At 71.4% G+C, this 53343-nt stretch carries 54 protein-coding genes and 1 pseudogene; 24 read left to right on the forward strand and 31 right to left on the reverse strand.

The window, feature by feature from the left end; all coding sequences use genetic code 11:
• On the reverse strand, window positions 1-815 hold an 815-nt coding region (locus JAN01S_RS07340; RefSeq protein ID WP_068315939.1), incomplete at its 3' end, for a helix-turn-helix transcriptional regulator.
• 38 nt (window positions 816-853) lie between these two features.
• On the opposite strand from JAN01S_RS07340, the gene JAN01S_RS07345 reads away from it, so the two are divergent.
• Complete coding sequence (locus JAN01S_RS07345) at window positions 854-1963, forward strand: DUF3866 family protein (RefSeq protein ID WP_068315942.1); 1110 nt, start codon at window positions 854-856, stop codon at window positions 1961-1963.
• A gap of 136 nt (window positions 1964-2099) precedes the next feature.
• Here the strand turns inward: JAN01S_RS07345 and JAN01S_RS07350 are convergent, their stop codons facing one another.
• The 8 genes from JAN01S_RS07350 to JAN01S_RS07385 form a co-directional block, all read right to left on the reverse strand.
• A complete protein-coding gene (locus tag JAN01S_RS07350; protein WP_068315946.1) occupies window positions 2100-2486 on the reverse strand; it encodes an FKBP-type peptidyl-prolyl cis-trans isomerase in 387 nt (128 codons plus the stop codon).
• Between the two features lie 91 nt (window positions 2487-2577).
• Window positions 2578-3621 carry an FKBP-type peptidyl-prolyl cis-trans isomerase gene (locus JAN01S_RS07355; RefSeq protein ID WP_068315949.1) on the reverse strand — a complete coding sequence of 348 codons (1044 nt, stop codon included), beginning with the start codon at window positions 3619-3621 and terminating at the stop codon, window positions 2578-2580.
• Window positions 3622-3689: 68 nt separating this feature from the next.
• Window positions 3690-5078, reverse strand: coding sequence for a Pup--protein ligase (pafA, locus tag JAN01S_RS07360; protein WP_068315953.1), 1389 nt, complete (start codon window positions 5076-5078; stop codon window positions 3690-3692).
• Window positions 5079-5087: 9 nt separating this feature from the next.
• On the reverse strand, window positions 5088-5783 hold the full coding sequence (gene prcA / locus JAN01S_RS07365) for a proteasome subunit alpha (protein WP_084360089.1): 696 nt from the start codon (window positions 5781-5783) through the stop codon (window positions 5088-5090).
• Entirely contained in the window at window positions 5780-6604 is an 825-nt protein-coding gene (prcB, locus tag JAN01S_RS07370) for a proteasome subunit beta (RefSeq protein ID WP_068315956.1), read from the reverse strand. Before prcB ends, prcA begins: the two co-directional genes overlap by 4 nt.
• The gene (locus JAN01S_RS07375) at window positions 6601-6798 is read right to left on the reverse strand and encodes a ubiquitin-like protein Pup (RefSeq protein ID WP_068315959.1); all 198 of its coding nucleotides are present in this window, start codon (window positions 6796-6798) and stop codon (window positions 6601-6603) included. The genes prcB and JAN01S_RS07375 overlap by 4 nt, the downstream gene beginning before the upstream one ends.
• 32 nt (window positions 6799-6830) lie before the next feature.
• Window positions 6831-8327, reverse strand: coding sequence for a depupylase/deamidase Dop (dop, locus tag JAN01S_RS07380; RefSeq protein ID WP_068315962.1), 1497 nt, complete (start codon window positions 8325-8327; stop codon window positions 6831-6833).
• Window positions 8328-8336: 9 nt separating this feature from the next.
• Window positions 8337-8882, reverse strand: coding sequence for a GNAT family N-acetyltransferase (locus JAN01S_RS07385; RefSeq protein ID WP_068316072.1), 546 nt, complete (start codon window positions 8880-8882; stop codon window positions 8337-8339).
• Between the two features lie 149 nt (window positions 8883-9031).
• Here JAN01S_RS07385 and JAN01S_RS07390 point away from each other — a divergent pair, with 149 nt between their 5' ends.
• The 5 genes from JAN01S_RS07390 to JAN01S_RS07410 are packed head-to-tail and all read left to right on the forward strand — an operon-like array spanning window position 9032 to window position 12335.
• Window positions 9032-10000: an alpha/beta hydrolase gene (locus tag JAN01S_RS07390; protein WP_157075647.1), complete on the forward strand. Its 969-nt coding sequence runs from the start codon at window positions 9032-9034 to the stop codon at window positions 9998-10000.
• Window positions 9997-11001, forward strand: a complete 1005-nt coding sequence (locus JAN01S_RS07395) for an alpha/beta hydrolase (protein WP_068315966.1) — start codon at window positions 9997-9999, stop codon at window positions 10999-11001. The genes JAN01S_RS07390 and JAN01S_RS07395 overlap by 4 nt, the downstream gene beginning before the upstream one ends.
• Before the next feature lie 16 nt (window positions 11002-11017).
• Window positions 11018-11596 carry a DUF3054 domain-containing protein gene (locus tag JAN01S_RS17335; protein WP_084360093.1) on the forward strand — a complete coding sequence of 193 codons (579 nt, stop codon included), beginning with the start codon at window positions 11018-11020 and terminating at the stop codon, window positions 11594-11596.
• A 9-nt stretch (window positions 11597-11605) separates the two neighbouring features.
• Window positions 11606-11959, forward strand: a complete 354-nt coding sequence (locus tag JAN01S_RS07405; RefSeq protein ID WP_068315973.1) for a hypothetical protein — start codon at window positions 11606-11608, stop codon at window positions 11957-11959.
• A gap of 10 nt (window positions 11960-11969) precedes the next feature.
• Window positions 11970-12335, forward strand: coding sequence for a hypothetical protein (locus JAN01S_RS07410; RefSeq protein ID WP_068315976.1), 366 nt, complete (start codon window positions 11970-11972; stop codon window positions 12333-12335).
• A 31-nt stretch (window positions 12336-12366) separates the two neighbouring features.
• Here the strand turns inward: JAN01S_RS07410 and arc are convergent, their stop codons facing one another.
• The 3 genes from arc to JAN01S_RS07425 are packed head-to-tail and all read right to left on the reverse strand — an operon-like array spanning window position 12367 to window position 16212.
• Window positions 12367-14025, reverse strand: a complete 1659-nt coding sequence (gene arc / locus JAN01S_RS07415) for a proteasome ATPase (RefSeq protein WP_068315979.1) — start codon at window positions 14023-14025, stop codon at window positions 12367-12369.
• 55 nt (window positions 14026-14080) lie between these two features.
• Window positions 14081-15097 (reverse strand): tRNA (adenine-N1)-methyltransferase, encoded by a 1017-nt coding sequence (locus JAN01S_RS07420; RefSeq protein ID WP_068315981.1) that lies wholly within the window; start codon window positions 15095-15097, stop codon window positions 14081-14083.
• Window positions 15098-15108: 11 nt separating this feature from the next.
• On the reverse strand, window positions 15109-16212 hold the full coding sequence (locus JAN01S_RS07425) for a site-2 protease family protein (RefSeq protein ID WP_068315984.1): 1104 nt from the start codon (window positions 16210-16212) through the stop codon (window positions 15109-15111).
• A gap of 77 nt (window positions 16213-16289) precedes the next feature.
• Here JAN01S_RS07425 and metH point away from each other — a divergent pair, with 77 nt between their 5' ends.
• Window positions 16290-20009 carry a methionine synthase gene (metH, locus tag JAN01S_RS07430; protein ID WP_218000011.1) on the forward strand — a complete coding sequence of 1240 codons (3720 nt, stop codon included), beginning with the start codon at window positions 16290-16292 and terminating at the stop codon, window positions 20007-20009.
• A complete protein-coding gene (locus JAN01S_RS07435; RefSeq protein WP_068315990.1) occupies window positions 20006-20851 on the forward strand; it encodes a RecB family exonuclease in 846 nt (281 codons plus the stop codon). The genes metH and JAN01S_RS07435 overlap by 4 nt, the downstream gene beginning before the upstream one ends.
• Before the next feature lie 184 nt (window positions 20852-21035).
• Here JAN01S_RS07435 and JAN01S_RS07440 read toward each other — a convergent pair whose 3' ends face one another.
• Window positions 21036-21737 (reverse strand): HAD family hydrolase, encoded by a 702-nt coding sequence (locus tag JAN01S_RS07440; RefSeq protein WP_068315993.1) that lies wholly within the window; start codon window positions 21735-21737, stop codon window positions 21036-21038.
• Window positions 21738-21771: 34 nt separating this feature from the next.
• Here JAN01S_RS07440 and JAN01S_RS07445 point away from each other — a divergent pair, with 34 nt between their 5' ends.
• Window positions 21772-22629, forward strand: coding sequence for a PAC2 family protein (locus JAN01S_RS07445; RefSeq protein ID WP_068315995.1), 858 nt, complete (start codon window positions 21772-21774; stop codon window positions 22627-22629).
• A gap of 87 nt (window positions 22630-22716) precedes the next feature.
• Here the strand turns inward: JAN01S_RS07445 and mshC are convergent, their stop codons facing one another.
• The 5 genes from mshC to JAN01S_RS07470 are packed head-to-tail and all read right to left on the reverse strand — an operon-like array spanning window position 22717 to window position 26760.
• The gene (gene mshC, locus JAN01S_RS07450) at window positions 22717-23958 is read right to left on the reverse strand and encodes a cysteine--1-D-myo-inosityl 2-amino-2-deoxy-alpha-D-glucopyranoside ligase (protein ID WP_068315997.1); all 1242 of its coding nucleotides are present in this window, start codon (window positions 23956-23958) and stop codon (window positions 22717-22719) included.
• Window positions 23959-23982: 24 nt separating this feature from the next.
• Window positions 23983-24771, reverse strand: a complete 789-nt coding sequence (locus tag JAN01S_RS07455) for an SCO1664 family protein (protein WP_068315999.1) — start codon at window positions 24769-24771, stop codon at window positions 23983-23985.
• Between the two features lie 3 nt (window positions 24772-24774).
• Window positions 24775-25302 (reverse strand): DUF3090 domain-containing protein, encoded by a 528-nt coding sequence (locus tag JAN01S_RS07460; protein ID WP_068316001.1) that lies wholly within the window; start codon window positions 25300-25302, stop codon window positions 24775-24777.
• Window positions 25299-26015 carry an MSMEG_4193 family putative phosphomutase gene (locus JAN01S_RS07465; RefSeq protein WP_068316002.1) on the reverse strand — a complete coding sequence of 239 codons (717 nt, stop codon included), beginning with the start codon at window positions 26013-26015 and terminating at the stop codon, window positions 25299-25301. Before JAN01S_RS07465 ends, JAN01S_RS07460 begins: the two co-directional genes overlap by 4 nt.
• A gap of 49 nt (window positions 26016-26064) precedes the next feature.
• Window positions 26065-26760, reverse strand: coding sequence for a hypothetical protein (locus JAN01S_RS07470; RefSeq protein ID WP_157075648.1), 696 nt, complete (start codon window positions 26758-26760; stop codon window positions 26065-26067).
• Window positions 26761-26878: 118 nt separating this feature from the next.
• Between JAN01S_RS07470 and JAN01S_RS07475 the strand changes: the two genes are divergently transcribed.
• Complete coding sequence (locus tag JAN01S_RS07475) at window positions 26879-27880, forward strand: magnesium and cobalt transport protein CorA (protein WP_068316006.1); 1002 nt, start codon at window positions 26879-26881, stop codon at window positions 27878-27880.
• An 18-nt stretch (window positions 27881-27898) separates the two neighbouring features.
• On the opposite strand, the gene JAN01S_RS07480 is transcribed toward JAN01S_RS07475, so the two are convergent.
• Entirely contained in the window at window positions 27899-28216 is a 318-nt protein-coding gene (locus JAN01S_RS07480; RefSeq protein ID WP_068316077.1) for a primosomal protein, read from the reverse strand.
• A gap of 32 nt (window positions 28217-28248) precedes the next feature.
• On the opposite strand from JAN01S_RS07480, the gene JAN01S_RS07485 reads away from it, so the two are divergent.
• Window positions 28249-28452 carry a DUF5703 family protein gene (locus tag JAN01S_RS07485; protein ID WP_068316075.1) on the forward strand — a complete coding sequence of 68 codons (204 nt, stop codon included), beginning with the start codon at window positions 28249-28251 and terminating at the stop codon, window positions 28450-28452.
• Between the two features lie 6 nt (window positions 28453-28458).
• Here JAN01S_RS07485 and JAN01S_RS07490 read toward each other — a convergent pair whose 3' ends face one another.
• From JAN01S_RS07490 to JAN01S_RS07500, 3 genes are read right to left on the reverse strand one after another with little or no spacing between them, the layout of a single operon-like run.
• Window positions 28459-29808: a M20/M25/M40 family metallo-hydrolase gene (locus JAN01S_RS07490; RefSeq protein WP_068316009.1), complete on the reverse strand. Its 1350-nt coding sequence runs from the start codon at window positions 29806-29808 to the stop codon at window positions 28459-28461.
• Between the two features lie 9 nt (window positions 29809-29817).
• The gene (locus JAN01S_RS07495) at window positions 29818-30543 is read right to left on the reverse strand and encodes a DUF3592 domain-containing protein (protein WP_068316012.1); all 726 of its coding nucleotides are present in this window, start codon (window positions 30541-30543) and stop codon (window positions 29818-29820) included.
• 3 nt (window positions 30544-30546) lie between these two features.
• Window positions 30547-31326 carry an alpha/beta hydrolase family protein gene (locus tag JAN01S_RS07500; protein ID WP_068316081.1) on the reverse strand — a complete coding sequence of 260 codons (780 nt, stop codon included), beginning with the start codon at window positions 31324-31326 and terminating at the stop codon, window positions 30547-30549.
• Window positions 31327-31387: 61 nt separating this feature from the next.
• Here JAN01S_RS07500 and JAN01S_RS07505 point away from each other — a divergent pair, with 61 nt between their 5' ends.
• Window positions 31388-32143: an MOSC domain-containing protein gene (locus tag JAN01S_RS07505; protein WP_068316015.1), complete on the forward strand. Its 756-nt coding sequence runs from the start codon at window positions 31388-31390 to the stop codon at window positions 32141-32143.
• On the opposite strand, the gene JAN01S_RS07510 is transcribed toward JAN01S_RS07505, so the two are convergent.
• Entirely contained in the window at window positions 32116-32481 is a 366-nt protein-coding gene (locus JAN01S_RS07510) for a VOC family protein (protein WP_068316083.1), read from the reverse strand. The two genes, JAN01S_RS07505 and JAN01S_RS07510, sit on opposite strands and share 28 nt — an antisense overlap.
• Window positions 32482-32622: 141 nt before the next feature.
• Between JAN01S_RS07510 and JAN01S_RS07515 the strand changes: the two genes are divergently transcribed.
• Both JAN01S_RS07515 and JAN01S_RS07520 read left to right on the forward strand, forming a co-directional pair.
• Window positions 32623-33903, forward strand: coding sequence for an MFS transporter (locus JAN01S_RS07515; RefSeq protein WP_068316020.1), 1281 nt, complete (start codon window positions 32623-32625; stop codon window positions 33901-33903).
• An 8-nt stretch (window positions 33904-33911) separates the two neighbouring features.
• Window positions 33912-35300, forward strand: coding sequence for a GH1 family beta-glucosidase (locus tag JAN01S_RS07520; RefSeq protein WP_068316023.1), 1389 nt, complete (start codon window positions 33912-33914; stop codon window positions 35298-35300).
• A 9-nt stretch (window positions 35301-35309) separates the two neighbouring features.
• Here the strand turns inward: JAN01S_RS07520 and JAN01S_RS07525 are convergent, their stop codons facing one another.
• The 4 genes from JAN01S_RS07525 to JAN01S_RS07540 all read right to left on the reverse strand — a co-directional run bounded on the left by JAN01S_RS07525 (window position 35310) and on the right by JAN01S_RS07540 (window position 39339).
• Window positions 35310-35750 (reverse strand): hypothetical protein, encoded by a 441-nt coding sequence (locus JAN01S_RS07525; protein WP_068316026.1) that lies wholly within the window; start codon window positions 35748-35750, stop codon window positions 35310-35312.
• Window positions 35751-35833: 83 nt separating this feature from the next.
• Window positions 35834-36679, reverse strand: coding sequence for a MaoC/PaaZ C-terminal domain-containing protein (locus JAN01S_RS07530; protein WP_068316029.1), 846 nt, complete (start codon window positions 36677-36679; stop codon window positions 35834-35836).
• The gene (locus JAN01S_RS07535; protein WP_068316032.1) at window positions 36679-38016 is read right to left on the reverse strand and encodes a 3-oxoacyl-ACP reductase; all 1338 of its coding nucleotides are present in this window, start codon (window positions 38014-38016) and stop codon (window positions 36679-36681) included. Before JAN01S_RS07535 ends, JAN01S_RS07530 begins: the two co-directional genes overlap by 1 nt.
• A gap of 33 nt (window positions 38017-38049) precedes the next feature.
• Window positions 38050-39339, reverse strand: a complete 1290-nt coding sequence (locus JAN01S_RS07540; RefSeq protein ID WP_068316035.1) for an acetyl-CoA C-acetyltransferase — start codon at window positions 39337-39339, stop codon at window positions 38050-38052.
• Between the two features lie 125 nt (window positions 39340-39464).
• On the opposite strand from JAN01S_RS07540, the gene JAN01S_RS07545 reads away from it, so the two are divergent.
• The 4 genes from JAN01S_RS07545 to JAN01S_RS07560 all read left to right on the forward strand — a co-directional run bounded on the left by JAN01S_RS07545 (window position 39465) and on the right by JAN01S_RS07560 (window position 44961).
• Window positions 39465-40139 (forward strand): TetR/AcrR family transcriptional regulator, encoded by a 675-nt coding sequence (locus tag JAN01S_RS07545; protein ID WP_068316037.1) that lies wholly within the window; start codon window positions 39465-39467, stop codon window positions 40137-40139.
• 73 nt (window positions 40140-40212) lie between these two features.
• The gene (locus JAN01S_RS07550; protein ID WP_068316040.1) at window positions 40213-41586 is read left to right on the forward strand and encodes a M20/M25/M40 family metallo-hydrolase; all 1374 of its coding nucleotides are present in this window, start codon (window positions 40213-40215) and stop codon (window positions 41584-41586) included.
• A complete protein-coding gene (locus JAN01S_RS07555) occupies window positions 41583-43007 on the forward strand; it encodes an MFS transporter (RefSeq protein WP_068316043.1) in 1425 nt (474 codons plus the stop codon). The genes JAN01S_RS07550 and JAN01S_RS07555 overlap by 4 nt, the downstream gene beginning before the upstream one ends.
• Before the next feature lie 19 nt (window positions 43008-43026).
• Window positions 43027-44961, forward strand: coding sequence for an acyl-CoA dehydrogenase family protein (locus JAN01S_RS07560; protein ID WP_068316086.1), 1935 nt, complete (start codon window positions 43027-43029; stop codon window positions 44959-44961).
• 31 nt (window positions 44962-44992) lie between these two features.
• On the opposite strand, the gene JAN01S_RS07565 is transcribed toward JAN01S_RS07560, so the two are convergent.
• The 3 genes from JAN01S_RS07565 to JAN01S_RS07575 form a co-directional block, all read right to left on the reverse strand.
• On the reverse strand, window positions 44993-46678 hold the full coding sequence (locus tag JAN01S_RS07565) for an ABC-F family ATP-binding cassette domain-containing protein (protein ID WP_068316046.1): 1686 nt from the start codon (window positions 46676-46678) through the stop codon (window positions 44993-44995).
• 127 nt (window positions 46679-46805) lie between these two features.
• On the reverse strand, window positions 46806-47039 hold the full coding sequence (locus JAN01S_RS07570) for a superinfection immunity protein (protein ID WP_068316049.1): 234 nt from the start codon (window positions 47037-47039) through the stop codon (window positions 46806-46808).
• A gap of 16 nt (window positions 47040-47055) precedes the next feature.
• The gene (locus tag JAN01S_RS07575; protein ID WP_068316052.1) at window positions 47056-47898 is read right to left on the reverse strand and encodes a PhzF family phenazine biosynthesis protein; all 843 of its coding nucleotides are present in this window, start codon (window positions 47896-47898) and stop codon (window positions 47056-47058) included.
• 64 nt (window positions 47899-47962) lie between these two features.
• Here JAN01S_RS07575 and JAN01S_RS07580 point away from each other — a divergent pair, with 64 nt between their 5' ends.
• Complete coding sequence (locus tag JAN01S_RS07580) at window positions 47963-49081, forward strand: cysteine desulfurase family protein (RefSeq protein ID WP_068316056.1); 1119 nt, start codon at window positions 47963-47965, stop codon at window positions 49079-49081.
• Window positions 49078-49728: a hypothetical protein gene (locus JAN01S_RS07585; protein ID WP_157075649.1), complete on the forward strand. Its 651-nt coding sequence runs from the start codon at window positions 49078-49080 to the stop codon at window positions 49726-49728. The genes JAN01S_RS07580 and JAN01S_RS07585 overlap by 4 nt, the downstream gene beginning before the upstream one ends.
• On the opposite strand, the gene JAN01S_RS07590 is transcribed toward JAN01S_RS07585, so the two are convergent.
• Window positions 49704-50840: a class I SAM-dependent methyltransferase gene (locus tag JAN01S_RS07590; RefSeq protein WP_068316063.1), complete on the reverse strand. Its 1137-nt coding sequence runs from the start codon at window positions 50838-50840 to the stop codon at window positions 49704-49706. The genes JAN01S_RS07585 and JAN01S_RS07590 overlap by 25 nt on opposite strands.
• A gap of 66 nt (window positions 50841-50906) precedes the next feature.
• Between JAN01S_RS07590 and JAN01S_RS07595 the strand changes: the two genes are divergently transcribed.
• The 4 genes and pseudogenes from JAN01S_RS07595 (at window position 50907) to JAN01S_RS07605 (ending at window position 53089) form a co-directional block, all read left to right on the forward strand.
• Complete coding sequence (locus tag JAN01S_RS07595) at window positions 50907-51401, forward strand: RNA polymerase sigma factor (RefSeq protein ID WP_068316089.1); 495 nt, start codon at window positions 50907-50909, stop codon at window positions 51399-51401.
• Window positions 51398-51985, forward strand: a complete 588-nt coding sequence (locus JAN01S_RS07600) for a methylated-DNA--[protein]-cysteine S-methyltransferase (RefSeq protein ID WP_068316066.1) — start codon at window positions 51398-51400, stop codon at window positions 51983-51985. The genes JAN01S_RS07595 and JAN01S_RS07600 overlap by 4 nt, the downstream gene beginning before the upstream one ends.
• 21 nt (window positions 51986-52006) lie before the next feature.
• Window positions 52007-52189 (forward strand): annotated as a pseudogene (locus JAN01S_RS16605) (integrase core domain-containing protein); the annotation flags it as partial.
• 261 nt (window positions 52190-52450) lie between these two features.
• Window positions 52451-53089, forward strand: coding sequence for an MSMEG_1061 family FMN-dependent PPOX-type flavoprotein (locus JAN01S_RS07605; RefSeq protein ID WP_068316092.1), 639 nt, complete (start codon window positions 52451-52453; stop codon window positions 53087-53089).
• Window positions 53090-53343: the final 254 nt, after the last annotated feature.

The following is a 53343-nucleotide window of genomic DNA, read 5'->3' on the forward strand; positions in this document are numbered from 1 at the left end:
GGCTCGACCCGCTCCGCCCGCCGGCGCAGCCAGTGACCCGACCCGGCTCGCACCCGCAGCACGGCCGGGCTGCGCTCGGGTTCGCGACCGTCGACGGCGGCGATCATCGACACCGGGTCGAGGTCGTCGGGGACCGGCACGCTGATCGGCTCGCGGGTGACGTCGACGTCCGAGGAGATGCGCGAGAGGCGGAAGACCCGCGGCGCCTCGCGGTCCAGGTCGTGGCCGACGAGGTACCAGCGACCGCGCCACGCGGTGAGGTACCAGGGGTCGACCCGGCGGGTGGCGGCACCCGCGGCCCCGGGGCGGGCGTAGTCGAAGCGCACGGAACGTGCGGTCAGCACGGCGTCCTTGAGCGGCTCGAAGGCCGGCTCGGCGCCACCGAGGCGCGGCTCGAGGCCGACGAAGGGGTCCTCCCCCACCTCCTCGCCCGAGGCGACCTTGCGCCATGCCGTCGCGGCACTGCCGGCCATCGTGGCGTGCGCCCAGGCCCGGCTGGCCAGGCCGACCACGGCCCGCTCGTCGGCCGTCAGCTCCACCGCCGGGAGGGCGTAGTCCCGTTGGTCGATGCGGTAGCCCTGCTCGTCCTCGAAGACGCCGATGTCCTCGGTCACCAGGGGGATGCCCATGCGACGCAGGTCCTCCTTGTCCCGCTCGAACATCCGGTCGAAGGCCTCGTCGGTCTCGATGGCCTGGTAGGCCTCGACCATCCGGCGGATCCGCTGCTTGGACAGCGGCATGCGGGACGAGAGCAGGCTCATCGTCAGGTTGAGCAGGCGCTCGGTCTTCGCCGCGGGGGTGTTGGGTGCTGCCACGTCGCTCCCTTCGTCACGCTGAGGCTAACCTGCCCGACATGATCCACTGGCGCATCGGCACGGTCCGCGAGGTGACGAGCTCCCGGGCGGGCGCCGTGCGGCTGCGCGTCGACGTCGACGGCACCGACACGCCGGCCCTCGCCCTGACCGACCTCGTCGGCACGCCACAGGTCGGCGACACGGTCCTGCTCAACGCCTCGGCCCTGCGCCGACGGCTCGGCACGGGCGGGCACGCGCTCGTCGTCGCCGACGCCACCCGACTGCCGGACGACCCGGCCGACGCGCCCGGCCACATCGTCAAGGCGCGCTACACGCCACTGCAGCAGATGGTCCTGGCGCTCGAGGAGCAGGAGTCGCCGCACCACGACGCGATGCGCGAGCACCCCGACATCGCCGCCGGCGACCTGCGCCGCATGCCCGTCGTCGTCGCGGAGCTGCACTCCGCCCTGCCCGCGGTCCTCGCGGGGGTGCGCGCGGTCGCGCCGCAGGCGCGCGTCGGCTACGTCATGACCGACTCGGCGTCCCTCCCCTTCGCCCTCTCCGACAGCGCCGCGCGCCTCGTCGAGGCCGGGTGGCTGGACACGACGATCACGGCCGGGCAGGCCTTCGGCGGCGAGCACGAGGCGATCACGGTGCACTCCGCGCTGCTCGCGGCCCGGCACGTCCTCGGCTGCGACGTGGTGGTCGTCGCGCAGGGGCCGGGCAATGCGGGTTCGTCGACGACGTGGGGCTGGTCCGGGTTGTCGACCGGGGACGTGCTCAACGCCGTGCACGTCCTGCGCGGTCACGGCATCGCGGTGCCGCGCGTCTCCGGAAGCGATCCCCGCCCCCGCCACCGGGGCCTGTCACACCACACGAGCACGGTGCTCTCACGCGCCCTGCTCGGCGAGGCCGACGTCGTCGTGCCCGACAGCCCCCACGAGCCGTGGCCGCTCGTGCGCGAGCAGCTCCTGGCGGCCATCGCCGCGTCCGCCGGTTCCCCGCACCCGGTGACCTGTCCCGTCGACGGCGTGGCCGCGGACCTCGCGGCCTCGCCGGTCCCCCTGTCGAGCATGGGCCGGTCCGCGCAGGAGGACGCGACCCCCTTCGTCACCGCCGCCCTCGCGGGCCGCCACGCGGCGTCCCTCCTGGCCCTCACCCAGGCCTGACAGACGCGCATCTCCCCGGGCAAGTGCAACCTCTCGACGTCAAGGATCTGCATCTCCCCGGGGAAATGCAGACCTGAGCCCGCATCTCCCCGGGGAGATGCGGGCTCAGGTGGGTACCGCTGGGGCGAAGGGGGCGTCAGCCCACCTTGACGAGGTCGACGACGAAGATCAGGGTCTCGCCGCCCTTGATCGCCGCGCCGGCGCCACGGTCGCCGTAGCCCAGGTGCGGCGGGATGGTGATCTTGCGACGGCCACCCTCCTTCATGCCGAGCAGGCCGTCGTCCCAGCCCTTGATGACCTGGCCGATGCCGGCGGTGAAGGCGAGCGGGGCGCCACGGTTCCACGAGGCGTCGAACTCCTCGCCGGTCGAGTGCGCGACACCGACGTAGTGGGCCTGGATCGGCGAGCCGGCGGTCACCTCGGCGCCGTCACCGACGGTGATGTCCTCGACGACGAGCTCGGTGGGGGCGTCGCCCTCGGGGAAGTCGATCTCGGGCTTGGTGGTGGTGGGGTCGAAGGGCATGTGCGTCTCCTGGGGTCAGATGGTCGGGTCGGGCGTCTCGAGGCTCGTCGCTGGCGCTCCTCGCACCTCGACGAACGTACACAGGTGCGGATCAGTAGGCGCCGAGGAGGTCCATGACGAAGACGAGGTCCTCGTTGGGCTTGATGCTCCCGTCCGGGGAGCCCTCCTTGCCGTAGCCCTCCTTGGACGGGACGACGACGAGCAGCCGGTCGCCGACCTTGGCGCCCTCGGCGGCCTTGTGCCAGGCCGGGATGGTGCCGGGCTGGCCGACGACGAAGGGGTAGGGGCCGCCGCCCTCCTTGAAGGAGGTGTCGAAGACCTTGCCGTCCTTGAAGTGCACGCCGGTGTAGGAGGCCATGACCTGGTCGCCCTCCTTGATCGTCTCGCCCTCGCCCTCGATGAGCTTCTGCGTGACGAGCTTCTTCGGCTTGGGCGCGTCCTTGGGGATCGTGATGTCGGCCGGGCCGTCGTCGTGGAACTTCACCTCGGGCAGGCCCTCCTTGGGCTTGACCGTCTTGCCCTCGGCCGTCTCGGGCATGACCGAGCGCACGTCGTAGACAAGGACGAGGTTGTCCTTGCCGTCGATGCCGTACTGCGGGGCACCCTGCTCGCCGAAGAGGTCCTTGGGCGGCATGACGGCCACGCCGTGCGCGCCGACCTTTTGCCCGGAGAGCGCCTTGCTCAGCCCGGGCAGGCCGCCCTCCATCCCGGGCTGCAGGAGGATCGGCTTGGTCGTGTAGGTCTCCGACCCCTCGATCGCCTTGCCGTCCTTGCCGGAGAACATCGCCAGGTCGACCTCGACGTAGGCGTCGGAGGCCAGGGCCTTGCCCGAGCCCTCCTTCTTCACGTCGAGGGTCGTCTCGCCCACGGAGAGCGGGGCGTCCTCGATCTTGATCGACGGGGCCTTCTTGCCCTTGCCGGCCGTCACCTCGATGGCCTCGACCTTCTTGGCGTCCTTGGGGTCGGGCTCGGCCAGGGTCGGCGCCCCCGAGGAGGACGACGCGGAGGACGAGGCGTCGCTCGACGCATCACTCGTGGGGTCCGGGTCGGAGTCACCGCCGCAGGCACTCAGGGCGAGCATGGCTGCGGCCGACGCTGCGACGACGGAGGTCAGGCGGGAGGCCTTGGTGGGCACGATCTACCTCGATGGGTCGGGGACACGACGCGCGTCACCCTAACCACTGAGTCTGGACATCCCCTGACTCAGGGCCCCGTCGGCGTGGGGCGGGAGGCGAGCAGGGCCAACAGACGGTCGACGCGCTCGTCGACGGCCTTGAAGGGGTCCTTGCACAGGACGGTGCGCTGGGCCTCGTCGTTGATCTTCAGGTGCACCCAGTCCACGGTGACGTCCCGCCCGTGCTCGCGGGCGGTGCGGACGAACTCGCCCCGCAGCCGGGCGCGGGTCGTCTGCGGGGGCGTGTCGACGGCGGCGGCGATGTCCTCGTCCGTCACGACCCGCGCTGCCTTGCCGGCCCTCTGGAGCACGTGGTGGACCCCGCGCCGGGGGTTGATGTCGTGGTACGCGAGGTCGAGCTGGGCCAGTCGCGGGTCGGCGATGTCGAGCCCGTGCTTGGCGGCGTAGGAGTCGAGCAGGCGGTACTTGATGATCCAGTCGATCTCGGTGCCGACCTTGCCCAGGTCGTCGGTGGCCACGGCGTCGAGCGTGCGCTCCCACAGGTCGAGCACCCGGGTGCTCACGTCGTCGTCGATGCCCTCGCGCTGCGCGTAGTCCTTGGCCCGCGCGAGGTACTCCCCCTGGATCTCCAGGGCGCTCATCCGCCGACCGTCGGCGAGCTTCACCGGGGTGCGTCCGGTCCGGTCGAGGCTGATGTCGCGGATCGCGCGGATCGGGTTGTCCAGCGACATGTCGGGCAGCGCGACGCCGTCCTCGAGCATCCGCAGCACGAGGTGCGCCGACCCGACCTTGAGCAGGGTCGTCGTCTCGGTCATCGTCGAGTCGCCGACGATGACGTGCATGCGGCGGTAGTGCTCGGCGTCGGCGTGCGGCTCGTCGCGGGTGTTGATGATCGGGCGCGAGCGCGTCGTCGCGGAGGAGACGCCCTCCCAGATGTGGTCGGCCCGCTGGCTGACGGAGAACTGCGCCCCTCGCCCGGTCGACATGAGCTTGCCGGTGCCGGCGATGAGCTGCCGGCTGATGAGGAAGGGCAGCAGCCGGTCGGTCACCTCCGCGAAGTCCGAGGTGCGGGCCACGAGGAAGTTCTCGTGGCACCCGTAGGAGTTGCCGGCGGAGTCGACATTGTTCTTGAAGACGAAGATCTCGCCCGCGACCTCGTCCTCCTCGAGGCGCTGCTGGGCGTCGTCGACGAGGTCCTGGACGATGAGCTCGCCGGCCCGGTCGTGCGCGACGAGCGTCAGCAGGTCGTCGCACTCGGCGGTCGCGTACTCGGGGTGGCTGCCGACGTCGAGGTAGAGCCGGGACCCGTTGGGCAGGAAGACATTGCTCGAGCGGCCCCACGAGACGACCTTGCGGAAGAGGTAGCGCGCCACCTCGTCCGGTGTCAGCCGGCGCTGCCCGTCGGAGACGGCCGTGATGCCGAACTCCGTCTCGATCCCGAAGATGCGTCGTTCCACGACTGCAGGCTATCCGTCGTCGCGAAGGGGGCCGGTGATCCGCCGGAAGCACCGCCGGGTGCGGTGGCGCTCCAGGACGGCCATCTCGAGGGCCCCGTCGGGCAGCAGATCACCGGGCTCGCCCCCTTCGTCGGGAAGGGAGAGGACGTCCACCGCCAGGGCATGGGCGTCCCGCAGGTCCATGCCCGGGCGCCAGCGCTCGGCGAGGATCTCGTTGAGACGGGCACTGTCGCCACCGACGGCGACCCAGCCCTGCTCGTCGGCGACCGACCCGTCGTAGGCCAACCGGTAGATCCGGTCGTCGGCGACGACGTGACCGACCTCGGCGACGACGATCTCGACCTCGTAGGGCTTCTGGTCCTGGGTGAAGACCGTGCCGAGCGTCTGGGCGTAGGCATTGGCCAGCGCACGCGCGGTGACGTCGGAGCGGTCGTAGGAGTAGCCGCGCAGGTCGGCGTAGCGGATGCCGGCGACACGGAGGTTCTCGAACTCGTTGTACTTGCCGACGCCGGCGAAGGCGATGCGGTCGTAGATCTCGCTGATCTTGTTGAGCGAGCGACTGCTCGGGTTGTCGGCGACGAGGAGGATCCCCTCGTCGTAGCCGAGGACGACGACGCTGCGTCCGCGGGCGATGCCGGCCCGGGCGAAGTCGGCCCGGTCGGCCATGACCTGCTCGGGAGAGACGTAGAAGGGGGGTTGCGTCACCGGGCACCTCCCTCACCGCGGCGGTCGGCGAGGATCGCGGCGACCACGGCCTCGCACTCGGACTCGTCGACGAAGGTCACGCCGGCGGCGTCGACGACGCCGACCATCGGCCAGATGCGGCGGTGCACGTCCGGTCCGCCGGTCGCCGAGTCGTCGTCGGCCGCGTCGTAGAGGGCCTCCAGGGCCACGCGCACCGCGGACGCGCGGTCGAGGTCGGGACGCCACAGCTTCTTGAGCGCGCCACGGGCGAAGAGCGAGCCGGAGCCGACGCTGTGGTGCTCCTGCTCCTCGTAGCAGCCACCGGTGACGTCGTAGGAAAAGATCCGTCCGCCGCCGGCGGTGGCGTCGAAGCCACCGAGCACCGGGAGCACGGACAAGCCCTGCATCGCCAGGCCGAGGTTGCCGCGGAGCATGGCCGCGAGCCGGTTGGCCTTGCCCTCGAGGGACATGACGACGCCCTCGACCTTTTCGTAGTGCTCGAGCTCGACCTGGAAGAGGCGCACCATCTCGATCGCCACGCCGGCCGCGCCGGCGATGCCGACGAGCGAGTGCTCGTCGGCGGCGAAGACCTTGCGCATGTCCCGGTTGGCGATGAGGCTGCCGAGGGTCGCGCGCCGGTCCCCCGCCATGACGAGCCCGCCCTCACAGGTCAGGGTGACGATCGTCGTGCCGTGCGGTGCCTCGATGGCCCCGCCCGTCTGGGTCGCGCGTCGCCCGGGCAGCAGGTGCGGGTCGTGCTGGGCGACGAAGTCCGTGAAGGAGGACCCGCCCGCGGCCAGGTAGGCCGCGGGCAGTCGTCCCTGCGCGGGGTCGCGGCTCACTGACCGCCCTTTTGCACGAAGCCCTTGACGAACTCCTCGGCATTGGACTCCAGGACACCGTCGATCTCGTCGAGTACCGAGTCGATGCCCTCGTCACGGGCGGCGTTGGTCGCGCCCACCTGGCCGAAGCCGTCCTCGGGCTGCGCGTCGTCGCCACCGCCACCGGACTGGGGTCGGATCTGCTCCTGGGCCATCGTTGCTCCTTTGCCGTGGGTCTGCTCCGAGCCTATGCCCCGAGCGCCGCCACGAGGTCGTCGACGTCGCCGGCCGCGACGAGGTGCTCGCTCGCCTCGCGCCCGTGGGCGGTCGGGTCGAGCAGCGACACGCGGGCGACCCGCCCGGCCCGCGGCAGGCGCAGCAGCAGCGAGTCCCACGAGGCGGACACGACGTGCTCGCCGAAGGCCTCGAGGACCCGGCCGCGCAGCCAGGCGCGGGTGTCGGCCGGTGGCGTCGCGACGGCGGCACGCACCTCCTCGTGGGTGGTGAGGCGGGTGAGCCGGCCGGCGGCCTCGAGCTTGTGGAAGATCCCCTTGGCGGGGCGCACGTCGGACCACTGGATGTCGATGGCGCGCAGACGGTGGTCGTCCCAGGCAAGCCCGTCGCGGTCCCGGTAGCGCTGCAGCAGAGCGAGCTTCGCGACCCAGTCGATGTCGGCGGCGGCGTCCATCGGGTCGCCCGCGAGCAGTCCGAGGAGCCGCTCCCAGTGGGCGAGGACCTCGTCGGTGGCGGGGTCGCTCCCTTCGCGCTCGACGAAGGCGGTCGCCATCTCGAGGTACTCGGTGAGGATCTGCACCGCCGTGAGCTCGCGGCCGTCGCGCAGCCGTACCGTCGCCCGACAGGTGGGGTCGTGGGAGATCACCCGCAGGGACTCGACGGGGTGCAGGATCGTCAGGTCGCGGTCGATCGCGCCGGCCTCGATGAGGCGCAGGACGAGGGAGGTCGAGCCGACCTTGACGAGGTTGGCCACGTCCGCCTGGTTGGTGTCGCCGATGATCACGTGCAGCCGGCGCCAGACGTCGGGGTCGGCGTGCGGCTCGTCGCGGGTGTTGATGATCGGACGCTTGAAGGTGGTCTCCAGCCCCACCTCGGCCTCGAAGAAGTCACTGCGCGAGGCGATCTGGTACCCGGCGCGCTCGCTCTCCTGCCCGATGCCGACCCGCCCCGCACCGCACATCACCTGGCGCGCGACGAAGAAGGGGGTCAGCTGCGACACGATCCGCTCGAAGGGGGTGGACCGCGCGACGAGGTAGTTCTCGTGGGTGCCGTAGGAGGCACCCTTGCCGTCGGTGTTGTTCTTGTAGAGGTTGATCCCCGGCTCGCGGGCGGCGAGGCGCTCGACGACCTCACGCATGACGAGCTCGCCCGCCCGGTCCCAGACGATCGCGTCCCGCGGGGAGGTGACCTCCGGCGAGGAGTACTCGGGGTGCGCGTGGTCGACGTACAGGCGTGCGCCGTTGGCGAGTACGACATTGGCCAGGGTCGGGTCCTCGACGTCGGTCAGCTGGGAGATGTCGGCCCGTGCCCGCGGCATCTCGAAGCCGCGCGCGTCGACCAGCGGGTGCTCGTCGCTGTAGTCCCAGGCCCCGTGCCCGGCCCGCAGCCCGTGCGCCCGCGCGTAGGCCGTGACGACCTCGCCCGACGCGACCATCGGGTTGGCCCACGGCTGCCCCGGCACGGCGATCCCGTACTCCGTCTCGATGCCCATGACCCGACGCACGCTCATGGGCCCACCCTAGGTGCGGTCCCCCGCGAGCAGCCCGAAGACCCACGAGTCGGAGACAACGCCCTCGACGATGCAGTCCTCCCGCAGCGTGCCTTCGCGGACGAAGCCCAGCTTGTGCAGGACTCGCCCGCAGGCGATGTTGCGCGTGTCCGCCATCGCCTGGACCCGGTTGAGGTCGAGGGTGCCGTAGGCCCAGTCGAGCAGGGACGCGCCGGCCTCGGTCGCGTGGCCGTGCCCCCAGGACGCCTCCCCGAAGCACAGGGTCAGCTCCGCGCTGCGGAAGGTCGGGTCCCAGCTGCTCACCCCGCACCACCCCAGGCGGACACCGTCCGCCACCCTCTCGACCATCACCCGCGCACCGCTCCCCTCGGACGCGGCGCTCCTGGACTCGTCGACGAACCGCTGGGCGCGCGACGGATCTCTCCACGGCGGCTCGTCCCAGTAGCGCAGGACGAAGTGGGAGGACATCAGTTCCCAGAGGAAGCCTGCGTCCTCGTCCTCCACCGGACGCAGCCGCAGCCGCTCGGTCAGCAGGGTCGGGGTGGGCAGCTCCATGACGGACATGCTCGTGCAGCGGCCGGCGGGGCACCAGCGAGTTTCGACGTCGAGGACGGCCACCCTTCGAGACGCTTGCTGCGCAAGCTCCTCAGGGAGCGGGGTGGTTGCCCCCTCAGGGAGCGGTGCGGACGTGTTGGAATGGGGCCGTGACTTCGACGTGGATGCCGTGGCGGACGCGGGTGCTGGGCTGGTTGACCCGCAAGGGGGTCCCGGCCGAGGAGATGACGGCGGCGCAGCTGTCCCGGATGCGCGCCAGCATCCCGATGCGGGCGCCGTACACGTGGTTCTTCGGTCGCCCCGAGCGCGGCGTGACCTCCCAGACCCGGCGGATCCTCGCCCGCGACGGTCACGAGATCAAGATCCGGGTCCACCGCCCCGAGGCCGAGGGGCCGCTGCCCCTGCTCATGCACTTCCACGGCGGCGGCTTCGTCCTCGGTCACATGGGCGTCTACGACCCGCTGTGCACGCAGATCGCCGCGCAGGCGCGGGTCGTCGTGGTCACGGTCGCCTATCGCATGGCCCCCGAGCACCGCGCTCCCCTGGCCGCCCACGACTGCCTCGACGCCACCCGCTGGGCCATCGAGCACGCGGCCGAGATCGGGGCACGCACCGATGCCGTCGGGGTCACCGGCGACTCGGCAGGTGGCAACCTCGCCGCTGTCGTGGCCCAGACCCTGCGCGACGAGGGCTTCGCCGGCCTGCGCCATCAGGCCCTCGTCTACCCCGCGCCGGACCTCTCCGACCGCGAGACCGAGGACCTCCAGCTGCTCACGCAGCGCTACCCCGTCCTCACGCCCGACATGCTGCGCTCCTTCCGCAGCCTCTACCTCGGCGAGGAGGGCGACGACCGCGACCCGATCGTCTCCCCCGCCTTCGGCGACCTCACCGGGCTGCCGCCGGCGCTCGTGCAGACGGCGGAGGTCGACCCCCTTCGTCCTGACGGTGATGCCTACGCCGAGGCGCTGCGGGAGGCCGGGGTCGAGGTCCGCCACACGACCTACCGTGGTGCTCCGCACGGCTACCAGACCTTCCCCGGGTTGGCCCCGGCGGCCGCGCCCGCCCTCGAAGAGCTCATCGGCGAGATCGCCCACCACCTGCACGAGGAGCACCCGTGAAGCGCCCCTACCCCGGCCTGCCGCCGCTCGTCGCGGCCCTGACGACCTTCCTCGACAACATCGGTCGGGTCTCGATCGTCGACGCGACGCTCGAGGACATCCGGGCGGCCCGCGCCAAGGTCTACCCGACGTCCGCCCCCTTCGCCTGGATCACCGGGCGCGTGCCCGCAGACATGACGATCGACGACGGCAGCGCACCGGTGCGCGACGGCGCGAGCATCCCCCTTCGCTGGTACACGCCGGGCGGACGAAGGGAGGACCGCCCCCTCCTCGTCTACCTCCACGGTGGTGGCTGGGTGCAGGGGTCGACCCGGATGTACGACCCGCTGTGCGCCCACCTGGCGGCCGAGCTCGACGCCGTGGTCGTGAGCGTCGACTACCGCATGGCGCCCGAGCACCGGGCCCCGACGGCGACCCACGACGCGATCGACGTCGTCCGGTGGCTGCACGAGCACGCCGACCACGAGGTCGACCGCGACCGCATCGGCCTGTGCGGCGACTCCGCCGGCGGCAACCTGTCGGCGATCGTCGCCCAGCAGCTGCGCGACCTGCGGACGGCGGCCGGTGAGCCGGTCATCCGCCACCAGGCCCTGATCTACCCGGCGACCGACCTGACGATGGCCTCGCCGTCGATCCGGGAGCACTCCGAGGGGGCGATCCTCACGGAGGCGAAGATCATCGCCTTCCGCGCGCACTACATCGGCGAGGCCGACGACGCCGTCGGCTACGCCGACCCGATCGTCTCCCCGCTCTTCGGCGACGTCACCGGGGTCGCGCCGGCGCTGGTGCAGACCGCCGACCTCGACCCAATCCGCGACGACGGGCTGCGCTACGCCGACGCCCTGCGGGCTGCCGGCGTCGAGGTGCGGGTCACCAACTACCTCGGGCTGCCGCACGGCTTCGCGAGCTTCCCCGGGGTGGCCCGCAGCGGCACGCAGGCACGCCACGAGCTCGTCACCGAGATCCGACGCCACCTCGTCGAGGGCGGTCGCGGTGCGTGAGCGCGACGAGGCACTGATGTCCCCGGGGCCCCGGACCGCCCTGGCGGCCGGTCTCGACGTGCTCGTCGTCGCGATCTTCACCCTCGTGGGCCGGCGCACCCACGCCGAGCCGCTCGACCCGGCCGGATGGTGGAGCACCGCTTGGCCATTCCTCGTCGGCCTGGCTCTCGGCTGGGTCGTCGTGGCCCTGTCGAGCCAGACCTGGCCGACCAGCTGGTGGCACGGCCTCACCGTCTGGATCGCCACGGTCTTCGGCGGGATGGCCCTGCGGGACATGGCCGGTCAGGGCACGGCCCTGCCCTTCGTCATCGTGGCCACGACCTTCCTCGGCGTCACGCTCGTCGGGTGGCGGCTGGTGCTGTGGTTCCTGGACCGCCGGCGTCCCGAGCCGACGAGCGACCCGCGCCGGGGACGTGGCCGCCCTCCGGTCGAGCACACCCGCGTGGGTGACCCCCTCGGCCTCGAGGACCTGCACGGTCCGTCCGACCGGACCCGCGGCCGCGGCGTCGTCCCGCCCGGCGACCGGGACCGGGTCGCCGAGGTGCTGGACATCCGCCAGCCGCGCGCGCCCGAGGACCCTCGACCGCAGGACTAACCTGACCCCATGGACACCACCACTCGGGGCTCTCGATGCCTCCGTGCCGCCGGGGCCTCCGCGGCCGTCGTGGCCTGGCTCTTCGTGACTCCCGTCATCCTGCCCGTGGTGGCGGCGCGCCTGCTGCCCTCGGAGATCGGTGGGGCGATCGGCTACCTCTTCCCCTACGTCATGGTCGTGGCCGCTCCCTTCCTCGTGCCCGCGCTCGTCGTCGGGCTCGCGGTCGCGCTGGGCGGGGCGCATGCGCGAGCCCTGCCGGGGCGCAGCGCCTGCGCGCTGGGCAACGTGTCGAGCCTCGTCGGCGTCGCCACGGTGGCCGTGACCGTGACGCTCATGTGGCTCGCCGTAAGTCTGATCGCCTGACGCGGCCGGCTTGACCCCTCCCCCTGCGCCGCACCGCGGTCGCCGCGCGGTCGCGACCCTCGGCGCCTGGCTCCTGGTCGCGATCATCGGCTGGGGCGTCGCCTGGGTCGTCGCACCCGACGCCAACGCCGGCGGTCAGTGCGAGGGGCTCGGCTTCGGGTGCACCCTCACGCCGAAGGACGTGCTGGCCTTCGCCGCCTTCCTCGCGACACCGCTCGCCGTCGGGACGCTCCTGATCGCGCTGTTCCTCGTCGTCGTCGCCGTGCAGCGGTCGTGGCTGCCGCGGCTCGGCGGGATCGCGCTCGGGACTCTCGCGGGCGCCTGCGGGCTCGCGCTCACGCTGGGGATTGCTGCCGGTCTCGTCGTCGTCCTCTGAGCCCGGCGGGCTGCTTCCGGGCAGACCTCGCCTAGAGGTACTGCCCGGTCCGCGTGCCGGTGTCGATCGAGCGGCCGGGCTCCGCGGCGCCGGACTTGCCGCCGATGAGCGTGCGGATGTAGACGATCCGCTCGCCCTTCTTGCCCGAGATGCGCGCCCAGTCGTCGGGGTTCGTCGTGTTGGGCAGGTCCTCATTTTCCTTGAACTCCGCGATGCACGCGTCGAGCAGGTGACCGACCCGCAGGCCCTCGGCGCCGGTCGTGATGAGGTCCTTGATCGCGGCCTTCTTCGCCCGGTCGACGATGTTCTGGATCATCGCGCCGGAGTTGAAGTCCTTGAAGTAGAGGATCTCCTTGTCGCCGCCCTGGTAGGTCACCTCGAGGAACTGGTTGTCGTCGCTCTCGGCGTACATCCGCTCGACGACCGCCTCGATCATCCCCTCGACGGTGGCCTGCCGGTCGCCGTCGTGCTCCTCGAGGTCCTCGGGGTGCAGGGGCAGCTCGGCGGTGAGGTACTTGCTGAAGATGTCGCGGGCACCCTCGGCGTCGGGGCGCTCGATCTTGATCTTCACATCGAGGCGCCCGGGACGCAGGATCGCCGGGTCGATCATGTCCTCGCGGTTGGTCGCGCCGATGACGATGACGTTGTCCAGGCCTTCGACACCGTCGATCTCCGCGAGCAGCTGCGGGACGATCGTCGTCTCGACGTCGGAGGAGACGCCGGAACCGCGGGTGCGGAAGAGGCTGTCCATCTCGTCGAAGAAGACGACGACGGGGGTGCCGTCGCTCGACTTCTCCCGTGCGCGGTGGAAGATCAGCCGGATGTGCCGCTCGGTCTCGCCGACGTACTTGTTGAGCAGCTCCGGGCCCTTGATGTTGAGGAAGTAGGCGGTCGCGCTGTCCTGCCCGGTCCGCTCGGCGACCTTGCGGGCCAGCGAGGCCGCGACCGCCTTGGCGATCATCGTCTTGCCGTTGCCGGGCGGGCCGTAGAGGAGCACGCCCTTGGGCGCCTTGAGCTGGTGGCGCTCGTAGAGCTCGGCGTGCAGGTAGGGCAGCTCGACGGCATCGCGGATCGCCTCGATCTGCGTGCTGAGGCCACCGATGTCGTCGTAGTCGAGGTCGGGCACCTCCTCGAGGACGAGGTCGGCGACCTCGGCCCGCGGGATGCGCTCGACGGCAATGTTGCTGCGCTGGTCGACGAGCACGGCGTCACCGACGCGCACCTGCTTGCCGGTCACCCGGCCGCCGCTGCGCACGACCCGCTCCTCGTCCTGGCGCATCAGCACGAGGAGGCGGTCGTCGTCGAGGACCTCCTTGACGACGACGACCTCGCCGGCGACGTCCTCGGGGTGCACCGACACGATGTTCATCGCCTCGTTGAGCCGCACCTCACGGCCGACCCCGAGCTCACCGGTCTCGACCGCCGGGGAGACGGCGACGTGCATCTTGCGGCCGCCGGAGAGGACATCGGCGGTCCCGTCGTCGTTGACGTCGACGACCACGGCATAGGACGAAGGGGGCTGGGCCAGCCGCTCGATCTCCTCCCGGAGGGTGACGATCTGCTGGCGGGCGTCCTTGAGCGTGCGCACGAGGCGCTCGTTCTGCGAGGCGACGGTCGCCATCTGCGACTTCTGCTGGGTCAGCTTGTCCTGCAGGGCCCGCACGTCCTGGGGCGTGGGCTCGGTCGTCATCGTCGTGCTCCCTTCGGGCCGGGGGTGTCGGCTGCCTCCAGTCTCCCCCTTCGCCCTATCGCGGCGTCGGAGGGACCACGCCTCGGGCGAGCTTGCGCATCTTCTTCTCCGACGCGACCCGCTCCCCGAGGGCCTCGGAGGTCCACTCGGCGTCGTCGGCGCCCGGCGGCACCTCGGCCGGAGCCGTGCTCTCGTCGCCCTCCTGGGCGGCGTAGCCCTTGCCCGGGCGACGCTTGCGCATCGGCGGGGTGATGCCCGGGGCGAGCCGGCGAGTCGTGATGAGGAAGCCGGTGTGCCCGTGCATGCGGTGCTGCGGGCGCACGGCGAGACCCTCGAGGTGCCAGCCGCGCACGAGCGACTCCCAGGCCTCGGGCTCGGTGAAGGTGCCGAAGTCGCGCATCGCCTCGGCGACCTTGCTCAGCTGGGTGGCCGTGGCGACGTAGCAGATGAGCACACCACCGGGCGCGAGCGCCTCGGCGACGACCTCGAGGCACTCCCACGGGGCGAGCATGTCGAGGACGACCCGGTCGACGCTGCCGGGCTCGACCGCGGACGGCAGGGACTCGACGAGGTCACCCACGGTGACGGTCCACGCGGGGTGGTCCTCGCCGAAGAAGGCGCGCGCGTTGGCCTTCGCGATCTCGGCGAAGTCGGCGCGCCGCTCGAAGGAGTGCACCGCGCCGCTCTCCCCCACGGCCCGCAGGAGCGACATCGACAGGGCGCCGGAGCCCACGCCGGCCTCGACGACGACGGCGCCGGGGAAGACATCGGCCATCGTGACGATCTGGCCGGCGTCCTTGGGGTAGACGACGGCGGCACCGCGCGGCATCGACATGACGTAGTCGGACAGCAGCGGTCGCAGCGCGAGGTACTCGGTGCCCGCCGTGTTGGTGATCGTCGACCCGTCGGGCGCACCGATGAGGTCGTCGTGCTTCACGTGTCCCCGATGGGTGTGGAACTGCTTGCCCGGCGTCAGGGTGATCGTGTGCAGCCGCCCCTTGGGGTCGGTCAACTGGACGCGGTCCCCCTCACGGAAGGGGCCGCGGCGGTAGGCGGATCCGGTGGCGCTCATGGTGCGCGAGTCTAGTTGTGCGACAGGGCCGCGTTGACCCGCTCGACCCGCACGATGCCCCGCAGGACTCCCCCTTCGCTCACCGCGACGAGTCGGGACCGCGACTCCTGGAAGGCCGAGACCAGCTCCAGCGCCTCCCGACCCGGGGTGAGCTCGACCGCCCACCCGTCCGGCGCGTTGGTCGTCACCGCGGAGACCGGCGTGGTGTCCACCGCCTGCGGCGGGACGCTCCGCAGGGCGTCGTGGTCGATGAGGCCGACCGGCGCACCCTGCTCGTCGAGCACGATCGGGAGGGCGCGAAGGGAGGTCAGCTCGCTGATCGGTCGGTCCCGTCGGATGCCGGCGGCCGGCTCCAGGAGCTCGGGCACGTCCAGCCCCGAGAGCGTGCCGAGGGCACGACCGTGCGCGATCGCCTGGGTCGCGCCCGACCAGAGGAAGCTGCCGACGAGCGCGGTCCACAGGATCGTGCTCAGGCCCGGCGACTGGCCCCGCAGCAGGGGGAAGCCGATGACCGCCATGACGATGGCGATGACCAGGCCGCGGCCCAGGTGGCCCGCGGCGACCCGCGCCCGGCCCTGGTCCTTGGTGACCGCCCAGACGCCGGCCTCGACGATCTGGCCGCCGTCGAGGGGCAGGCCGGGCAGCAGGTTGAGGACCGCGAGCGCGCCGTTGACGAAGGCGACACCTCCGAGCACCGTCCCGGGGATGCCGTCCAGGGCGGTCGACGCGACGAGGCAGACGACACCGAGGACCGCATTGGTGAGTGGACCCACGACAGCGATGGCGGCGGAGGTCGCGGGCGTGGCCCGCGAGGCCTCGAAGGCGGTGTGCCCGCCCCACAGGTCCGCGACGACCCTGTGCACGGTGTGGCCGAAGGTGCGGGCGGCGATCGCGTGCGCCGCCTCGTGCGCCAGGACGCTCACGAGGAGCGCCAGGGCGTAGACGACGGCGATGGAGTAGCCGGTGGCCGCCCCGTACGACTGGGCCGCCGAGGGCCCGACGACGAAGACGACGAGGCCGCCCATGATGAGCCAGGACCAGCCGAGGTAGACGGGGATCGAGGCGATCGTGGCCAGCCGGATCCCTCGCGGGGGCTGCTCCGGAGGCGCTGACATGGACACGACCCTAGGCGAGAGGCCCCTGTGGGGATAATGAGGGCGCACTTCGCCCCCGACGACCAAGGATCCACACGGTGACCGACACCGATCTGCGCCCCGACGCCACCGACGAGCTCACGCAGGCACTGCGCGAGCGCGTCCTCGTGATGGACGGCGCGATGGGCACGATGATCCAGCGTCAGGGGTTGTCGGAGGCCGACTTCCGCGGGGAGCGCTTCGCGGACTGGGCGAGCGACCTGCAGGGCAACAACGACCTGCTCGTGCTGACCCAGCCGGACCTGATCACCGACCTGCACCGGCAGTACCTCGAGGCCGGCGCCGAGCTCATCGAGACCAACACCTTCAACGCGCAGCGCATCTCCATGGCCGACTACGGCATGGAGGACCTCGCGCGTGAGATGAACGTCGAGGCCGCGCGCCTCGCCCGCGTCGCCGCTGACGAGTACGCCGCGCAGGACGGCCGCCCGCGCTGGGTCATGGGCGCCATGGGTCCGACCAACCGCACCGCGTCGATCTCGCCCGACGTCAACGACCCCGGCAAGCGCAACATCACCTTCAACGAGCTCGTCGAGGCCTACCTCGAGCAGGCGTCCGGCCTCGTCGAGGGCGGGGCGGACCTGCTGCTCGTCGAGACCATCTTCGACACGCTCAACGCCAAGGCAGCGATCTTCGCCCTCGAGACCCTCTTCGAGCAGCACGGCCGACGGTGGCCGGTCATCATCTCCGGCACGATCACCGACGCGTCCGGTCGCACCCTGACGGGGCAGACGACGGAGGCGTTCTGGAACTCCGTGCGCCACGCCCGTCCGCTCGCGGTCGGCCTGAACTGCGCGCTCGGCGCCGAGGACCTGCGCCAGTACGTCGTGGAGCTGGGTCGGGTCGCCGACACCTTCATCTCCGCCTACCCCAACGCGGGCCTGCCCAACGCCTTCGGCGAGTACGACCAGGACCCCGAGCACATGGCCTCGCTCGTCTCCGAGTTCGCCACGAGCGGTCTGGTCAACCTCATCGGTGGGTGCTGCGGCTCCTCCCCCGAGCACGTCGAGGCGATTGCGAAGGGGGCCGCCGGCGCCGCCCCGCACGTCCCGGTCGAGGTCGAGCCGGCACTACGGCTCTCGGGTCTGGAGGCCTTCAACGTCACCGCCGACTCGCTCTTCGTCAACGTCGGTGAGCGGACCAATGTCACGGGATCGGCGAAGTTCCGCAAGCTCATCGAGGCCGACGACTACCCGGCGGCTCTCGCCGTCGCCGCGCAGCAGGTCGACAACGGCGCGCAGGTCATCGACATCAACATGGACGAGGGCATGCTCGACGGCGTCGCCGCCATGGGCACCTTCGTCAACCTCGTCGGCTCCGAGCCGGACATCTCCCGGGTGCCGCTGATGATCGACTCCTCGAAGTGGGAAGTCATCGAGACCGGCCTGCAGCGCACCCAGGGCAAGGCGATCGTCAACTCGATCTCCATGAAGGAGGGCGTCGAGCCCTTCGTCGAGCAGGCCCGCCTGTGCCGCAAGTACGGCGCGGCGATCGTCGTCATGGGCTTCGACGAGGAGGGCCAGGCCGACAACCTGGAGCGCCGCAAGGAGATCGCCCAGCGCGCGTACACGATCCTCACCGAGGACGTCGGCTTCCCCGCCGAGGACATCGTCTTCGACCCCAACATCTTCGCGCTGGCCACGGGCATCGAGGAGCACGCCGAGTACGGCACCGACTTCATCGAGGGCACCCGCTGGATCAAGGACAACCTGCCGGGCGTCCTCGTCTCCGGCGGTGTCTCCAACGTCTCGTTCTCCTTCCGCGGCAACAACCCCGTGCGCGAGGCGATCCACGCGGTCTTCCTCTACCACGCGATCAACGCGGGCATGGACATGGGCATCGTCAACGCCGGCGCCCTCGTCCCGTACGACACGGTGGACCCGGAGCTGCGCGAGCGGATCGAGGACGTCGTGCTCAACCGGCGCCCCGACTCCACCGAGCGCCTGCTCGAGATCGCCGAGCGCTTCCGCGGGACCGGGGCCAAGGAGGAGGAGGCGACGCAGGAGTGGCGCGAGCTCCCCCTTCGCGAACGCATCACGCACTCCCTGGTCAAGGGGATCGACACGTGGGTCGTCGAGGACACCGAGGCGCTGCGCGTCGAGATCGACGAGGCCGGCGGCGAGCCGCTCGAGGTCATCGAGGGCCCGCTCATGGACGGCATGGGCGTCGTCGGCGACCTCTTCGGCGCCGGCAAGATGTTCCTGCCGCAGGTCGTGAAGTCCGCGCGGGTGATGAAGAAGGCGGTCGCCCACCTCATCCCCCACATCGAGGCCGCCAAGAAGCCCGGTGACACCGACCGGTCCAAGGGCCTGATCGTCATGGCGACGGTCAAGGGCGACGTCCACGACATCGGCAAGAACATCGTCGGCGTGGTCCTGCAGTGCAACAACTACGAGGTCATCGACCTCGGCGTCATGGTGCCGACGCAGAAGATCCTCGAGACGGCGAAGGAGAAGGGCGCGGACGTCATCGGCCTGTCCGGCCTCATCACCCCGTCGCTCGACGAGATGGTCGGTGTCGCCTCCGAGATGCAGCGCCAGGGCTTCGACATCCCGCTCCTCGTCGGCGGTGCCACGACGTCCCGCGCACACACCGCGGTCAAGGTCGACCAGCAGTACGACGGCCCCGTCGTGTGGGTCAAGGACGCCTCGCGGTCGGTGCCGGTCGTCAGCCAGCTGCTCAGCGCGACCGGGCGGACCAAGCTGCTCGACGAGGTGGCCGCCGACTACGAGGCGCTGCGGCGACGCCACGCGGCCAAGCAGGGCGATCGCCCGCTGCTGACCTACGACGAGGCGCAGGAGGCGCGCACCCCGATCGACTGGAGTGCCGAGCAGCCGCACTTGTCGGGCGTGACGCCCATGCGGGAGGTCTTCGTCGACTACGACCTGGCCGAGTTGCGCGAGTACTTCGACTGGCAGCCCTTCTTCAACGCCTGGGAGCTCAAGGGGGCCTTCCCCGACATCCTCAACAACCCGGCGACGGGCGAGGTGGCCCGCAAGCTCTACGACGAGGCCCAGGTGATGCTCGACCGGATCATCGAGGAGAAGTGGTTGACCGCCAAGGGCGTCATCGGCCTCTTCCCCGCCAACGCGGTGGGCGACGACATCGAGATCTACACCGACGAGTCCCGCTCCGAGGTCGCGCACACGCTGCACATGCTGCGCCAGCAGGGCAAGCACCGTGCGGGTGTGCCCAACCGCAGCCTCGCCGACTTCGTCGCGCCGAAGGACACGGGCATCAAGGACTGGATCGGTGCCTTCGCGGTGACCGGCGGCATCGGCGCTGCCGAAAAGATCGCCGAGTTCAAGGCGGACAACGACGACTACAACGCGATCCTCCTCGAGGCCCTCGCGGACCGCTTCGCCGAGGCCTTCGCCGAGCGGCTGCACGAGCGGGTGCGCACGCAGTTCTGGGGGTACGCGCCGGATGAGTCCCTCGACAACCGGGAGCTCATCAAGGAGGCCTACGACGGCATCCGACCGGCTCCCGGCTACCCGGCCTGCCCGGACCACACGGAGAAGAAGACGCTCTGGTCGCTGCTCGACGTCGACGAGATCGGCATCGAGCTCACCGAGGGCATGGCGATGTGGCCGGGTGCCGCGGTGTCGGGTTGGTACTTCGGCCACCCGGACAGCCAGTACTTCGTCGTCGGGCGCCTGGGCAAGGACCAGGTCGAGGACTACGCGGCGCGCAAGGGCTGGACGATGCAGGAGGCCGAGCGCTGGCTCGGACCCAACCTGGGCTACTCCCCCGAGTGAGGGCGGCGCTCTCCCCGTCCCGGGCCGCGGACTTCAAGCAGTGCCCGCTGAAGTTCCGCTTCCGCACGATCGACCGCCTCGACGAGGCGCCGTCGCCCGCTGCGGCACGCGGGACGCTCGTGCACTCGGTGCTCGAAGAGGTCTTCGAGCTGCCCGCGGCCGAGCGCACCCCCGAGGCGGCGCGCGCCCTCGTGCCCGGGCGATGGGCGGCTCTCGTCGAGGAGCGGCCCGAGTTGGCGACGATGCTCGCCGACGACGCCTCGCTCACGCACGAGTCGTGGTTCTCGGCGGCCGAGCGGCTCGTGGACCGCTGGTTCACCCTCGAGGACCCGTCGAGGCTCGAGCCGGCTCAACGTGAGGTCAAGGTCGAGACCGAGGTCGACGGGCTCGTCCTGCGCGGCATCATCGACCGGCTCGACGTCGCCCCCACCGGCCAGGTGCGCGTCGTCGACTACAAGACCGGCCGGGCTCCGGGCGCCGGATTCGAGGGCAAGGCGCTGTTCCAGATGCGCTTCTACGGCTTGGTCATCTGGCGCCGGACCGGGCGCGTGCCCGACCTGCTCCAGCTGGTCTACCTCGGCGACGGCACGATCATCCGGTACGAACCCGACGAGGCCGATCTGCTCGGGCTCGAGCGCAATGTCCGCGCGGTCTGGGCGGCCATCGAGCAGGCCGTGACGACCCGTGACTTCCGGCCCAACCCGTCGCGGCTGTGCGGCTGGTGCGACTTCAAGCCGCTGTGCCCCGCCTTCGGCGGCACCCCGCCCGAGCTGCCCGAGACGATCGAGATCATCACGCCCGAGGCCACGCCGGGCGATGACCAGGACTCTGCATTGCCCTAAGGCAATGCAGATTCACGTGCGACCCAGACCGCGCATTGCCCCGGGAAATGCGCGGTCAGGTGGCCCCAGAGCGCGCATTTGCCCGGGGAAATGCAGATGTAGGTAGCCCTAGAGCGCGCATTTGCCCGGGGAAATGCAGATGTAGGTGGCCCTAGAGCGCGCATTTGCCCGGGGTAATGCGTATTCAGGTGCGCGCGGGGTCTCCGGCGCCGGTGGCCAGCGGACGCAGGTCGAAGGGGGTGAGCCCGGCCAGCGTGTCCACGCGCACCGCTCCGGGGATCTCGGGGATCGCGACGTGGTGCGGGATGGCCAGGGTCGGCACGCCGGCGGCCACTGCCGAGCGGACGCCCGTCGGCGAGTCCTCGAGGGCCACGCAGGCCGTCGGGTCGACCCCGAGTCGCGCGGCGGCGGTGAGGTAGGGCTCCGGGTGCGGCTTGCCATGGGTGACGACGTCGCCGGTGACGAGCAACTCGAAGGAGCCGGGCTGCGTGGCGTCGACGACCGCTCGGGCGAGGTCGGTCCAGGACATGGTGACCAGGGCGGCAGGGACACCGGCCTCCCGGCCTGCGGCGAGCAGCTCGCGCGCTCCGGGACGCCACGGCACCTCATCGGCGATCTGCTCGACGACGCGCGACTGCATGCGGTGGACGACCTGCTCCGGCGTCAGGGTCACCGGGGAGTTGTCGATGAGGAACTGCGCCGAGACGAGCAGCGGGTTGCCGACGAGGGCCAGGGCGAGCTCGTCGGTCCACGTGCCGCCGTACTCCTCGACGAGCTCATACTCGGCGACCATCCAGTAGGGCTCGGTGTCGACGAGGGTGCCGTCCATGTCCCAGAGGACGGCGGCGGGCAGGGCGGACTCGTTCGTGGGGTGCGCAGTGCTCACAGGGCCCCACGGTAGCCCGACGTAGGCTGAGCACGTGATCGAGATCGAGGACCTGCCCGAGCTGCACGACCCGGTGATGATCTGCGCCTTCGAGGGGTGGAACGACGCCGGTGAGGCTGCCTCCCGCGTCATCGAGCACCTGGGCGAGCTGTGGGACGCCGAGACGGTCGCCGCCATCGATCCCGAGGACTACTACGACTTCCAGGTCACCCGCCCGCGCGTCATCAACCAGGGCCAGGGCCGCGGCATCCACTGGAACACCACGCGCATCCTGCTCGCCTCCCCCGACAGCCTCGGTCGCGATGTGCTCCTCGTGACGGGCATCGAGCCGTCCTTCCGGTGGCGCGCCTTCACCACCGAGATCCTCGACCTGGCGGCCTCCCACGGCGTGACGACCGTGATCACCCTCGGCGCGTTGTTGGCCGACGTCGCCCACTCGCGCCCCATCCCCGTCACGTGCTCCAGCGAGGACGAGGCGACCGCCTACCGCTACGAGCTCGAGCCGGCCCGCTACGAGGGCCCCACAGGCATCACCGGGGTCGTCGCCGACGGCGCCACGCAGGCGGAGATGGTCTCGATCTCCGCGTGGGCGGCCGTGCCCCACTACGCCTCACAGGTGCCCTGCCCCAAGGCCTCGCTCGCCCTCCTCGTCCAGCTGGAGGACTTCCTCGACACGGTCATCGACCACGGCGACCTCGAGGAGGAGGCCCAGGCGTGGGAGCGCGGGGTCGACGAGCTCGCCAACACGGACGAGGACGTCGCCGAGTACGTCTCGGCGCTCGAGAGCGCCCAGGACACCTCCGAGCTGCCCGAGGCGAGCGGCGACGCCATCGCCAAGGAGTTCGAGCGGTACCTGCGCCGGCGTGGCGACGACACCTCAGGGCCGGCCTGACCCCACTTCATCCCTGCCGTGGGTCGAGGTGGGACCGGCCCTCCCAGAGGCTCAGGAATACCTCGAACCGGGACTGGGTGGGGTCCCCTACAGCCGCACGCCGAGCAGCGCGTCGATCGCCCGCGCCAGCTCACCCGGCGCGGACCGCACGTCGCCGCCCTCGCCGAGCGAGGTCTCGACCCACGCGTCCACGACCGCCAGCGCGGTCGGGGTGTCGAGGTCGTCGGCCAGGGCCGAGCGCACCGCGGCGATCGTCTCCGTGGCGTCCGGCCCCCCGTCGGTCGAGAGTCCAGAGCGCCAACGCTCGAGCCGCTCCTGCGCGGCCGTGAGGTCGGCGTCGACCCACTCCCACTCACCGCGGTAGTGGTGCCCGAGGAGCACGAGGCGGATCGCCATCGGGTCGACACCCTCGGCCCGCAGCGTCGAGACCCGCACGAGGTTGCCCTTGGACTTGCTCATCTTTTCGCCGTCGTAGGCGACCATCGCCTGGTGCGCGGTGTGCGCGGCGAAGGGCCGCTCCCCCGTCAGCGCCTCCGCCTGCACCACCGACATCTCATGGTGCGGGAAGACCAGGTCCGTCCCGCCGCCCTGCACGTCGATGCGGTCGCCGAGGTGGGCCATGGCGATCGCGGTGCACTCGATGTGCCAGCCGGGCCGGCCGCGCCCGAGCGCGCCTGCGTCCCAAGCGGGTTCGCCATCGCGCTCCCCGCGCCAGAGCATCGGGTCGAGTGGGTCGCGCTTGCCGGGACGCTGCGGGTCACCGCCGCGCTCGGCGGAGAACTCCAGCATCGTGTCGCGGTCGAGGTGGCTCAGCTCGCCGAGTCCTCCTGCTGCGGTGAGGTCGAGGTAGGTGTCGCGCACCCCGTCCTCCTCGACCTCGTACGTCACACCGCGTTCCACGAGCGCCTGCACCGACGCGATGATCTCCGGCATCGACTCCATGACCCCCATGAAGTGCTCCGGCGGGATGACCCCGAGCGCCGTCATGTCCTCGAGGAAGAGCGCGATCTGCTCCTGCCCGAGCTCACGCCAGTCCACTCCGTCGCGCGCCGCGCGCTCGAAGAGCGGGTCGTCGACGTCGGTGACATTTTGCACGTAGGTGACCGCACGGCCGCCGTCACGCAGCGCCCGGTTGACCAGGTCGAAGGTCACGTAGGTCGCGGCGTGCCCCATGTGCGTCGTGTCGTACGGCGTGACACCGCAGACGTAGACGCGCGCCGGGTCGGCCGCCTCGACGGGAGCCACCTCGTCACGGGCCACGTCGTGCAGACGCAGGGCGACGGGGTCTCCGGGGACGACGGGCAGGTGGGGCGACGGCCAGGCTCTCACGCGGGACAGCCTACGAGGTGCCCGTCACAGCGGTGGCCACGGGATCGAGGGCCACTCCCCTGACGGCTCCGGGTGGGTCCCGGAGGTCAGCAGGGACTCGACGCGCGCGCCGAGCGCCTCGACCTCGCAGGGCGTCAGCAGCACCATCAGCTCGGCCGCCACCTCGGGTCGGTCCAGCTCGGCGGCGAGGCGGGCGAGCCGCGCCAGGTCCTCCTGCGGGATCGGGTCACTGGCCCAGCCCCACAAGACGGTGCGCAGCTTCGGCTCCTCGTGCAGGCCGACCCCGTGGTCGATCCCCCACAGCCGGCCGTCGTGCTCGAGCACATGGCCGCCCTTGCGGTCGGAGTTGTTGAGCACGGCGTCGAGCACGGCCATCGAGCGCAGCCGGGGGTCATCGGGGTGTGACAGGAGAAGGGGGGCGCCCGCCGCGTCCTCGCCCTCCAGCACGACGATGTTGCCCTCGGGCACCCCACCGGGCGGGTCGACCGAGACCGGGGTCGGGCAGGGCGTGGTGATCTCGCCGATCCACCGCTGCACGGCGCCGGGACCGAGCGGCCCGTCGCGCCAGACCGTCTCGGGGACGAGACCGAAGCCTCCCAGCTCGTCGATCCGGGAGGCGGCCACCTCACGTGCCGCGAGGGTGCCGTCCGGGAAGTCCCACAGCGGACGCTCGCCCTCGACCGGCTTGTAGGCGACGGTCACGGGGTCTGCGCCGGCGGCGCGCACCTCGGCGACGAGGACGAGATTGCTGGCGAGCGGGTGGCGTCCGAGGACGGCGAGCTCACCGTCGTGGAGCGAAGGGGGTGCAGCCACCGGTCAGCGCTTGTAGCCGTTGGCTCGGGGGCAGATGTGTCCGCTCTCGTCGACGGGTCCACCGCAGAAGGGACAGGACGGGCGGCCGGCCCGCACGACCGTCTCGCAGCGCCGGGCGAAGGCGCGCGCCTGGGCCGGTGGGAGCGAGACCCGCAGGCTGTGTCGCTCCTCCACCGGGTCGAGGTCGTCCACCTCGTCCGGGTCGTGGTCGTGTGCCTCGATGACGACGACGTGCCGCTCGTCGTCCCACGACAGGGCGAGGGCACTGACGCGGAAGTCCTGCGAGATCGGCGTGTCGAGCGGCGCGTTGTCCGCGGCCGCGGCAGCGGCGGCCACGGTCGACTCCAGGCCGGCGACCTGGTCGAGCAGCTCGCCGATGCGCTCGGCGAGGACCTGGGCGTGCAGCTTTTCGAGGGCCATCTGCACCCGGCGGCTGCCGTCGCTGGCCTGGAGGAAGAACTCGCGCTGCCCGGGCGGACCCACCGTGCCCAGCACGAAGCGCTCCGGAGGGTCGAACTCGACGAGTGTCATGACGTCGACCCTAGTCCCGCGCCGCCACCCACTGCGGCGTCCCCGGTGTCGGAGCTGTCCTCGCTCGGCGTGGGAGGGCGCAGCGCCGAGCTGCCGGTGTCATTGCTGCGCAGCATCATCGGACGGGTGTCGGTGTAGTGCACGACCGAGATGGAGGCAGGGTCGACGTGCACCCGCTGGAAGTCGTCGAGGGGCGTGCCGACCGCGTCCGCGAGGATCGCCTTGATGACGTCGCCGTGGCTGACCGCAGCCCACACGGCGTGCTTGCCGTGCTGCGCGGTCACCGCCGCGTCGATCTCGCGGACTGCCGCCACGGCCCGCTCGGACATCGCCCGGATCGACTCACCCGGGAACTCGTCGCCGTCGGGGAAGACCGCTTCGCTCGGGCGGTCCTGGACGGTGCGCCACAGCGGCTCCTTGACGAGGTCCTTGAGGGAGCGTCCGGTCCACGCGCCGTAGCGGCACTCCCCCAGACCGTCGTGGACGACCGCCTCGAGGCCGTGGGCTGCGACGAGCGGGGCGGCCGTCTCCCGGCACCGCTGCAGCGGCGAGGTGGCGACGTGGACGAGCGGCGTGCCCTCGAGCCGACCGACGAGGGCGATCGCCTGGTCGCTCCCCGTCTCGTCGAGGGCGACCCCTTCGGTCCACCCCGCGAGGACGCCCTGGGTGTTGGCGGTCGACCGCCCGTGTCGGATGAGGATGCAGTAGGCCACGCCCTCACCCTAGGCGCCAGCTGCGGAGTCCCCCAGGGTCCCAGCCGGACTACTGCTGGGGCGAAGGGCGGTAGCGCTCGCCGGCGAGGAATCGCTCGAACCCCTGCTCGACGCTCTCTGCGGACGAGGAGAACATCACGGACCGGTCCGTGGCGACGAAGAGCTTGCCGCCGCCCCGCGACTGCCGGGTGACGAGCACACCGAGTCCCTCGCGCAGCTCGCGGCTCGTGAGGGGGCCCTCGCCACCGGGCATCCGCGCGAACATCTCCTCGGCGATCGCGACGAGCTCCGGGTCAGGACGCGAGTCGACCTCGGGGACGACCGGAGCGTTGGCTTCGGCGATGCGGGCTCGCAGCCACTCTGGCCGGTGCTCCTCGTCACGAGGGAATGCCTCGAGGTCGACGAGGTACTGGCCCGGGACCATGTCCCAGTCGGGCTCAGCGTCGTACTCGAAGTCGGTGCGCACCGAGCCGTCCGCGGCCGTGACCACGAAGTTGGCCGTGTAGAAAGTGCCCTTGCCCGGCTCGTACATCGCCGCGCGCAGCTCGCGCATCAGCGGCATCGTGTCATCACCGGAGAAGGCGCCTTTGCGCCCCTCCGACGTGTCGATCCACAGCCGCGCCTGCTGCTGGCCACGCAGCATGTGCGTGGTGTAGTCGATCCCGGTCCACCCCTCGGGTGCCACGGCGACGAGTGACCTGGCCACCTCGGTGATCAGCCGGCTCTGCTCCTGCATGTCCGTCATGAGGACGTACCCCCTGCTCGAAGTCTCGACGTGACGCTCGTGCGGCACACCGACGATCTTGCACGGCACACGCCGGCTGTGGGCGCTCGGGCGACCCCCTTCCTGAGACGATGCCCGGGTGATCGTGAACCAGGCCCGCTACCACGACGGCCAGCGCCTCCCCTGCGACGACATCGGCGCGACGATGGCGGACATCCGCTCGGGCGGTGGGTCGGACTTCCTGTGGGTCGGCATGCGTGACCCCTCGTCCGCGAGCTTCGAGGAGGTCGCCGCCCAACTGGGTCTGCACCCCCTGGCCGTCGAGGACTCCGTCAAGGGCGATGAGCGTCCCAAGATCGAGCAGTACGGCGATGCCTTCTTCGCCGTCCTGCGGCCGCTGCGGTACGTCGAGGAGACCTCCGACGTCGAGTCCGGCGAGATCATGGTCTTCTGGGGTCCCGACTACATCGTGACGATCCGACGGGGCGAGGCGAGCCCGCTCGCGGGCCTGCGCAGTCGTCTGGAGGAGCGCAACCATCCGCTGCAGCACGGTCCCTGGGGCGTCCTCCACGCGATCGTCGACTTCGTCGTCGACCAGTACCTCGCGATCGAGGACGAGCTGCAGATCGACCTCGACGAGATCGAGGCCCGGGTCTTCTCCCCCGACCAGCGAGTCGACAGCGGCGAGATCTACGCGCTCAAGCGCGAGGTGCTCGAGTTCAAGCGGGCCTCCCTCCCGCTCGCCCGGCCGCTGACCCAGCTCGTCGGGGCCTCGTCCCCCGTGCCGACCGAGGAGCTGCGCCTGCTCTTCCGCGACGTAGTCGACCACCTGTCACTGGTCAACGACAACACCGAGTCGCAGGACCGGTTGCTCTCCGACGTGCTGAGTGCGCACCTGGCTCAGGTCGGCGTGCAGCAGAACCAGGACATGCGCAAGATCTCGGCCTGGGCAGCGATGGCGGCCCTGCCGACGATGCTCGCCGGGATCTACGGGATGAACTTCGAGGGCATGCCCGAACTGTCGATGAGCGTCGACGTCGCGGGCCGGGAGCTCCACTACGGCTACCCGCTCGCCCTGCTGGCGATGGTGCTCGCCTGCGTCGTCCTCCACCGCCTCTTCAAGCGCTCGGGGTGGTTGTGACACCCGGCGCGTGAGGGATCAGCGGCGCGAGTCGTCCGCGTCGTACTCCTCGTCGTCGAGCCCCGAGTACGACTGCTCGTCCTCGTCGTCGTCGTAGTCGTCGTCATCCTCGTCGTCATCGACCATGAACTGCTCGTCGACGACGACGAGCGGGGTCATCTCCCCCGTCGCGTCGTGCAGGGCGTCGTCGTACGCCTCGAAGGCGTCGGCGAGGTCCTCGTAGGCGGCGACGACGGTGGGGTCGTCCTCGCCGCGACGCTGGGCGGAGGCCTCGAGGTGACGCTCGAAGGCGGCGATCAGCTGGTTCAGGGCGGGGCGCGGGTCGCTCATGGGCATGACGCTACCGCCCATGCGCCACAATGGCACTGATGCCCGAGTACGAGTTCCGCACCATCCAGTTCCCCCGGGGCGCCGGGCGTGCCGCCATCCGGCAGGAGCTGGCCGACCACGCCGAGTACGGCCGCTGGGAGCTGCACCGGACCGTCGTCTATCTCGGCGGCGTCCAGAAGGCCTGGTTGCGCCGCAAGATCATCCGCGTCCCGCGACCGCCGGCCCTGCCGACGACGCGCTGACCCGCCTCAGCAGTCCTCGACGAGACGCCACAGGACCCGCGCGCCGAACTCCAGCGACTCCAGCGGCACCCGCTCGTCGATGCCGTGGAACATCGGGGCGAAGTCGAGGTCGGCCGGCAGACGCAGCGGCGCAAAACCGTATCCGGTGACGCCGATCGTCGACAGCGCCTTGTTGTCCGTGCCACCGGAGAGGCAGTACGGCAGGATCGACGCCTCCGGGTCCTCGGCGAGCAACGCGGAGCGCATGCGGTCGACGAGGTCCCCCTCGAAGGGGGCGTCCAGCGAGATGTCCTTGTGGTCGACGACGACCTCGACGTGCTCGCCGGCGAGCTCGCGGATCGTCGCCATGAGGTCCTCCTCGTGGCCGGGCAGGAAGCGGCAGTCCAGGGCCGCGGACGCGGTCTGCGGGACGACGTTGTGCTTGTAGCCGGCATCGAGCATCGTCACGTTGGCCGTGTCCTGCAGGGCTCCTCGCACGAACCCGGCGGCCGGCCCGATCCGCTCGAGCAGCTCCTCGGCGTCCTCGTCGCTGTAGCCGACCCCGGTGATCTCGGCGAGCCCGTCGAGCAGGCCGCGGACGGAGACGATGAACTCGCGCGGCCACTTGTGGGCGTCGATCCGCGCGATCGCCTCGGCGAGGTGGACGATCGGGTTGTCCGAGGTCGGCACCGACCCGTGCCCGGCGGTCCCCTTGGCCTCGAGGTGGAGCCAGGCGATCCCCTTCTCCGCGGTCTGGAGGAGGTAGGCGCGGCGGGGCTCCCCCTTCGCGTCGTCGACGGTGACGCTGTACCCACCGACCTCGCTGATGGCCTCGGTGACGCCGTCGAAGACCTCGCGGTGCTCGCGGACCATGAACTGGCTGCCGAGCACGCCGCCGGCCTCCTCGTCGGCGAAGAAGACGAAGAGCAGGTCGCGCGGCGGCACCGTGCCGGTGCGCGCGAGGTGGCGCACGCAGGCGAGCATCATCGCGACCATGTCCTTCATGTCGACCGCGCCGCGCCCCCAGAGGCACCCGTCGCGCTCCACACCGTCGAAGGGGGGAACGCTCCAGTCCTCGGCGTGGGCCGGCACGACGTCGAGGTGGCCGTGGATGCACAGCGCGCCCCGGTCCCGGTCGGCGCCCGCGACCCGGACCGCGACCGTCGTGCGACCCGGCTCGCTCTCGAAGACCTGCGGCTCCAGACCCACCTCGCGCAGCTGCGCGACGACGTAGTCGGCCGCCTCCCGCTCACCCGGGCCGTCCTGTCCGGGACCGTAGTTGCTCGTGTCGATGCGCAGCAGGTCGCGGCAGATGCGCACGACCTCCTGCTCGGGTGCGGTGGGGGCACCGTCCGGCTGCGGGGACATCTCGCTCATGGCCGCAGCCTACGTGCGGCGACGGCGGTCGCGGACGAAGTAGACGATGGGGACGAGGATGCACACCGCGCCCGCGCCCAGGCCCACGATGAGGCCCACGAGGTCGTTGCCGGCGCTCAGGTCGGAGCTCGCCGGGTCGGTCGGGTCGTAGCGGACCGTCACCTCGTCGCCGGCCCCGTCGTCCTCGCCGCACTCCGCCGTGCCCGTGCGGGTCAGGCCGTCGACAACGTAGTCGTAGGTGCAGACGTGTCTCCGGCCGCCCTTCGACCAGCCGCTGCGGTGCTCGAGGACGACGCCGGTCGTCTCCTCGACCCGGCCGGCGGCCTCCCGGTAGTCGTCGATGATGAGCAGGGGCACCCCGACGAAGAAGAAGAGCACGCCGGGTGCGACCAGGAGGATCAGCAGCGCGGTGCGCAGCCGTCCACGTCGTGGGAGCCAGCCATGCAGTCGACGACGAGGGGCACGCGAGGTGCGGCCGAGCTCGTGGTCCAGCCGACTCGGCCAGCGGTCGTCGGCCAGGTCGGCCGCGACGAGCAGGTCGCGCCGGTCGGTGCGCGCGAGGTGCAGGGCCGCAGCCAGCTGGTACTCGTCGCCGTCCGCCAGCAGCAGCACGGCCGCCTGCTCACGCTCGGAGTCGGTGACCTCGCCGATCTGCCGCGCGATCCGCTCGGACCGGGAGCCGAAGTCCTTGCGCAGTCGACGGGCGACCCGATCGGAGACGTGCTCGTGCGCCACCGGTCAGTCGACCTCGGGTGTGAAGTCGGGCAGGTACGGGTCGGCCCAGGCCGCGATGAGCTGGGCGGCGCGGCGCGCGTCGCGGGCACCGGTGAGCAGGTGGTTGGCGCCGTCGAGGCTGATGAAGGACTTGGGGTGGCGCGCGGCGCGGTAGATGCCCTCGGCGTTGGACAGCTCGACGATCTCGTCCTGCGGCGAGTGCATGATGAGCAGCGGACGCCCGAGGGTCCGGGCTGCCTCGTCGATGTCGACCGAGCGGATGTCCTCGACGAAGTCGCGACCGACGACGACGCGCTGGCCACCGAGGACGACCTCGGCGCTCCCCTCGCGCTCCACCTCGGGGATGACCGACTCGAAGAGGTGGGCCACGTGGCCCGGGTCGTCGGGGGCACCGATCGTCGCGACGGCCCGGACCTCCGGGATCCGCCCGGCCGCCGCGATGACGGCGGCGCCGCCGAGGGAGTGACCGACGAGCAGCGCGGGGGCGCCGTGCTCGGCGCGCAGCCAGTCGGCCGCCAGGGCGATGTCGGCGACGTTGGAGCTGAAGGTCGACTCCGCGAACTCGCCCCCCGAGTCACCGAACCCGGTGAAGTCGAAGCGCAGTACCGCCAGCCCTCGCTCGCACAGGGCTCGCGAGACCCGCTTGGTCGCCGGGTGGTTGCGACCACCGGTGAAGCAGTGCGCCATGAGCGCGTACCCCTCGGGCTCCTTGTCAGGCAGGTCGAGGGAACCCACGAGCTGCTCGAGGCTCGTGCCGGTGAACGTGATCTCTTGCGTCGGCATGACCTCGAGCATGCCAAAGAGCGGTGGGGACCACGGCGCTCGGCGGTGCTTGACTGGGCCCGTGCACATCACCCGGATCGGACTCGCGGCGCTCAAGGGCGCGCGCCACACCACCCTGCAGCACGTCGACCTCGACCCGACCGGACCACGGGGCGACCGAGTGCTCTGCCTCGTCGACGCCGACCGGGACCGGGTGGTGCGCACGGTGGAGAACCCACGGATGGTGCTCGTCACCGCCACCTGGGACGGCACGACACTGACCGTCGCCACCCCTGACGGGGCCAGCGTGACCGCAGCACCCACGCCCACCGGCGAGGTCATCACCTGTGACTACTGGAGCCGCGACGCCGACCTCGAGCTGCTCGAGTCACCGCACACCGAGCTCCTGGGGGCTCACTTGGGCCGTCCGGTCCGACTCGCCCGCCCGGTGCGGGCCGGCGAGGTCGTCTACGGCGCCTGCGTCACCTTCGTCACGACCGGCGCGCTGCGTGGTCTGGCGGAGCAGCAGGACGAGCGGTTCCGCGCGACCTTCACCCTCGAGGCGGACGAGGACCCCGAGCCGGGCACGCTGCTGCGGCTGGGCTCGGCCGCCGTCGTGCAGGTGCGCGCGCGGGTCCCCCGCTGCCGTGTCGTCGACGTCAACCCGCGCACGGGACGACTCGACACGACGCACCTGCGCACGCTGGCTCGCCGCGGCCACCCCGAGGGCGAGGTGCCCTTCGGGGTGGACGCCGAGGTGGTCGTGCCCGGTCGGGTCGTGACCGGAGACGAGGTCCGCGTGACGAGCGGTCAGCCGGCCTCGGTCGTGCCCTCGTAGAGCCCGATGTGGTTGCCGTCCGGGTCGGCGAGCACGGCGAACCAGCTCGTCTCCGAGATCGGCGACTTGGCCATGACGACTGAGCCCCCGGACTCGGTGGCCTTGGCAAGGACCTCGTCGATCGAGTCGACCTCGACGTAGGAGCGCGGGTGCTCGAAACCCTCGCCGCGCGGGGCGAGGCCGCCCCCGCTGATCTGGTTGGGCGCCTGCCACATGGGGTAGCCCTCGAAGCCGGGGATCTCGGCGATCTGCCAGCCGAAGAGCGCGCTGTAGAAGGACGAGGCCGCCGACATGTCGGTGACCGGGATGTCGATGTGCGTGATGTCTCCGTGTGCCATGGGATCGAGCATGGCAGCGGGGTGTGACAGCCACCACACCCCTGACGTGAACGGTCACCCACCGCCACCCGACGCGCAGACTGCCGGCACCTGCGCGACCGAACGACCCCACGCAACCCTACTCACGAGTAGCATCAGGTCATGCAGCCTCCCGAGGCCGTCACCGTCGACGCGCCCGACCCGCACTCCGAGCCGACCGTGCCCGTGCCCACCGGCTGGATCGCCCGGCTCGGACTCGCGGGCGTCGGCATGTGCGCGGGCTGGTTCGGCCCGATCCAGGTCCTGCTCGGCCTGCAGGCCGCGGCCCTCACGCCGGACCACAAGGAGGCGACCCTCTCGCTCGTCACCGGCATCGGCGCCGCGATCTCGACGCTGGCCAACCCGCTGGCCGGGGCCTTCAGCGACCGCACGACCTCACGGTGGGGTCGCCGGGTCCCCTGGGTCGTCGGCGGCACCCTCCTCGGCGCCGTCGGTCTCATCGTGCTCGCAGTCGCCGACTCCGTCCCGCTGATGATCCTCGGGTGGTGCCTCGTGCAGGCAGGCCTCAACGGCACCCTCGCCGCACTGACCGCAGCCGTGCCCGATCTCGTGCCCGTCGAGCAGCGCGGTCTCGTCAGCGGGGTCATCGGCATGACCCAGACCCTGGGCATCGTGGTCGGCACGGGTGTCGCCACGCTCGTCGCCGGCATCACCGGCGCCTACCTCGTCCTGGCCGTGCTCGTCATCGCGGCGGTCACCCCCTTCGTCCTGCGCTCCATGGACCGGCCGCTCCCCCGGGGCCTGCTGCCGACGATGGGCGTCGGCCAGTTCCTCCGCGGCTTCTGGATCTCGCCGCGGCGGCACCCGGACTTCGCCTGGGCGTGGGCCACCCGCTTCCTCGCGACGATCGCCAACTCGATCTGCACGCTCTACCTGCTCTTCTTCCTCACCGACGCCGTCCGCGTCGACGATCCCGAGCTCGGGGTCCTCGTCCTGACCCTGCTCTACGCCGTCACCCTCATCGGCTCGGCGATCCTCGCCGGCATCTGGTCCGACCGGCTCGGTGTGCGCAAGCCCTTCGTCATGTGGTCGGGCATCGTGATGTCCTGTGCCGCAGTCCTGCTCGCCTTCGTCCAGACTTGGCCGGCCGCCCTCGTCGGCGCCGTCATCCTCGGGCTCGGCTACGGCATCTACCTCGCGGTCGACTTCGCGCTCATCACGCAGGTCCTCCCCCGTGCCGGCGACCGGGCCCGCGACCTCGGCGTCATCAACATCGCCAATGCCCTGCCGCAGGTCCTCGCGCCGGCGATCGCTGGACCGATCATCACGTGGTTCGCCGAGCACCACACGCACGCCGCCGGCTACCGCACCCTCTACCTGCTGGCGGCCGCCATCGGCATCGCCGCAGCGCTGCTCATCCGCCGGATCAAGAGCGTCGACTAGGAGATCCCATGCCCCTCCCCCGTGACTTCGTCGTCGGGACGTCCACCGCCGCCTACCAGATCGAAGGGGGCGTGGAGGCCGGTGGCCGTGGCCGCAGCATCTGGGACGACTTCTGCGACCGCCCCGGCGCCATCCGGGACGGCTCGTCCGGTGCCACCGCCTGCGACAGCCACCGCAGGTGGGACGAGGACGTCGCGCTGCTGCAGGGACTGGGCGTCGACGCCTACCGCTTCTCGATCGCCTGGCCGCGGATCCAGCCGACGGGGTCGGGCCCGGTCAACGCCGCCGCCGGACTCGACTTCTACGACCGCGCGGTGGACGCGTTGTGCGAGGCGGGGGTCGCCCCCTTCGCCACGCTCTACCACTGGGATCTGCCTTCCGCGCTGCAGGCGAAGGGAGGGTGGATGGTCCGCGAGACCGCCGAGCGCTTCGGCGAGTACGCCGCGGTCGTCGCCGATCGCCTCGCCGACCGCGTCGCGATGTGGATGCCGGTCAACGAGCCGGTCGTGGTGACGATCTTCGGCCACGCGGTCGGGATCCACGCGCCCGGCGAGGTGCGCGGCTTCGAGGCGCTCGGTGCGGCGCACCACCTGCTCCTGGGGCACGGTCTGGCCACCCGCGCGCTGCGGGCCTCCGGCGCCCGTGCCGTCGGGACCGCCAACAACCACACCCCGGTCCGCGCAGCGAGCGACGCCGACGAGGACGTCGCCGCCGCAGCCCTCTACGACACGATCCACAACCGGGCCTTCGCCGAGCCGATCCTCCTCGGCGAGTACCCCAACGGCATGGGCGAGGGCATGCCCGGCCCGGTCGCCGAGGACCTGGCGGTCATCAGCGAGCCGCTCGACGCGTACGGCGTCAACTACTACAACCCGACGAAGGTGGGCGCTCCCGGCTCCCCCGCCGTCACCGCCGCACTGGCCACCGGCTCGCGCGACGAGGTGCCCTTCGAGATGCCGGAGGGCATCCCCTTCGCCCTCGTGCCGGTGGAGGCCGACGAACGGACCGCCTTCGGCTGGCCGGTCGTGCCCGAGGGCCTGACCGAGCTGCTCGTGCAGCTGCGGGACCAGTACGGCGACGCCCTGCCGCCGGTGTACGTCACGGAGTCCGGCTGCTCGACCGACGACGTCGTCGAGGACGGCCAGGTCCACGACGAGGCCCGCATCCGCTACCTCGACACCCACCTCGACGCCGTGGCCGAGGCGATCGACGCGGGGGTCGACGTGCGAGGGCACTTCGTCTGGTCGCTGCTCGACAACTTCGAGTGGGCCGAGGGCTACACGCAGCGGTTCGGGCTGGTGCGGGTCGAGTTCGACGACGGGCAGACGCGCACCCCCAAGGACTCGTACGCGTGGTTGCGCGAGCGGATCACGCAGATCCGTCAGGGCCTCGGCTGACCATCCACCTCAGCGGGCACGGAAGAAGGAGACCCCGAACCCGAAGGGACGGTTCTGCGAGGTGACGACGGTGCCCCAGATGCACATGACGAGGTGCGCGAGCGTCGCCAGCCCCCACACGGTGATCGGGATCCCCACCGGGAAGAAGCTGGCGGATCCCTCGCCTCCAGTGACCCAGAACACCAGCGCGAAGTGTGCGCCCACGAGGACGACCGTGGCGACGAGGTAGATCACGCCCCAGGTCGCGGCGCTCGCGCCGTTGTGCGCGGCCAGCCCGCCCTTGCTCCGCTGGGCCAAGCCGAGACCGATCATCAGGGCAGCGGCCAGCAGCGAGCCGAAGAAGGGCAGGCACAGCAGCACGATCAGTCCGACGATCCACGCGATCGACCCGTTGCCGGGCGGGCGGACGTACTGGGGCGGCTGCTGCATCGGCGGGGGCGGCATCGTCATGCCCGCAGGCTCGCACACCCCTGTCCGGGGACGACGACGGCCCGTGTCCCCCCTGCGGGACACGGGCCGTCGGCCGAGCTCGGTCAGCTGAGCGTGAGCACCAGGTGCTCGGTCTCGGGCTTGCGCGAGGAGCGCAGCCCGGCGACGACGACGTCACCGCTCTTGTCGATGACGAAGTCGACCTTGCCCGGCAGCAGCACCGGCTTCTTGAACCACACGTGGCTCGTGCTCGGGCCGCTCGCGACGGGACCGATGGCCCCGAGCACGCGGGCGTAGGTCCACATGCCGTGGGCGATCGCCTGGGGGAAGCCCATCGCCTTGGCCGTGATCACACTCATGTGGATCGGGTTGATGTCACCGGAGGCGAGACCGTAGGTACGACCGAGGTCGCCGGGCAGGCTCCACTTCGCGGCGGCCTGACCCGTCGGGATGGCCGGCGGCTGCTCACCCCGCTCCGCCTCCGCGTCACCACGTCCACGGGCCAGGTAGGTCGAGCGACCCTCCCAGACCCGCTCGCCGTCGATATCCACCTCGGTGACCAGGTCGACGACCTTGCCCTTGGCGTGGGCCCGCAGGTTGTCCGCGGAGACGGTGATGTCGAGCGCCTCGTCGAACCGGATCTCACGGTGCACCGTGATGAGGTTCTCGACGTGCACCAGACCCATGAGCGGCAGGGGGAAGCCCTTGCCCGCCATGAGCTGCATCTGCAGCGGGAAGCCGACGACGTGCGGGTAGGTGTGCGGCAGCACGTCGCTGTTGTTGAACCGGCAGATGCGCTGGTACTCGAGCAGGTCGTGCCGGTCGACCTGGTGGCCGGTGAGGCGCAGCTGCGTGTCGGGCAGCGTCGAGCCGCCGCCCCCACGCGAGAGGGCCGCCTTGGCGTAGATCGGGCCGAGCGCCGGGATGCTCTTGACCGTCGTGACGGCCATCAGGCGCCCAGGATCATCTGGCCGCACACCCGGACCGTGTTGCCGGTGACGGCACGGTTGGCGTCCCAGGCGAACCACCCGATGGTCTCGGCGACGTCGACCGGCAGACCACCCTGCGACAGGGAGTTGGTCAGGCGACCGATCTCGCGCGTCGCGAGCGGGATCTTGGCCGTCATCTCGGTCTCGATGAAGCCGGGGGCGACGGCGTTGACCGTCACGCCCTTGGCGACGACCTGCGGGTCCTTGGCCAGGCTCGAGGTCATGCCGATGACGCCGGCCTTGCTCGCGCCGTAGTTGACCTGGCCGCGGTTGCCCGCGATGCCGGCGATCGACGAGACGTTGACGATGTGGCCGCCCTCGTTGATGGCGGGCACGAGCGCCTCGTTCATCGCGAGGATCGAGAGCAGGTTGACGTTGAGGACCGAGCCCCACCGGTCGGCGTCGGTGTTGACGAGGAGCTTGTCGCGGGTGATGCCCGCGTTGTGCACGACGATGTCGAAGCCGCCGTGGAGCGTGGTGGCGTGCTCGACGATCTTGGCGCCGGCGTCCTCGGCGGTTACGTCGACCTGCAGGGCCGAGCCGCCGATGCGGTTGGCGACCTCGGCGAGCGGGCCGCCGGCGGCCGGGATGTCGACGCACACGACGGTGGCGCCGTCACGGGCGAGCGTGTCGGCGATGGCCGCACCGATGCCGCGAGCGGCGCCGGTGACGACCGCGACCTTGCCCTCGAGCGGGGCGTCCCAGCTCGTCGGCTCGACGATGTCGCCGACGGCCGGGCCGACGTGGACGACCTGGGCCGAGACGTAGGCGGAGCGGCCGGAGAGGAAGAACCGGATGGTGGCCTCGACATTGGCGTCCGCGCCCTCGGCGACGTAGACCATGTTGGCCGTGCCGCCGGCACGCATCTCCTTGCCGACCGAGCGCACGATGCCCTCGAGGGCTCGGCGGGCCGCGGCCTCGGCGACGTCGTCGGTGTCCGCGACCGGGCGGCCGATGACGATGACGCGACCGGTCGGGGCGAGGGTCTTCAGCGCCGGCGCGAGGATGCCGCGCAGGCTCTCCAGGTCCGCGGGGGTGCGGGCCTGGGTCATGTCGACGACGACGCCGGCGACCGAGGTGGACGGGGAGGTCGCGATCTGCACGCCGTCGGCGCGCAGAGCCTTGGTGAGCAGCGCGGCGACGGGGGCGTCACCGTGCCCGTCGAGGAGCACCGCGCCGTTGATGAGCGGGGCGCCGGCCTTGTGGCGACGCAGCGTGGTCGGCCGCGGCAGACCGAGGGTGTTGGCGATCTGCTTGCCCAGACCGGAGCTGACGAACTTGCCGTACTCGAATCCCATGTGGATGTCTCCTAGAAGTCGTGAGGTGGGGGCTCAGGCGCCCTCGAGGATGGCCACGACGCCCTGTCCACCGGCTGCGCAGATGGAGATCAGGCCGCGGCTGCCCGGACCCTTGGCGTGCAGCATCTTGGCCAGCGCGGCGACGATGCGACCACCGGTCGCGGCGAAGGGGTGGCCGGCGGCCAGCGAGGAGCCGTTGACGTTGAGCTTGTCGCGGTCGATCGAGCCGAGCGGGGTGTCGCGGCCGAGCTTCTCGCGGCAGAAGTCCTCGTCCTCCCAGGCCTTGAGCGTGGAGAGCACGGTGGCGGCGAAGGCCTCGTGGATCTCGTAGTAGTCGAAGTCCTGGAGGGTGAGGCCGTTGCGCTCGAGCATGCGCGGGATGGCGTAGGCGGGAGCCATGAGCAGGCCCTCGGCGCCGTGGACGTAGTCGACCGCGGCGGCCTGGCCGTCGACGAACCACGCGAGCGGGGTCAGCCCCTGCTCGGCGGCCCACTCCTCGGAGCCGAGGAGCACGGTGGAGGCGCCGTCGGTCAGGGGCGTGGAGTTGCCGGCGGTCATCGTCGCGTCGTCGCCCTTGCCGAAGACCGGCTTGAGCTTGGCGAGCTTTTCCATCGAGGAGTCGGGACGCAGGTTCTGGTCCTTGGACAGACCCATGAAGCTCGTCATGAGGTCGTCCTGGAAGCCCTCGTCGTAGGCGCGCGCGAGGTTCTTGTGGCTGTTGACCGCGAGCTGGTCCTGGGCCTCACGGGTGATGCCCCACCGCTTGGCGGTGATGGCCATGTGGTCGCCCATGGACAGGCCGGTGCGCGGCTCGGAGTTGGCCGGCGTGGAGATGCCCAGGTCGGTGGGGCGGATCTTGGCCAGCGCGAGGGCCTGGTTCTTGGCCCCCTTCGTGCGGTTGACCTTGAGCAGCTTCTTGCGCAGGGACTCGGTGACCGTGATCGGCGCGTCCGAGGCGGTGTCCACGCCGCCGGCGACGCCGGAGTCGATCTGGCCGAGCTTGATCTTGTTGGACACGAGGATCGCGGCCTCGAGGCCGGTGCCGCAGGCCTGCTGCACGTCGTAGGCGGACGTCGTGGGGGCCAGGGCGGAGCCGAGGACGGCCTCACGGGTGAGGTTGAAGTCGCGCGAGTGCTTGATGACCGCACCGCCGACGACCTCGTCGATGTGCTTGCCGCCCAGGTTGTAGCGGGCCACGAGCCCGTCGAGGGCGGCGGTGAACATGTCCTGGTTGGACGCCTCGGCGTAGGGGCCGAACTGGCGGGCGAAGGGGATGCGGTTGCCACCGAGGACGGCGGCGCGACGCGGCAGGTTGTTAGCCACCACAGGTCTCCTGGTCGTGAGTACGGAGTCGGGCGGGACCGCGGCGATGTGCCCTCGGTCCCATGTTGCGGTTATACGACACGGACGGTAGCAGGTACCGCTAGTACCTGCTACCGTCCTCCTCTGTGAGCACCACCACCGACGGCCGCAGCGCCCGCTGGGAGGCGCATCGCCAGGAACGACGCCGCACCCTCGTCGAGTCCGCGATCCGCACCATCCGCACGCGGGGCGCTTCGGTGGGCATGGACGAGCTGGCCGCGGCTGCCGGCACCTCCAAGACGGTCTTCTACCGGCACTTCACCGACCGGCACGGCCTCTACCAGGCGGTCGCGGACCGCGTGGACGAGCTGATGCTGCGCGACATCGGCAAGGTTCTGGGCGAGAGCACCAAGGGCGCCGGGCTCTCCGCGCTCGACATCGACCCGCGCTCGGTGATCCGCGCGGCGATCGACGCCTACCTCCAGCTCGTCGAGCGCGACCCGGAGCTCTACCGCTTCATCGTCTCGGCCCCCCTCGTCGGCGCCGACAAGAGCGGCAATGCCGTCGAGGCCGTCGCCAGCGCCACCGGCAAGATGGCCGGCCAGATCAGCGACCTCATCTCCGCGGCGCTCGTCGACCGCGGCAACGACCCGGCCCCCGCGCGACTGTGGGGCCACTCGCTCGTCGGTCTCGTGCGCGCCGGAGCCGACGCGTGGCTCGCCGGGCTGGCCGGCGACTTCTCCCGGGAGGAGCTCACCGACCAGCTGAGCGACCTCGCGTGGTCGGGCATCAAGATCGCCTGGAAGCGCTCCGCGGACTGACCCTTCGACTCGGTCGCTGCGCGACCTGCTCAGGGAGCGGCCACGGCTGAGTACCGACGAGTAGGGTCTGGTCATGCCCACCGTCGAGCATCCGAACGTCGCCGCGCTGCGCGACATCCTGCGACTGCACACCGTGGCCGGGCAGGAGGGCGCGGAGTGCGACCCCGCTCCCTTCGTCGAGCTGCACCGGGTGCTGCGCGAGCACTTCCCGCTCACCCACGACGTCGGTGAGGTGGTCGACGTGCCGCCGCACGGCCTGCTCCTGCGGGTCCCGGCCGACCCCGACTCCCCCACCGCGACCGACGACCCGGTCGTCCTCATGGCGCACATGGACATCGTGCCCCTGGGCGACGAGAGCCGGTGGACCCACCCGCCCCTGGCCGCGGAGGTCGTCGACGGCGTGATCTGGGGTCGCGGGACGCTCGACGACAAGGGCCAGCTCGTCGCCGTCATCGCGGCGATGGAGTCGCTCCTGGCCGACGGTCGTCGCCCGGCCCGCGAGGTCTGGCTCTCCTTCGGCAGCGACGAGGAGGTCATGGGCACCTGTGCGCGCAACGCCGTCGAGATCCTGCGATCGCGAGGCGTCACACCGTGGTTCGTGCTGGACGAAGGGGGTGCCGTCGCCTCCGGCGCCTTCCCCGGCGTGAGCCGACCGATCGGTGTCATCGGCGTCTCTGAGAAGGGGGTGCTCTCCCTTCGCCTCACCGCGAGTGGGCGGGGCGGGCACGCCTCACGTCCGGCGAAGGGGGGACCCGCCGCCCGGATCGCGCGGGCGATCCTGCGCCTGGAGCGCCGCCCCTTCCCGGCCCACCTGTCCCCCGCGGCCCTCGAGATGCTGGCGCGGCTGGCACCCCACGTGCCGCGCCCCCTTCGTCCCGTCGCTGGTCGCGCCCAGCGGCACCCGGGTGCTCTCGCCCGCCTGCTCGTCGCCGCCGGGCCCGAGCCCGCGGCACTGGCGCGCACCACCGTCGCGGTGACGACCGTCTCGGGCTCTCCGGCGATCAATGTCAGCCCCACGAGCGTGCACGCCGGGCTCAACTTGCGCATCGCCGTCGGCGAGACGACCGCTGAGGCGACCGAGCGGGTGCGGCGCACGGTCGGGGACGACGTGGAGGTCACGGTCATCGACGAGCACGACCCGAGCCCGCTCTCACCGGTCGACGACCCCGCCTTCGAGCTGCTCGAGCGCACGATCACCGACGTCTTCCCCGACGCGGTGCCCGTGCCGTACGTCATGTACGCGGCCACGGACTCGCGGCACTTCACCGAGATCTGTGCCCGGGTCTACCGCTTCGCGCCGTTCCGGATGAGCGCCGAGCAACGCGAGTCGATCCACAGCTACGACGAGCGCCTCGGGGTCGACGACTTCCTCGACGGGATCCGTTGGTACCGCACGCTGCTCGACGGTCTCGACGCGACGACCGCCGCCGCGGAGGTCGGCCGGTGAGCCCAGCCATCTGGCGACTCGTCGGGTTCCTCGCGGCAGTCGAGATCGCCTCCGGGGTGCTGCAGGGCTACTACACGCCGATCTACAGCGACATCGCCGACCACCTGCGCATCGCCGACGGCGACGTCAACTGGTTCGAGGCGGTGCAGCTCATCGTCTCCGCCCTCGCCGTGCCGGTGCTCTCGCGCTTGGGCGACCTGCACGGCCACCGACGGGTGCTGATCGTCGCCACGGTCATCACCGCGCTCGGTGGGTGGCTCGTCGCCTTCGCTCCGGGCTTCTGGACCTTCCTCATCGGCTGGGCGCTGCAGGGCGCCTACACCGTGTGGCTGCCGATGGAGATCGCCATCCTCCACGAGCGCTCCCGTGACCGCCCCGACCGGCCGGCGCTCGTGCGCCGCGGCGCCGCGCTGCTGGTGCTCGCACTCGAGGTCGGTGTCATCGCCGGAGCACTGACGGCCGGTGCGCTGCAACCGGTCCTCGGCATGACGGCGATCCTGTCGATCCCGGCTGCTGCGACGACGATCGCGCTCATCGCGATCCTGCTCGGTGTCCGCGACGAGTCCGCACCTGCGACGGGCCGCCTCGACCTGCCCGGCACCGCCCTGCTCAGCGTCGGTCTGCTGCTCGTGCTCGGCGGTCTGGTCGTCGTGCGCCTGGAGGGTCTGGCGAGCCCGCTCGCGTGGCTGCTCGTCGTCGCTGGGCTCGCCGTGCTCGCGTGGTTCGTCCGGGTCGAGAGAGCCTCTCCCACACCACTGGTCGACGTGCGCGCCCTGGCGGCACCCGGCATGTGGCCGGTGCAGCTGGCCGCCGCCCTCTTCGGCATGAGCGTGCTCGGGGCGCAGATCCCGCTGTCGACCTTCGCCCGGACCGACCCGGCCGAGGTCGGCTACGGGCTGGGTGTCGACGCCGGCGCGATCGCCAACCTCATCGGGCTGTACGTCGTGTGCATGGCCGTCGGGGCACTGCTGTCCCCCATGGCCGCGCGCCGGCTCGGCGTGCGGGGCATGCTCGTCGGCTCCGCCGTCCTCGTGGCGATCGGGTACGCCACCTTCATCCCCCTGCACGACGCCCTGGTCCACGCGATGCTCGCCATGGGCATCGCCGGGCTGGGGTCGGGCGCCCTCGTCGCTTCCCTGCCCGCCGCGGCCGCGCAGGCCTCCCAGCACGGTGGGACCGCCGAGGCGGCGGGCCTGACCAACGCGACCAAGACGGTGGGTGGCTGTCTCGCCTCCGCCCTCTTTGCCGTCGCGCTGGCGTCGACGGGCAGCATCTCCGACCCGACGGCCGGCCACGCGCCGATGTCGGGCTACCTGACCGTCTGGGCGATCTGCTCCGCGTCGGCCCTGCTCGCCGCGCTGGCGCTCTCGCGCTTGCCCTCGGGCGATCGGGAGACGACGGCCACAGCCTCCGTCGCGTGAGTCTGGAAGAGTGCGGAGCATGAGTGCTGCGCAGCCCCTCGATCCCGTTGCCGACCAGATCCGCGCCGTCCTCGACGGCCGCTGGGCCGATGTGCGCCAGCGGTTGCGCGAGGATCCCGACTTCCCGGTGGCCGAGCCGGCGCTCGAGCTGGGTCTCGAGGAGCACCGGCAGCGCACCCTCGAGATGGTGACCACCCTGGGCGGCAGCGAGCTGGTCCGGGCCGGCCTGCCGTCCAAGGTGGGGGGCAGCAACGACGTCGGGGCAGCCGTCACCGGACTGGAGATGATCGGGTACGGCGACCTGTCCGTCTTCGTCAAGGCCGGCGTCCAGTTCGGCCTCTTCGGTGGTGCGATCGCCGCCCTCGGGACCGAGAGGCACCACGAGCGCTACCTGCCCGGCATGGCCGACCTGTCGCTGCCGGGGTGCTTCGCCATGACCGAGACCGGGCACGGCTCGGACGTGCAGTCGATCCTCACCACGGCGACGTATGACCCGGCAGAGGACGAACTGGTCGTCCACTCCCCTTCGCCCGCGGCCCGCAAGGACTACATCGGTGGCGCCGCGCGCGATGCCCGCCTCGCCGCCGTCTTCGCCCAGCTCGTCGTCGACGGGGAGAGCCACGGCGTGCACTGCGTGCTCGTGCCGATCCGCGACAAGTCGGGCGCGGCGATGCCCGGGGTGACGATCACCGACTGCGGCTCCAAGATGGGGCTGCGCGGTGTCGACAACGGCCGGCTGATGTTCGACCAGGTCCGCGTGCCGCGCGACAACCTGCTCGACAAGTACGGCGCCATCGACGACTCCGGGCGCTACAGCTCCCCGATCGAGAACATCAACCGGCGCTTCTTCACGATGCTCGGCACGCTCGTGCGCGGACGCGTGACGGTCGGCGCCGGGGCCGGCGCGGCCGCCCGCAGCGCCCTGGCCCTAGCCATCCGCTACGGGATGCAGCGCACGCAGTTCCACCACCCCGACGGCGACCGCGAGGTCGTCATCCTCGACTACCGCGGCCACCAGCGCGAGCTGCTGCCGCGCCTCGCCCGCTCCTATGCCCTCGCCCTGGCGCAGAACGCCCTCGTCGAAAAGATGGCCGCCATCGCGAGCGGCGAGATCGACTCGGAGCACGAGCAGCGCGAGCTCGAGTCCCGCGCCGCGGGGATCAAGGCGGTCACGACCGACCATGCGACCGACACGATCCAGGCCTGCCGTGAGGCCTGCGGCGGCGCCGGGTACATGAGCCTCAACCGGTTCACCGACCTCAAGGCCGACACCGACGTCTTCGCGACCTTCGAGGGCGACAACACCGTGCTGCTGCAGCTGCTCGCCAAGGGCATGCTCACCAACTACAAGACGGAGTTCACCGAGCTCGACACGCGCGGCGCCATCCTCTTCGGCGCCCGTCAGGTGACGACCTCGGTCATCGAGCACACGATCGGTGGCTCGCTCATCCAGCGGCTGATCTCCGGCGCTCCGGGCAAGGACGGCGACGACGCGCTGCTCGACCGCGGCGGTCAGCTCGCCCTCTTCGAGGACCGCGAGCAGCACATGACCGAGACCCTCGCGATGCGGCTGCGCAGGGCCGGTGACGACGACGCGGACGCCTTCGCGGTCTTCAACGACGCGCAGGACCACCTGCTCGACACCGCTCGCGCGCACGTCGACCGGATCGCGCTCGAGGCCTTCGTCACCGCCATCGACACCACGCCGGAGGGCCTCGGGCGCGACCTGCTCGCCAAGGTCTGCGACCTCTACGTCTTCAGCACCGTCGAGGCCAACCGTGCCTGGTACATCGAGCACGGTCGCCTCAGCTCCAGCCAGTCGAAGGCGGTCATCGCCCGGACCAACGAGCTGCTCGGCGAGATCCGCCCCTACGCCGGCACCCTCGTCGACGCCTTCGCCATCCCGGACGCCTGGCTGACGACCGAGATGATGGCGGACCTGGCCGAGTTCTGACCCGGCGCCCCGCACGAACTGTGCCTGGCTCCTAGCGGGCGCGGGCGACTCTCCCTTCGTCCCAGACGGGACCGTCGGTCTCCCGCACGCGTCCGTCGGCCCCGTAGACGAGGAAACGGTCGAAGCCGCGAGCGAACCACCGGTCGTGGGTCACCGCGAGCACCGTGCCGGTGAAGGCGTCCAGGCCCTCCTCGAGCGCCTCGGCCGACTCGACGTCGAGGTTGTCGGTCGGCTCGTCGAGGAGCAGCAGGGTCGCGCCGGAGAGCTCGAGCAGCAGGATCTGGAACCGTGCCTGCTGCCCACCCGAGAGCGACTCGAAGGTCTGCTCACCGGCGTGCGCCAGCTCGTAGCGGTCGAGCACCCGGCTGGCCGCCTCGCGGCCCATCCCGTTGCGGTGGTCGTCGCCGCGGTGGAGGATCTGGAGCAGGGTGCGCCCGATGAGCTCGGGGTGCTCGTGGGTCTGGACGAACCAGCCCGGCCGCACGCGGGCGCCCAGACGTGCGCGTCCGGTGTGCTGGACGGGCTCGATGACCGCTTCGCCGACCGGCAGGTTCTCCGGCTCGGGATCGCTGCCGCCCGCGGCGAGCAGCCGCAGGAAGTGCGACTTGCCCGACCCGTTGGACCCGAGCACAGCCACCCGCTCGCCGTACCAGACCTCGAGGTCGAAGGGCCGCATCAGGCCGGTCAGCTCGAGGTCCTCGCAGACGACGGCCCGCTTGCCGGTGCGTCCGCCGTGCAGGCGCATCGTCACCTTTTGCTCGCGCGGCTGCTCGGTCGGCGGGCCCTCCGCCTCGAACCGCTCGAGACGCGTGCGCGCCGACTGGTAGCGCGTGGCCATGTCGGAGTTGTACTTCGACTTCTGCTTGTACATGAGCACCAGGGCCTTGAGCTTGGCGTGCTCCTCGTCCCACCGCTTGCGCAGCTCCTCGAAGCGCGCGAAGCGCTCCTGCCGCGCCTCGTGGTAGCTGCCGAAGCCTCCCGGGTGGGTCCACACGCGGTTGCCCGCGCTCCCCAGCTCGACGGTCACCACGCGGGTCGCGGTGTTGGCGAGCAGCTCGCGGTCATGGCTGATGTAGAGGATCGTCTTGTCGCTCGCCCGGATCTGCTCCTCCATCCAGATCTTGCCCGGCACGTCGAGGTAGTTGTCCGGCTCGTCGAGCAGCAGCACCTCGTCGGGCCCGCGCAGCAGGTACTCGAGGACGAGCCGCTTCTGCTCGCCGCCCGAGAGCGTCGACAGCTCCCGGTACTTGCACCGCTCGAAGGGAACGCCCAGCGCGGCCGTCGTGCACACGTCCCACACGACCTCCTGGTCGTACCCGCCGGCGTCCGCGTAGTCGGACAGGGCTGCCGCATAGCGCATCTGGGTGCGCTCGTCCTCGGTCTCCATCAGGGCCAGCTCGAGCCGGTCGATCTCGGCGGCGGCGTTGCGCACGGCGCGCGGGGCGACCGACAGCAGCAGGTCGGCGACCGTGGGTCGCTCTCCCAGCCCGGCACCCACGTGCTGGCGCATCACCCCGAGCCCGCCCGTGCGGGAGACGGACCCGGCGTGAGGCGTCAGCTCGCCCGTGACGATCCGCATGAGCGTGGTCTTGCCGGCGCCGTTGGCCCCGACGAGCGCGACCTTGGCGCCCTCACCGACGCGGAAGGAGACCTCGTCGAGCAGCACGCGCCCGTCCGAGAGCTCGTACCTGACACCGGCGACGTCGACATGTCCCACGAAGGGGAATCCTCCCCGATCCCCCCGGTGTCACCAAGCGGATATCCGCACCTCACGCTCCCTGAGGCGGCCGCCCGCGGCCGTCGCCCCGGTCCCTGAGGAGGCCGCCCGCGGCCGTCTCGAAGGGTCAGCGCACCTCGAGGATGCGGTGCTCCTTGATCGACATGACGAGCGCGATGATCCAGCCGATGACGGTCCAGCCGAGGAGCAGGTTGACCCAGAAGACCGACCACGCGTTGCGGTTGCCGCGCACGGCCGCGATGGCCCACGGGAGCATGTAGCCGGCGGTGACGATGGCGACGATGATCGCCACCGGGGCGCTGACGACTCGGGTCTTCTGGTCGGTGACGATGCGTGCCATGGCCCCAAGCCTAGGGTCAGAGCCTGATCGTCCCCTCCATGAGCGTGGTGACGGCGCCGCCGACCCGCACCTCGCCGCCCTCGTCGGCGGTCAGGGCCAGCACGCCGGCGCGCCCGATGCAGCCGCCCTGGGTCACGGTCCAGCGGCGCGGGACCTCCCCTTCGCCCGCGAGCCACTGGGCGATGCCGGCGTTGAGGCTGCCGGTCACCGGGTCCTCGCCGACGCCGAGACCGGGGACGAAGGCCCGCGTCTCGTAGAGGTGCTCGCCGCCCTCGTCGTGCCAGCCGATGACGCCGACCTTGGCATCGGGTGCCTGCGACCAGTCCGGTCGCAGGTCGCGCACGTGCTCGGCCGAAGGGAGGCGCACCGCGGCCCAGCCCGGGCCGTTGTCGACCCACTGGTGGGCGACGACGTCGGCGCGGTCGACGCCCAGCGCGCCGACGAGACGGTAGAGCTCGGTGTCGTCGAGCGGACCGGTGCGCACGAGGGGCGGTGCCGTGAAGGCCAGCTCGCTCCCCGAGCGGTGGACGTCGACGAGACCCGCGCCGCACTCCTGCACGATGCGGTCGCTCTGGCGTGGTGAGCCGCCGTGCGCCAGCCAGGCGTGCGCGGTCCCGAGCGTCGGGTGACCGGCGAAGGGGAGCTCGCCGCCGGGGGTCAAGATGCGCACCCGGTAGTCGGCCTCGGGCGTCGTCGGCGGCAGGACGAAGGTCGTCTCGGACAGGTTGGTCCAGCGCGCAACGTCCTGCATCGCTGCGTCGTCGACGCCCTCGGCGTCGAGGATGACGGCGAGCGGGTTGCCGGCGTAGGGCCGGGTCCCGAAGACGTCGACCTGGGTGAAGGCACGGGAGCGGAGCATCGCAGTCCTCTCGTCGGGGTGGCCCCATCCTCCCAGGCCGGGCGACGCTCGACATCATGGGGGCATGACCGCCGACCCCGTGTACCTCGACCACAACGCGACGACGCCGATCGCCCGCGAGGTCGCCGAGGCGGTGTGGCCGCACCTGACGCAGGACTTCGGCAACCCGTCGAGCGCCTCGGTGCAGGGTCGGCGTGCTCGGGCGGCGGTCGACCACGCCCGCGAGCAGGTCGCGGCACTCGTCGGTGCCGAGCCGGACGAGATCGTCTTCACCTCGGGTGGGACAGAGGCCAACAACATCGCGATCCGGGGCGCCGCTCGGCACCTCGCGACCCGCGTGGCCGTCACCTCGTGCGTCGAGCACCCTGCGACGGCTGCGCCCCTGGCGCACCTGCGGGAGCACCACGGCTGGCGGGTGCACGAGCTGCCGGTCGACGGCGCGTGCCGGGTCGTGCTGGACGAGATGCCCTCCGGCGCAGTCGGTCTCGGCACGCTGATCCTCGCGCACAACGAGACAGGTGCGATCCAGCCGGTGCCCGAGCTCGCCGAGCGGGTCCACCGGCTGGGTGGCCTGGTCCACGCCGACGCGGCCCAGGCCGTCGGCAAGATCCCGGTCGCCGTCGACGACCTCGGTGTCGACCTGCTGTCGATCGCGGGGCACAAGCTCTACGGGCCGAAGGGGGTCGGGGCCCTCTACGTGCGGCGCGGCACCCGCGTCGCGCCGGTCGTCCTCGGTGCCGGGCAGGAGGGTGGCCTGCGGCCGGGGACGGAGAACGTCGCGCTGATCGTGGGCCTCGGCGTGGCCGCCGAACTGGCCGCGAAGGTTCTCGCGACCGAGGTCGAACGCCAGTCCGCCCTACGAGAGGCGTTGTGGGACAAGCTCGCCCGTGCCGTGCCGGGACTGGTGCGGGTGTCGCCCGAGCAGGCCTGTCTGCCCAACACCCTGATGGTTGCCCTGCCGGGCCGCGTCGGTGCGCACGTCCTCGAGGCGGTCGGCGACGTGTCAGCCTCGACCGGCAGCGCCTGCCACGCGGGCGTGCACTCCCCCAACGCCGCCCTGCTCGCCATGGGACTCGACGCCGACACCGCGCTCGGTGCGCTCCGCCTCTCCCTCGGCCGGTCGACGAGCATTGCGGACGTCGAGTCCGCGGCCACCGCACTCGCCCGGGGACTCGGCGGATGAGCGCGCCCGCATGGCTTGGCCCGGTGGTGCGGTCCTACCGCATGACGCCGGCCCCCTTCGACATCGCGGTCGCGGTCGTCGTCAGCTTCGCCCCTTGTGCGGCTCTCCTCTCCGAGGGCGGCCGCGAACGGTGGGCCTGGGCCGGCTTCGGGACCCTCGTCGTCGGCACGCTCGCCGTCGCGTGGATCGTGTGGTCGACCTCCTCGACGCTCCACCTGCACGCCCACGGCGTCGCCCTCCGCCGGATCGGGGAGCGCCACGACATCCCCGACGGCTCGATCCACCCCGCGTCGATCGCCACCTACAGCGACATCTCGGGAGTGGTGTCGGTCGTGAGGCGTGTGGTGCCGCACGACTGGCACATCCACCCGACGTCGACCGGGGCCATCTCCTTCGTCGGTCCGTCGCCGGGTGCCGTCCGTGGGCCGGGGTTCACCCCGCCTCCTGCTCCGGGTGACGGCTTCGTCCTCTTCGCCTCACGCCGTGCGGAGGAGATCGCGCACGAGCTGCGGGTGGCGCTCGTCGCCCACGGGGTGCCTCAGCACCTGGCCTGGTGGTCGACGTCCACAGGACCGCTCGAGCCGGGCGGTTTCGTCAGCGCGGCGCGCGACGAGATGCCCGGCTACCGGGCCGACTGGCGTCCCTGAGCGACCGTCAGCCGCCACAGCGACGTGACCTCGGCGCGCCGCGCAGCGTGCAGGGCGTCCTTGGCGTCGCTCGCCCTGCTGTGGCGGGGCACCGTCTCGAGCCGGTCGACGACCTCGAGCCCCGCGTCGTCGATGAGCCCGAGCAGCTCCTCCCGGGCGCGCAGGCCGAGGTGCTCGGCGAGGTCGGAGATGACCAACCAGCCTTCGCCGCCCGGCTCGAGGTGCTCGGCCAGGCCGGCGAGGAAGCGCCGTAGCATGTCCGAGCCTGGGTCGTAGATGCCCGCCTCGAGGTCCGAGGTCGGCTCCCCGGGCAGCCACGGCGGGTTGCACACGACGAGGTCGGCCCGACCGTCCGGGTAGAGGTCCGCCTCGACGGCCTCGACCCGCTCGCCGACGCCCAGCCGCTGGGCGTTGTCACGGGCACAGGCCACGGCCCGCGGGTTGATGTCGGTGGCGACGACCCGCTCGACGCCCCGCTGGGCCAGGACGACGGCGAGCACTCCCGTGCCGGTGCCGAGGTCGAAGGCGGTGCTCGGGACCGGCTGCGCCAGAGGCGCATTGGCCACGAGGTCGATGTACTCGCCGCGGACCGGGGAGAAGACGCCGTAGGCCGGGTGGATGCTCGCCCCGAGCGCCGGGACGTGCACCCCCTTCGTCTGCCACTGGTGGGCACCGATGACGCCGAGGAGCTCGCTCAGGGCAACCACCATGGGGCCGGTACCGGGGCCGTAGGCGGCCCAGCAGGCTTCGCGCACGTCGGGGGCCCGCCGCAGGTCGAGGGACCGGTCGTGCCCCAGCTCGACGACGAGGTGCGCCATGAGGGTGGCCCGCTGGGTGCGCTCGGCCCGGTGCCCGGCGAAGGTCGCCTCGCCGCGCTGCCGTCGCGGCGCACGGCGCTCGATGCGACGGTCCATGGCCTTCAGCAGCTGGCGGGCGTTGTGGTAGTCACCGCGCCAGAGGATCGCGGTACCGCGGGAGGCGAGCCGCATCGCCGCGTCGGCCGTCATGGTGTCGTCGGCGACGACGACCCGCCCCGGGACGGGCGCCCCGCTCTCGGAGTGCCACTCGGCCTCGTGGTCACGGTCGCGCTCGACCCAGCGGATGGTCTCCATGGTGCGGCGAGTCTACGGTCGGCACCTCACATCCGGCGGGGCCGGCGCGACTACCGTGCGATGACGATGAAGATTCCCTTCGAGCAGGCCGTCGAGCAGCACGGTGAGACCGTGCTGCGGGTCTGCCGCGCCGTCCTCGGGCCTGGCCCGGACGCCGACGACGCGTGGTCCGAGACCTTCGTGGCCGCGCTCACCGCCTGGCCGGACCTGCCCGAGGAGACCAATGTCGAGGCCTGGCTGGTGCGCGTCTCGCAGCGCAAGGCGATCGACGTGACGAGGGCGCGTGCCCGGCACGCCGTGCCCACCGACCGGCTCCCCGAGCGGGTGTCGCGGCGGGGCAACCCCGGTGACGACGCGCACCGCGTGTGGTCGTCCGTGGCGGCCCTGCCGGAGCGTCAGCGCCTGGCGGTCGCCTACCACTACCTCGGCGGCCTGCCGCACGCCGAGACGGCCGAGATCATCGGCGGCACACCGGAGGTCGTGCGCCGGGCCGCCTCCGACGGCATCAGGAGCCTGAGACGACAGCACTCCGGCGAAGACGCGACAGGAGCACCACGATGAACCCCACGACCTTCCCCATCGAGCCCGGCGCCATGGCCGACCTGCGCGCGCGCCTGGCCGAGCGCGCCGACGAGCTGACGCTGCTCGACATCGCCTACCGCACGATCGACTCCCCCGTCGGCCCGCTGCTGCTGGCCGCCACCGAGACAGGCCTGGTCCGCGTCGCCTTCGAGCGCGAGGGCTTCGACGGGGTCCTCGAGTCGCTCGCGACCAGGGTCAGCCCCCGGGTGCTGCAGGCGCCGCGACGGCTGGACACGGCCGCCGCCGAGCTCGACGAGTACTTCGCCGGCACGCGACGGGCCTTCGACCTGCCCCTGGACCTCACGCTCTCCTCAGGCTTCCGCCAGGTGGTGCAGCGCTACCTGCCGCACATCGGCTACGGGCACACGCAGACCTACACGGAGGTCGCCGAGACCGTGGGCAACCCCCGGGCGGTCCGCGCGGTCGGCACGGCGTGCGCGACCAACCCGCTGCCGGTCGTCGTGCCCTGCCACCGGGTGCTGCGCACCGACGGCAGGATGGGCGGCTACCTCGGCGGTCTCGACGCCAAGCGGACCCTGCTGGAGCTGGAGGGCGCGGCATGAGCGCGGCTGACGACCCCGGCATACGTCGAGTCCTTCAACAGCCGCATCCGCGACGAATGCCTCAACATCAACATCTTCTGGTCCCTTGCACACGCCAAGGTCGTCATCAGCGACTGGAAAGAGGACTACAACCACCGCCGACGACACAGCTCGCTCGGCTACCAGGCCCCAGCGGTCTACGCTGCTGCCTGCACCCATCGATGAACTCTCAACCGATCTGGATCAGTTCTTGGGGTCCGTCCAAACCTGCAGCAACGTAGCGAGACAGCCCACTCGCCGCGCAAACACTCACGCGCTATGTCTGAGGAGGAGGCTCCAGATGGTCCACGTTCCTAGGGCACCATCACGTGACGCACAGGCCTGGGCCATGCGCCGGTTCCAGCAGCTGGAACCAACAGCCAACGCCGTGAGTCTCCGGGCGACGCGCCTGCGACCAGAGACCGCCCGCAACGACAGGTGGAGTTCATGAAGGCCTCACCAGGGACTTGGCGAGAAGTAGCTTCGCGCGACGAGTTGCGCGCGCTTGTTCCCCATCCCAACACGCGCAACGCGAACAAGGTGCGGAGACGGCTCGATGCCATGGACCGGGCATTCTTGGACGCATCATCGTTCTGGCTGGTAGCTACCTCCTCCGAGGATGGGCGCTGCGACGTCTCACCCAAGGGCGACCCCGCAGGATCGGTTCTCGTCCTCGACGAACAGACACTGGCGCTGCCAGATCGACCCGGGAACCGTCGTATGGACGGTTACTTGGACCTGCTGGAGAACCCGCATGTTGGGTTGCTCTTCCTCATCCCGGGCCGCGGCGACACTTTGCGCGTGAACGGCCGAGCGAAGCTTGTCAGCGACGCGCCGTTCTTCGACAACATGGTTGTCGAGGGGCATCGTCCGCGGTTGGTGCTAGTCGTCGAGGTCGAAGAGGTCTTCTACCATTGCTCCAAGGCGTTTCTCCGGTCGCGGATGTGGCAACCGGGGGATTGGGATCCAGATCGCGCCCCGAGCCGTGCCGAGATTGCGAAGGCGCTCGAGAGGCCAGAAGAAAGCCTGGAAGACCTAGAGCGGTACTACGGCCCTTCCTACGGAGAGAATCTGTACTGCGACTGAGCATCGAGCGCAGCTCGATGCTAGGTGGCACTTCGGATCAAGCGATTGATCAAAAGGTCGAGCCCAAGTAGGCGCACGATCCAGGGGTGAACATGGGCGCTCGATGTAGCGCCTGCCGTTAGGACGTCAGTGCCAGCGACTCGCGTTCATGGCCAGGCCTTGGTCATTGGCCCTGGAAAGCCTCAACATCAACATCTTCTGGTCCCTTGCACACGCCAAAGTCGTCATCAGCGACTGGAAAGAGGACTACAACC

Origin of the sequence: Janibacter anophelis NBRC 107843, assembly GCF_001570945.1 — a bacterium.
Taxonomy (GTDB): Bacteria; Actinomycetota; Actinomycetes; order Actinomycetales; family Dermatophilaceae; genus Janibacter; species Janibacter anophelis.

What these genes read in the sequence shown, in the direction of transcription:
- JAN01S_RS07345 (WP_068315942.1), top strand. Translation starts at nt 854, where the DNA reads ATGATCCACTGGCGCATCGGCACGGTCCGCGAGGTGACGAGCTCCCGG.
- JAN01S_RS07350 (WP_068315946.1), bottom strand. Translation starts at nt 2,486, where the DNA reads ATGCCCTTCGACCCCACCACCACCAAGCCCGAGATCGACTTCCCCGAG.
- JAN01S_RS07375 (WP_068315959.1), bottom strand. Translation starts at nt 6,798, where the DNA reads ATGGCCCAGGAGCAGATCCGACCCCAGTCCGGTGGCGGTGGCGACGAC.
- dop (WP_068315962.1), bottom strand. Translation starts at nt 8,327, where the DNA reads ATGAGCGTGCGTCGGGTCATGGGCATCGAGACGGAGTACGGGATCGCC.
- JAN01S_RS07385 (WP_068316072.1), bottom strand. Translation starts at nt 8,882, where the DNA reads ATGGAGCTGCCCACCCCGACCCTGCTGACCGAGCGGCTGCGGCTGCGT.
- JAN01S_RS17335 (WP_084360093.1), top strand. Translation starts at nt 11,018, where the DNA reads ATGTCCCCGGGGCCCCGGACCGCCCTGGCGGCCGGTCTCGACGTGCTC.
- JAN01S_RS07405 (WP_068315973.1), top strand. Translation starts at nt 11,606, where the DNA reads ATGGACACCACCACTCGGGGCTCTCGATGCCTCCGTGCCGCCGGGGCC.
- arc (WP_068315979.1), bottom strand. Translation starts at nt 14,025, where the DNA reads ATGACGACCGAGCCCACGCCCCAGGACGTGCGGGCCCTGCAGGACAAG.
- JAN01S_RS07420 (WP_068315981.1), bottom strand. Translation starts at nt 15,097, where the DNA reads ATGAGCGCCACCGGATCCGCCTACCGCCGCGGCCCCTTCCGTGAGGGG.
- JAN01S_RS07425 (WP_068315984.1), bottom strand. Translation starts at nt 16,212, where the DNA reads ATGTCAGCGCCTCCGGAGCAGCCCCCGCGAGGGATCCGGCTGGCCACG.
- JAN01S_RS07460 (WP_068316001.1), bottom strand. Translation starts at nt 25,302, where the DNA reads ATGACACTCGTCGAGTTCGACCCTCCGGAGCGCTTCGTGCTGGGCACG.
- JAN01S_RS07470 (WP_157075648.1), bottom strand. Translation starts at nt 26,760, where the DNA reads ATGACGGACATGCAGGAGCAGAGCCGGCTGATCACCGAGGTGGCCAGG.
- JAN01S_RS07480 (WP_068316077.1), bottom strand. Translation starts at nt 28,216, where the DNA reads ATGCCCATGAGCGACCCGCGCCCCGCCCTGAACCAGCTGATCGCCGCC.
- JAN01S_RS07485 (WP_068316075.1), top strand. Translation starts at nt 28,249, where the DNA reads ATGCCCGAGTACGAGTTCCGCACCATCCAGTTCCCCCGGGGCGCCGGG.
- JAN01S_RS07490 (WP_068316009.1), bottom strand. Translation starts at nt 29,808, where the DNA reads ATGAGCGAGATGTCCCCGCAGCCGGACGGTGCCCCCACCGCACCCGAG.
- JAN01S_RS07500 (WP_068316081.1), bottom strand. Translation starts at nt 31,326, where the DNA reads ATGCCGACGCAAGAGATCACGTTCACCGGCACGAGCCTCGAGCAGCTC.
- JAN01S_RS07510 (WP_068316083.1), bottom strand. Translation starts at nt 32,481, where the DNA reads ATGGCACACGGAGACATCACGCACATCGACATCCCGGTCACCGACATG.
- JAN01S_RS07515 (WP_068316020.1), top strand. Translation starts at nt 32,623, where the DNA reads ATGCAGCCTCCCGAGGCCGTCACCGTCGACGCGCCCGACCCGCACTCC.
- JAN01S_RS07520 (WP_068316023.1), top strand. Translation starts at nt 33,912, where the DNA reads ATGCCCCTCCCCCGTGACTTCGTCGTCGGGACGTCCACCGCCGCCTAC.
- JAN01S_RS07525 (WP_068316026.1), bottom strand. Translation starts at nt 35,750, where the DNA reads ATGACGATGCCGCCCCCGCCGATGCAGCAGCCGCCCCAGTACGTCCGC.
- JAN01S_RS07530 (WP_068316029.1), bottom strand. Translation starts at nt 36,679, where the DNA reads ATGGCCGTCACGACGGTCAAGAGCATCCCGGCGCTCGGCCCGATCTAC.
- JAN01S_RS07535 (WP_068316032.1), bottom strand. Translation starts at nt 38,016, where the DNA reads ATGGGATTCGAGTACGGCAAGTTCGTCAGCTCCGGTCTGGGCAAGCAG.
- JAN01S_RS07550 (WP_068316040.1), top strand. Translation starts at nt 40,213, where the DNA reads ATGCCCACCGTCGAGCATCCGAACGTCGCCGCGCTGCGCGACATCCTG.
- JAN01S_RS07560 (WP_068316086.1), top strand. Translation starts at nt 43,027, where the DNA reads ATGAGTGCTGCGCAGCCCCTCGATCCCGTTGCCGACCAGATCCGCGCC.
- JAN01S_RS07570 (WP_068316049.1), bottom strand. Translation starts at nt 47,039, where the DNA reads ATGGCACGCATCGTCACCGACCAGAAGACCCGAGTCGTCAGCGCCCCG.
- JAN01S_RS07575 (WP_068316052.1), bottom strand. Translation starts at nt 47,898, where the DNA reads ATGCTCCGCTCCCGTGCCTTCACCCAGGTCGACGTCTTCGGGACCCGG.
- JAN01S_RS07580 (WP_068316056.1), top strand. Translation starts at nt 47,963, where the DNA reads ATGACCGCCGACCCCGTGTACCTCGACCACAACGCGACGACGCCGATC.
- JAN01S_RS07585 (WP_157075649.1), top strand. Translation starts at nt 49,078, where the DNA reads ATGAGCGCGCCCGCATGGCTTGGCCCGGTGGTGCGGTCCTACCGCATG.
- JAN01S_RS07590 (WP_068316063.1), bottom strand. Translation starts at nt 50,840, where the DNA reads ATGGAGACCATCCGCTGGGTCGAGCGCGACCGTGACCACGAGGCCGAG.
- JAN01S_RS07595 (WP_068316089.1), top strand. Translation starts at nt 50,907, where the DNA reads ATGAAGATTCCCTTCGAGCAGGCCGTCGAGCAGCACGGTGAGACCGTG.
- JAN01S_RS07600 (WP_068316066.1), top strand. Translation starts at nt 51,398, where the DNA reads ATGAACCCCACGACCTTCCCCATCGAGCCCGGCGCCATGGCCGACCTG.
- JAN01S_RS07605 (WP_068316092.1), top strand. Translation starts at nt 52,451, where the DNA reads ATGAAGGCCTCACCAGGGACTTGGCGAGAAGTAGCTTCGCGCGACGAG.